The organism is Amycolatopsis sp. NPDC101161, from assembly GCF_044768185.1.
GTDB lineage: Bacteria > Actinomycetota > Actinomycetes > Mycobacteriales > Pseudonocardiaceae > Amycolatopsis.
The window spans coordinates 936,166-993,836 of record NZ_JBIWPI010000001.1 but is presented as its reverse complement, the minus strand read 5'-3'; the positions used below and the strand labels follow the sequence as shown (position 1 = coordinate 993,836).

26 protein-coding genes (2 of these 26 only partly in view) are annotated in these 57,671 nt (G+C 73.1%); 12 read left to right on the top strand and 14 right to left on the bottom strand.

From position 1 onward, the window contains the following. Positions 1 to 330, bottom strand: partial view of an MFS transporter gene (locus ACIRSS_RS04820; RefSeq protein WP_400890538.1) — the beginning only. Its footprint begins 1,053 nt before the window's first position; the window shows 330 of its 1,383 coding nt (coding positions 1–330); the start codon lies at positions 328 to 330; the stop codon falls past the left edge of the window. A 145-nt stretch (positions 331 to 475) separates the two neighbouring features. On the opposite strand from ACIRSS_RS04820, the gene ACIRSS_RS04815 reads away from it, so the two are divergent. Continuing rightward, positions 476 to 2,149 carry a helix-turn-helix domain-containing protein gene (locus tag ACIRSS_RS04815; protein ID WP_400890536.1) on the top strand — a complete coding sequence of 558 codons (1,674 nt, stop codon included), beginning with the start codon at positions 476 to 478 and terminating at the stop codon, positions 2,147 to 2,149. Here the strand turns inward: ACIRSS_RS04815 and ACIRSS_RS04810 are convergent. Next, entirely contained in the window at positions 2,146 to 3,756 is a 1,611-nt protein-coding gene (locus tag ACIRSS_RS04810; RefSeq protein WP_400890534.1) for a long-chain fatty acid--CoA ligase, read from the bottom strand. The genes ACIRSS_RS04815 and ACIRSS_RS04810 overlap by 4 nt on opposite strands. A 118-nt stretch (positions 3,757 to 3,874) precedes the next feature. Then, positions 3,875 to 6,751 (bottom strand): glycoside hydrolase family 9 protein, encoded by a 2,877-nt coding sequence (locus ACIRSS_RS04805; protein ID WP_400890532.1) that lies wholly within the window; start codon positions 6,749 to 6,751, stop codon positions 3,875 to 3,877. Between the two features lie 236 nt (positions 6,752 to 6,987). On the opposite strand from ACIRSS_RS04805, the gene ACIRSS_RS04800 reads away from it, so the two are divergent. Together ACIRSS_RS04800 and ACIRSS_RS04795 are read left to right on the top strand one after the other, a co-directional pair. Beyond that, on the top strand, positions 6,988 to 7,740 hold the full coding sequence (locus tag ACIRSS_RS04800) for a glycoside hydrolase (RefSeq protein WP_400890530.1): 753 nt from the start codon (positions 6,988 to 6,990) through the stop codon (positions 7,738 to 7,740). Positions 7,741 to 7,751: 11 nt separating this feature from the next. After that, positions 7,752 to 9,110, top strand: coding sequence for an endo-1,4-beta-xylanase (locus tag ACIRSS_RS04795; protein WP_400890528.1), 1,359 nt, complete (start codon positions 7,752 to 7,754; stop codon positions 9,108 to 9,110). A gap of 32 nt (positions 9,111 to 9,142) precedes the next feature. On the opposite strand, the gene ACIRSS_RS04790 is transcribed toward ACIRSS_RS04795, so the two are convergent. Then, a complete protein-coding gene (locus ACIRSS_RS04790) occupies positions 9,143 to 9,289 on the bottom strand; it encodes a hypothetical protein (protein WP_400890526.1) in 147 nt (48 codons plus the stop codon). Between the two features lie 59 nt (positions 9,290 to 9,348). On the opposite strand from ACIRSS_RS04790, the gene ACIRSS_RS04785 reads away from it, so the two are divergent. Next, complete coding sequence (locus tag ACIRSS_RS04785) at positions 9,349 to 9,999, top strand: DUF4230 domain-containing protein (protein WP_400890524.1); 651 nt, start codon at positions 9,349 to 9,351, stop codon at positions 9,997 to 9,999. A gap of 78 nt (positions 10,000 to 10,077) precedes the next feature. Here ACIRSS_RS04785 and ACIRSS_RS04780 read toward each other — a convergent pair whose 3' ends face one another. The 5 genes from ACIRSS_RS04780 to ACIRSS_RS04760 all read right to left on the bottom strand — a co-directional run bounded on the left by ACIRSS_RS04780 (position 10,078) and on the right by ACIRSS_RS04760 (position 45,233). Continuing rightward, entirely contained in the window at positions 10,078 to 10,275 is a 198-nt protein-coding gene (locus ACIRSS_RS04780) for an MbtH family protein (RefSeq protein ID WP_400881891.1), read from the bottom strand. Next, positions 10,275 to 11,534, bottom strand: a complete 1,260-nt coding sequence (locus ACIRSS_RS04775) for an MFS transporter (protein WP_400890522.1) — start codon at positions 11,532 to 11,534, stop codon at positions 10,275 to 10,277. Before ACIRSS_RS04775 ends, ACIRSS_RS04780 begins: the two co-directional genes overlap by 1 nt. Beyond that, entirely contained in the window at positions 11,531 to 26,287 is a 14,757-nt protein-coding gene (locus ACIRSS_RS04770) for a non-ribosomal peptide synthase/polyketide synthase (protein WP_400890521.1), read from the bottom strand. The genes ACIRSS_RS04775 and ACIRSS_RS04770 overlap by 4 nt, the downstream gene beginning before the upstream one ends. 10 nt (positions 26,288 to 26,297) lie before the next feature. Then, positions 26,298 to 43,883, bottom strand: a complete 17,586-nt coding sequence (locus tag ACIRSS_RS04765; protein WP_400893382.1) for a non-ribosomal peptide synthase/polyketide synthase — start codon at positions 43,881 to 43,883, stop codon at positions 26,298 to 26,300. Positions 43,884 to 43,958: 75 nt separating this feature from the next. Continuing rightward, positions 43,959 to 45,233, bottom strand: a complete 1,275-nt coding sequence (locus ACIRSS_RS04760; RefSeq protein WP_400890519.1) for a serine hydrolase domain-containing protein — start codon at positions 45,231 to 45,233, stop codon at positions 43,959 to 43,961. An 822-nt stretch (positions 45,234 to 46,055) separates the two neighbouring features. Here ACIRSS_RS04760 and ACIRSS_RS04755 point away from each other — a divergent pair. Both ACIRSS_RS04755 and ACIRSS_RS04750 read left to right on the top strand, forming a co-directional pair. Next, positions 46,056 to 47,015, top strand: coding sequence for an AraC family transcriptional regulator (locus tag ACIRSS_RS04755; RefSeq protein ID WP_400890517.1), 960 nt, complete (start codon positions 46,056 to 46,058; stop codon positions 47,013 to 47,015). 80 nt (positions 47,016 to 47,095) lie between these two features. After that, positions 47,096 to 48,088 carry a carbon-nitrogen hydrolase family protein gene (locus ACIRSS_RS04750; RefSeq protein ID WP_400890515.1) on the top strand — a complete coding sequence of 331 codons (993 nt, stop codon included), beginning with the start codon at positions 47,096 to 47,098 and terminating at the stop codon, positions 48,086 to 48,088. Between the two features lie 84 nt (positions 48,089 to 48,172). Here the strand turns inward: ACIRSS_RS04750 and ACIRSS_RS04745 are convergent, their stop codons facing one another. Further along, a complete protein-coding gene (locus tag ACIRSS_RS04745) occupies positions 48,173 to 48,739 on the bottom strand; it encodes a TetR/AcrR family transcriptional regulator (protein ID WP_400890513.1) in 567 nt (188 codons plus the stop codon). A gap of 110 nt (positions 48,740 to 48,849) precedes the next feature. Here ACIRSS_RS04745 and ACIRSS_RS04740 point away from each other — a divergent pair, with 110 nt between their 5' ends. From ACIRSS_RS04740 to ACIRSS_RS04730, 3 genes are all read left to right on the top strand, one after another. After that, on the top strand, positions 48,850 to 50,046 hold the full coding sequence (locus ACIRSS_RS04740) for a cytochrome P450 (protein WP_400890511.1): 1,197 nt from the start codon (positions 48,850 to 48,852) through the stop codon (positions 50,044 to 50,046). A 34-nt stretch (positions 50,047 to 50,080) separates the two neighbouring features. Beyond that, positions 50,081 to 50,638: a G/U mismatch-specific DNA glycosylase gene (gene mug / locus ACIRSS_RS04735; protein WP_400890509.1), complete on the top strand. Its 558-nt coding sequence runs from the start codon at positions 50,081 to 50,083 to the stop codon at positions 50,636 to 50,638. 109 nt (positions 50,639 to 50,747) lie between these two features. Further along, positions 50,748 to 52,316: a long-chain-fatty-acid--CoA ligase gene (locus ACIRSS_RS04730; protein WP_400890507.1), complete on the top strand. Its 1,569-nt coding sequence runs from the start codon at positions 50,748 to 50,750 to the stop codon at positions 52,314 to 52,316. Between the two features lie 4 nt (positions 52,317 to 52,320). On the opposite strand, the gene ACIRSS_RS04725 is transcribed toward ACIRSS_RS04730, so the two are convergent. The 3 genes from ACIRSS_RS04725 to ACIRSS_RS04715 all read right to left on the bottom strand — a co-directional run bounded on the left by ACIRSS_RS04725 (position 52,321) and on the right by ACIRSS_RS04715 (position 54,181). Continuing rightward, positions 52,321 to 53,043, bottom strand: a complete 723-nt coding sequence (locus ACIRSS_RS04725) for a haloacid dehalogenase type II (protein ID WP_400890505.1) — start codon at positions 53,041 to 53,043, stop codon at positions 52,321 to 52,323. Between the two features lie 25 nt (positions 53,044 to 53,068). Further along, positions 53,069 to 53,704 (bottom strand): GntR family transcriptional regulator, encoded by a 636-nt coding sequence (locus ACIRSS_RS04720; protein WP_400890503.1) that lies wholly within the window; start codon positions 53,702 to 53,704, stop codon positions 53,069 to 53,071. A 66-nt stretch (positions 53,705 to 53,770) separates the two neighbouring features. Continuing rightward, a complete protein-coding gene (locus ACIRSS_RS04715) occupies positions 53,771 to 54,181 on the bottom strand; it encodes a hypothetical protein (protein WP_400890502.1) in 411 nt (136 codons plus the stop codon). 130 nt (positions 54,182 to 54,311) lie between these two features. On the opposite strand from ACIRSS_RS04715, the gene ACIRSS_RS04710 reads away from it, so the two are divergent. Together ACIRSS_RS04710 and ACIRSS_RS04705 are read left to right on the top strand one after the other, a co-directional pair. Next, the gene (locus ACIRSS_RS04710) at positions 54,312 to 54,605 is read left to right on the top strand and encodes a hypothetical protein (protein WP_400890500.1); all 294 of its coding nucleotides are present in this window, start codon (positions 54,312 to 54,314) and stop codon (positions 54,603 to 54,605) included. 104 nt (positions 54,606 to 54,709) lie between these two features. Beyond that, on the top strand, positions 54,710 to 54,922 hold the full coding sequence (locus ACIRSS_RS04705; RefSeq protein ID WP_400890498.1) for a three-helix bundle dimerization domain-containing protein: 213 nt from the start codon (positions 54,710 to 54,712) through the stop codon (positions 54,920 to 54,922). Positions 54,923 to 55,717: 795 nt separating this feature from the next. On the opposite strand, the gene ACIRSS_RS04700 is transcribed toward ACIRSS_RS04705, so the two are convergent. Continuing rightward, entirely contained in the window at positions 55,718 to 55,897 is a 180-nt protein-coding gene (locus ACIRSS_RS04700) for a hypothetical protein (protein ID WP_400890497.1), read from the bottom strand. Positions 55,898 to 56,150: 253 nt separating this feature from the next. Here ACIRSS_RS04700 and ACIRSS_RS04695 point away from each other — a divergent pair, with 253 nt between their 5' ends. After that, positions 56,151 to 57,671, top strand: partial view of an AAA family ATPase gene (locus ACIRSS_RS04695; RefSeq protein ID WP_400890495.1) — the 5' portion only. 1,287 nt of this gene lie beyond the right edge of the window; only the first 1,521 of its 2,808 coding nucleotides appear in the window; it begins with the start codon at positions 56,151 to 56,153; its stop codon lies beyond the right edge, outside the window.

Below are 57,671 nucleotides of genomic sequence, written 5' to 3'. Positions count from 1 at the left end.
CGCGCCCATCACCGCCAGGCAGGCGACGACGACCGGCTTGCGCCCGTACTTGTCGCCGAGGTGCCCGGCGAGCACGCCGCCGATCGGCCGCGCCACGAACCCCGCCCAGAACGTGCTGAAGGCGAGGAGGGTGCCGGTCAGCGCCGAGGAATGCGGGAAGAAGACCTTGGGGAACACCAGCGCGGCCGCGGTGCCGTAGAGGAAGAAGTCGTACCACTCGATCGAGCTGCCGACGAGCCCGGCGGCCAGCAGCTTGCGGAAGGCCCGGCGGGGGGCCGGGGACACGGCGGAGCCGGAGTGCCCTTCGGGCTGGGTGAGCGGGATTGCCATGGATGCCGCCTTCGTCGTTGAGCGCAGCCTGGTGATGGCGGTGATGCTAGGACGCGGTTACGCTGCGGATGAGGTGTGGACCACCCACTCCTCACGGCGGGGTGGTGGGCCTTTCGTCCACCTGAATCGCGAGGAGGAGCGCGCGGTGACCGATACGGCGGAACCGGGTTCGCTCGCGCGGCGGCAGCGGGAGCTGGCGTCGTTGTACGCGACCGTCAAGTCCCTCACCGCGCTCGGCGGGCTGGACGAGGTCCTGCAGTCGATCGTCCACCACGCCCACGACCTGATCGGCACGGACTTCACCTACCTGTCGCTGGTCGGCCCGGACGGCCGGCTCTCGGCCCGCGCGTCGGACGGCACGATCTCGGCCGAGTTCCTCGCGGCGGCCATCCCGGCCACGGTGGGGCTCGGGGGCAAGGTGCTGGCTTCGCGGAGCCCGCACTGGGTGCGCGACTACGCGTCCTCGACGCTCATCCAGCACGATCCGGACTTCGACCGGCTGGTCGGGACCGAGGACCTGGTCGCGTTGCTCGGAGTGCCGCTGGTGATCCGGGGCGAAGCGGTGGGCGCGCTGTTCGCCGCGTACCGCTCGGAAAGGTCGTTCCAGGCCGACGAAATCGCGCTGCTCAACGCGTTCGCCGACCACGCCGCGGTCGCCCTCGACAACGCCCGGCTCTACGAAGCGAGCCGGACCGCGTTGCAGGAGCTGCAAAGCGCGTACCGCAAGATCGAGCGGGCGCAGGCGATCCACGAGGCGCTGACCGGGGTGGTGCTGGCCGGCGGGACGCCGGACGACGTCGCGCAGCTGCTCGCCGACCAGCTGGGCGGCAGCGTCGCGCTCCTCGACCGGGCCGGGGAGATCGAGCTGGCCGGCGCCGTCGAAGAAGCCCGGCGCTCGGGCCGCTGCACGGTGGCCGCCGGCCTGAGCGTGGCGGCGATCCAGGCGGGCGACAGCTACCTGGGCGCGCTGGTGTGGCGCCGGGACGGCGTCCCGGACGACACGGACCTGCGCACGCTGGAGCGGGCTACCCACATCCTCGGCCTGCTGATCCTCAAGGAGCGGGCCGTGGCGGAGGCCGGCGAACGGGTGAGCGGCGAGCTGCTGACCGAGCTGCTGGTCGGCAGCCCGGGGATCAGCCCGGCCCAGCGCACCCGCGCCCGCGCCCGCGGCATCGACGCCGACCGCCTGGAGCTGGTCGTCGTCGCGGACTCCCCCGCCGTGGCCCCGACCGACCTGGCCCGCCACCTGCACGACATCGCCCGCGACCACGCCGGGCTGGCCGGCGAGCACTTGGGCCGCGCGACGATGCTGCTGCCCGGCGCGGACGACGAGGAAACGGTGTCGGAAGTCCACAGTAGACTCCGGCGCACGCTGGGCGCCCCGGTCCTGGTCGTCGGCGAACGGGCGGCCGGCCACGACTGGTCCCGCGCGTTTTCGCTGGCGGGCCGCTGCGGCGCGGTGCTGCGGGCGCTCGGCCACACCGACACGGGCGCGACCACGCGCCGGTACGCGTTGTACGCGATGGTCTTCGACGCCGAGCGAGCCGGCGAGCTCGACCGCTTCCTGGCCGGCTCGCTCGGCGCGTTGCTGGAGTACGACGAGCAGCGCGGCACCGAACTCGTGGACACGCTGGGCGCCTACTACGACAACCGGGCGAACGTCGCGGCGACCGCGCGGGCGTTGCACGTGCACGTCAACACGCTGCTCAAGCGGCTGGACCGCGCGGGGAGCGTGCTCGGCTTCGACTGGCGCCAGGGCAACGATCTGGAGCTGCAGCTGGGTCTCCGCCTGCACGCCCTCCGCGCGACCGTCACCTAGGCGATCCGCTGCGCCTCCCGCAGGTCGAGCTTGGAGAGCTTGCCGGTGCCCGTCTTGGGCAGCGCGGGCAGGAAGATGAATTCGTCGGGCAGCCACCACTTCGCGACCAGCGGCGTGAGGTGCCGCAGGAGGTCGTCGGCCGTGGTGGCACTCCCCTCGCGCAAAGCCACGTAAGCGACGGGCCGTTCCATCCACCGCGGGTCCGGGCGACCGATCACGGCGACCTCGACGACGTCGGGGTGGGCGGCGATGGCGGCCTCCAGCTCGACCGAGGAGATCCACTCGCCGCCGGACTTGATCAGGTCCTTGATCCGGTCCACCAGCCGCAGGTAGCCCGCGCCGTCGATGGTGGCCAGGTCGCCGGTGCGCAGCCAGCCGTCGCCGGTGAAGCTGCCGGGGGTGTCCACCCGGAAGTAGCCGCCGGCCACCCACGGGCCCGCGACCTGCAGCTCGCCGACGGCGCGCCCGTCGCACGGCAGCTCGTCGCCGGTCTCGACGTCGACGATCCGCACGTTCACCAGCGGCAGCGGCTGACCTTGAGCGGCCCGGACAGCCACTTGCTCGGACTCGGCGAAAGCAGCGTGCTGGGACCGCGTGCCGCCGATGACCCCGACCGGGCTCACCTCCGTCATCCCCCAGGAATGGGTGATGGGGACCCCGATCGCGGCCCGGTAGGTCTCCGAAAGGGCCGGGGGAACGGCGGAGCCGCCGCCGAGCAGGAACCGCATCGCGCTCAAGTCGTACGCGCCGAGCTCGGGAGCGAGGCTGGTCCACACCGTGGGGACGGCGCCGGCGACCGTCACCCGCTCGGCCGCCATCAACCCCAGCAGGTGCGCCGGTTCCGCGGACGGGCCGGGCAGCACCAGCGAGGCGCCCGCCATCATCGCGCCGTAGGGCAGGCCCCAGGCGTTGGCGTGGAACATCGGGACGATCGGGAGCACGACGTCGCTTTCGCAGAGGCCGATCAGGCCGGCCGCGAGGGTGCCCAGGCAGTGCAGCACGGTGGACCGGTGGCTGTAGAGCACGCCTTTGGGCGGCCCGGTCGTGCCGGAGGTGTAGCAGAGGCCGGCGGCCAGGTTCTCCTCCTCGAGCGTGAAGCCGGCCTCGAACGGGCCCGTGACCGGCTCGGCCGCCGCGATCAGCTCGTCGTAGTCCGAGATCCGGGGGTCCGCCGGGATTTCGGTGTCGGTGCCGTCGGGCAGCACCACCCAGTGCCGCACCTTCGGCAGTTTCCCGGCACTCGGCCAGATCCGCGGGAGCAGCCCGCGGTCGACGAACACCACGTCGTCCTCGGCGTGGTCGACGATGTACTCGAGGTGCTCCGCCGAGAGCCGGATGTTGATCGAGTGCAGCACCCGCTTGGTGGCCGGCACGGCGAGGTAGAGCTCCAGGTGGCGGCGGGTGTTGCTCGCGAACGTCCCGACGCGCGCGTCCGCCGGGACCCCCAGGGCGTCCAACGCGGCGGCGAGGCGGCGGACGTCGCCCAGCACCTCGGCGTACGTGCGCCGTTCGCCCGGCGTCACGACTTCCTTGTGCGCGAAGAGCCGCTCGGCCCGGTCCAGGATGTGGGCGATGGTGAGCGGCCGCGGCTGCATCAGCCCGTCCATGATCGTCTCTTTCGGTCGTCGGGTTTCCCAGCAGGCACGACCTTAAGCGCGGTCACGGGAAGGCGAAGAGGGCGGAAGATCCCACTCATCCGCCCTCTTCGGTGTCAGCTACCTCCACTCAGCCGCACGCCCTCCCGTCGACGGTGAAAGCGGCCGGGTTCGCGTTGGTTCCGGTGTAGCTGCCGTTGAAGCCGATCGACGCCGACTGGCCCGGGGCCAGCGCACCGTTCCAGGACAGGGACGCCGCGGTCACGGTCGCGCCCGACTGCGTCCAGGTCGCCGACCAGCCCTGCGTCACCTTCTGGGTGCCCGGGAACGTGAAGCCCAGCTTCCAGGCCGTCCACGGCGTGGTACCTGTGTTCTTCACCGTGACCGCCGCCGTGAAGCCGCCGTTCCACGTGTTCGCCGCATACGTCACCGCGCAGCCGCCCGCCGGTGTGGCGGGCTGGGTCGTGAACTGCGCCGGGGGCGAGTCCTGGCTCGTCAGGCCCGCGCCGTTGCGGGCCACGACGACCACGGTGTACGCGGTCGACGGCGAAAGACCGGTGAGCGTCGCCGTCGTACCGGTGACGGTGGCGAGGACCGTGCGGGCCGAGCCGTTCACGCGGACGACGTCGTAGCTCTTGACGCCGCTTTCCGGGTCCGTGGCCGCCGGCCAGGTCACCGTGGCGCCGCCGCTCGTCACCGCGGACACGGCGGGGGTACCCGGCGCGGCCGGCGCCGTCGTGTCCACAGTGGACGACGTCTTCTCGGCGACCCAGCCGGAGAGCCAGGCCAGCGCCGAGTTCCAGTTGATCGCGACCTCGTTCACCGAGTACGCCTGGATGTCGTCGACGAAGCAGCGCTGGGGCGCGCACCCGGCGAGCAGCCGGGCCGCGGTCGGGTCCTGCAGGCCGCTGTTGGGCCCGCCGGACAACGCGCCGGGCGGGGCGATCGGCAGCGACGCGTCCAGCTCGTGCGCCCAGAACCGGTGGTGCACGTTGCGCACCGGCTGGTCGCCGTGGCCGGAGACGTACGAATAGTTCGCGGGGTTGCGGCCGAGCAGGTAGTCCATCGCCGCGAACGCGCCGTCGCGGTACTTGTCCTGCTTGGTGAAGTCGTACGCCAGCGCGAGCACGACACCGTTGTTGGCCACCAGGCCGTTGGATCCCCACTCGTACGATCCGTCGGCCGTCCGGTACGGCGCCGGGTAGCCCATGGTCGCCAGCTGCGCCAGGTGGCTGTCGGCGGTCGTGGTGATCGCCGTCTTGATCGCGGCGACGTCCGCCACGGGCAGGTCGGTGGGCACCAGGGCCAGGGTGATGTCGCCGAGCGCGCCCGTCGAGGCCCAGTCGAAGCCGTGGGTGGTGAAGCTCTTGCCGCGGTAGAGCGCCGACCCGGTGACGTCGGAGCGGTAGGTGCTCTTGCCGGTGGTGGCGAACAGTTCCGCGGCGGCCCAGTAGAACTCGTCGGTCACGGTGTTGTCGCTGTAGGTGCCGCCGCCGGTGCCGTCGTTGGGGTCGGCCAGGACGTTCGGGTTGGCTTTCGCCGCCGCGTAAGCCTTCTCGGCCGCGGCGAGCAGCTTCGCCGAGTACGCCGGGTCGATGGTCTGCCACAGCCGGGACGCCTGCGCGGCGACCGCCGCCATGTTCAGCGTCGCGGCCGTGCTCGGCGGGGACAACCGGCGCGGCTGGCTGTCCTGGTCCGGCCGGGTGGGCAGGGCCGTCCACTGCGCGTCGTGGATCTTGTGGTGCACCATGCCCGCGCTCGGCTTGCCGTCCGGCACCTGCATCGAGAGCAGGAAGTCGACCTCCCAGCGGGCTTCGTCCAGGATGTCGGGCACGCCGTTGGCGCGTTCCGGGATCGCCAGCTTGCCGTCGCCCAGCGCGCTCGCGTCGCCCAGGCGGACCGCGCGCTCGTACTCGTCGAGCAGCTCCCACGCGGCGATGCCGCCGTTGACCACGTACTTGCCGTGGTCGCCGGCGTCGTACCAGCCGCCGCGCACGTCGAGGGTGTAGCCGCAGTTCAGGTCCGACCGGCAGGGAACGTTGTTGTCACCCTGGTTCGGCGCCACGTTGACGTGCCCCGCCGGACGCGCGTAGTCCGCACCGACGTAGGCGGCGTCGATCGCGATCCCGCTGCGCTGGTGGTAGAAGAACGCCAGCGAGTCGTACCGGAGCTTCTGCGGCCCGGCGGTGGAGATGTCGAACGGGAAGCTCGTCTCGGAACCGACGCTGAGCGTGTACCCGGTCCCCACGGTGTCGTAGGCGGAGAAGTCGATCTCGTGGACGTTCTCGCCGGACGCCGCGTCCGCGCCGCGCGGGCGGGTCTGCCCGGTGGCCACAGCGGTGCCGGCGGAGTTCTTCAGCGTCCAGGTCTGCGCGGTCGCCGAGTCGCTGATCAGCGTGGCCCGCTTGGGCAGGCCGGGCGCGTAGCTTTCCTGGTTCACGCGGATGCCGCTGGTCGGCGGCAGGCCGCCGGGCGGCACGACGCCGCCGACGAGGGAGATGTTGTCCAGGCACACGGTGTTGGCGGCGGCCTGGCCGCCGAACCAGAACGCCAGCTGCCCGTTGCCCGCGGCCGGGAAGTCCAAAGTGGACGTGAAAGTTACACTGAAGTGCTGCGTCGACGGCGTGACCGTCAGGTCGGTTCGCGAGATCTGCCGGTACGGCGAAACGGCTTCGCCCGCGACGGCGGAGATCTGCTGGGCGGTCGTCGCGTGCGCGTCGAACGTCAGGGTGTACTGCTGCCCCGCCTCGAACGGCACGCCGTTCTGGCCGGCCAGCGCGTCGTACCCGTTGGCCGTGCCGCCGGGGACGTCGGTGCAGAACTCCCCGCCGGTGACGTGCCCGGTCGTGCCCGCCCCGGCCCACCACGGGTCGAGCGTGCCACTCGAGAACGTGCCGTTGAGCAGGCGTTCGTACTCCGCGGCGGCCGCGGGGGCGGTGCCACCCGTCAGCCCGAGCGCCACCGCGACCAGCAGGGCCGGACCGGCCCGCAGCTTTCTTGCCCGCATTCGCCATCTCCTCGTCTTCATTGGCGTTCCGATGGTGATCCCGGACTGAGAGCGCTCCCAGGTGACGGTAACCGCTCCCGGACGCCGTTGGCAATGACGGCGAAAGTTTCGAAGGGCGTCCGGAAAATTGATCACCGTTCAGGTCTTTGCTCGCCGGTTCCGGTGTGGTTTCATCGAGAACGGTCCGAGCTGAGAGCGCTCCCAGAAGCGTTCCCCACGACGAAGTGGAGCGGCACGTGAAACTCAAGCACGCCCTGTCCGCGGTAGCACTGTTCACGGCCGGCCTGCTGGCCCCGGTCGTCGGCGCGGCGCCGGCCGCCCACGCGGACACCCTGATCTGCGACCAGTACGGCTCGACCACGATCGGCGGCCGGTACGTGGTCATGAACAACCGCTGGGGCAGCAGCGCCCAGCAGTGCATCAACGTCACCGGCAGCGGGTTCCGCATCCAGACCCAGCAGGGCTCGACCAGCGGCGGCGCGCCGCTGTCCTACCCGGCGGTCTACCTCGGGTGCCACTACGGGAACTGCTCCCCCGGCTCGCCCCTGCCCCGGCAGCTGAGCCGGATCGGCAGCGCGCCGTCGTCGATCTCCTACACCTACGTCGGCGGCTCGACCTTCGACGCCTCCTACGACATCTGGATGGACCCGACCGCGAAGACGAACGGCGTCAACCAGATGGAGCTGATGATCTGGTTCAACCGCGTCGGCGGCGTGCAGCCGGTCGGCGGCCGGGTCGGCACCACGACGATCGGCGGCCGGAGCTGGGAAGTGTGGCAGGGCAACAACGGCGGCAACGACGTGGTGTCCTACGTGGCCCAGTCGGCGATCTCGGGCTGGTCGTTCAACGTCATGGACTTCGTCAACGACGTCGACAACCGCACCCGGGTGGACCGGTCCTGGTACCTGACCAGCATCCAGGCCGGGTTCGAGCCGTGGAGCGGCGGCGTCGGCCTCGCGGTCAACTCCTTCTCGACGAGCATCGGCTGAGGGGCGGAGCCATGAAACCGATTTCGCGCGCCGTACTCGCGTCGACGTTCTTGGCGACGTCGCTCGGGGTTTCGCTGGTGCTCGCCACGTCCGCCGGGGCGGCCTCGACGCTCGGCGCGTCGGCCGCCCAGACCGGCCGGTACTTCGGCACCGCCGTCTCGGCCGGGAAGCTCGGGGACTCGACGTACGTCGGCATCCTCGACCGCGAGTTCTCCATGGTCACGCCGGAGAACGAGATGAAGTGGGACGCGACCGAGCCCAGCCAGGGCCAGTTCTCCTTCTCGGGCGGCGACCGCATCCTCAACCAGGCCGTCAGCACCGGCAAACGCGTCCGCGGCCACGCCCTGCTGTGGCACCAGCAGCAACCGGGCTGGGCCCAGGGCCTCAGCGGTTCCGCCCTGCGCCAGGCCGCGATCAACCACGTCACGCAGGTCGCCACCCACTACAAGGGCAAGATCTACGCGTGGGACGTCGTGAACGAGGCGTTCGCCGACGGCGGCGGTGGCGGCCGCCGGGACTCGAACCTCCAGCGCACCGGCAACGACTGGATCGAAGCCGCGTTCCGCGCCGCGCGGGCCGCCGACCCGGGCGCGAAGCTCTGCTACAACGACTACAACACCGACGGCGTCAACGCCAAGAGCACCGGCGTCTACAACATGGTCCAGGACTTCAAGGCCCGCGGTGTGCCGATCGACTGCGTCGGCTTCCAGTCGCACCTCAGCAACTCCGCTCCGGGCGACTACCAGGCCAACCTGCAACGGTTCGCCGACCTCGGCGTCGAAGTCCAGATCACCGAGCTGGACATCTCCGGGTCGAACCAGGCCGCGGTGTACGGCACGGTCACGCGGGCCTGCATGGCCGTCGCCCGCTGCGCCGGCATCACCGTGTGGGGCATCCGCGACAGCGACTCCTGGCGCACCGGCGAGAACCCGCTCCTGTTCGACGCCAACGGGAACAAGAAGGCCGCGTACACCAGCGTCCTCGACGCGCTGAACGCCGGCGGCGCCACCACGACGCCGACGACGCCCACCACCCCGACGACACCCACGACACCGACCACCCCGACCACCTCGGGGCCGGGCGGCTGCACCAGCTCGGTGTCGCTCAACTCGTGGAACGGCGGTTTCGTGGCCACGGTGCGGGTCACGGCCGGGTCGAGCGCCCTCACCGGCTGGTCGGTGACGACGAACCTGCCGGCGGGCGCGGCGGTCACCAACGGCTGGAGCGCCGGCAACAGCGGCACCAGCGGGGCGGTGACCTGGACCAACGTGAGCTACAACGGCAGTGTGGCGGCCGGTCAGTCCACCGAGTTCGGCTTCCAGGGCACCGGCAGCGCCGACGGCGTCACGTCGACCTGCACGGCCCGCTGAGCATCCACTGTGGACAGAGCGTCGCCTGGGCGTCAAGCCGCCCGGGCGACGCTCCACGCCGCCACGGGCCCGGCGGGCTCGCCGAGCTTCTCGCCCTTGCGGTACCCGCCGAAGATCAGCCCGAGCACCACGATGACGACGACGATCACCAGGATCCACAGCCACACGGACTTGCGCACACCGGACACCGTACCGCCGGGCCCGCTTGACCGCGCGCCGGCCTGGGTAACCTTGCGGCATGGGAGCTTGGGGCAAGCGGCTGGTCGCGCTCGGGGTGGCAGTGGTGTTTTTGGCGGTGGCGGTGCTGGTCGCGTCGGCGGTGCACCTGTTACCCCAGTTGCGCAACCCCTTCGCCGAGAAGACCGAGGAGCGCTCGGGTCCGGTCCTGCTGCAGTCGATCGTCGAGCTGTCGCGCTACGAGGCGGCGAGCGGGTCGTTCCAGGTGATCGTCGACATCACGACGAGCTCGATCCTGCCGAGCTTCCTCGTGGGCAGCGACACGATGTTCGTCGGCGTGGGCACGGACAACTCGTACGTGGACTTCTCCCGGCTGAAGGGCGACGCGGTCAAGGTGTCCGACGACCGCCTGTCCGCCACGATCACCCTCCCCCACGCCCAGCTGGAGCCGGCGAACCTGGACGTCAAGGAGTCCTATGTGTACGCCCAGCAGCAGGGTCTGTTCACCCGGGTCAACGACTTCCTGAACGGCAACCCGAATTCGCAGCAGGCACTGTACGAGCTGGCCCAGAAGAAGATCGGCGAGGCGGCCGGGAAGAGCACGCTCGTGGCCGACGCGGAGCGGAACACGAAGACGATGCTCGTCGGCCTGCTGCAGTCCCTCGGGTTCAAGAACATCACCGTGACGTATGCGGACAACGCGGCCGGCTGATCGTCCGGCGATTCGTCCTGGCCTCGCTCGGGGTGAACCCGGGCGAGGGCCCGGGCCGGAGCCCGGGCCTCCCCGGCCTCAGCCCGCCGACATCCGTTCGCGCAGGCTGCGGGGGCGCATGTCGGTCCACACCTCGTCCACGTGGTCCATGCACTCCTGCCGGGTGCCGCGCGTGCCGTCGGGCTGCCAGCCGGCCGGGACCTCCTTGTCCGCGGGCCAGAGGGAGTACTGGCCCTCGTCGTTGACCAGGACCTGGTAGGTGGTGTTCTCGTCCATCAGGACTCCTTGGGGTTGAGGGTTTCTTCTTCGAGGTCCGCGACGGCCGGGAAGCCGCGCAGGGTCCGGCTGAACGTCGTCAGCACGGTGACCGCCGCGATCGCCCCCGCGCAGGTGAGCACGGCGGCCGAGTCGGGGAGGAGGTCGACGAGCCAGCCGCCGAGCGCCGGGCCGAGCGCCGCGGCCAGCCCGCCGGTCACGCCCATCACGCCACCGAGGCGGCCGCGCAGCTCGTCGGGCGTGTAGAGCAGCTGGTAGGTGTTGATGGTCGTGTTGGCCGCCGGGGCCAGGAACGCCATCGCCGCGAACAGCAGCCCCATCAGGTAGCCGCCGCGCACGAACACCGCCAGCGGCGTCAGCAGCGTCAGTCCCCAGAACACGCCGATGATCAGCGCGTACGGGGTGAACCGGCGGTGCAGGTACGGCGCGGCCAGCGCCCCGGCGATGCCGCCGGCGCCGAGCATCGCGGCCATCACGCCGATCTCGCCGGGCGGCACGCCGCGTTCGTTCGCCAGCACGATGATCACCAGGTAGTACGCCGCGAAGAACAGGTTCAGGACGATCGCGCACACCGCCGTGACGCGCACGCGCGGCTGGTGCCACACCCAGCGCAGCCCTTCGGCGATTTCGCGGCCCAGGTGCGCGGGCGGCCGTTCTTCCGCCGGTTCGGGCCGCGCGGGCAGGCGGACGAACACCAGCGAGACGAACGCGACCACGTGCGCGACGACGTCGAAGACGAACGGCACGAGCCGGCCCAGGGCGAACAGGAACCCGCCGAGCGCGGTGCCCGACAGCTGGCCGGCGCTGGTGCGCGCCGCGTTCAGCGCCACCGCCGAAGGCACCTGCTCGGTGCTGACCAGCCGCGGCAGGCTGGCTTCCTCGGCGGGCTCGAACAACGCCCGGCACAGCCCCATCAGGACGGCGACGACGACGAGCTGCGCCACCCCGGCCACGCCCCACCAGAGGGCGAGCACCAGGCTCGCCGCCCCGAGCGCCTGCACGGCCTCGCAGCCGAGCATGATCCGCTTGCGCGACCAGCGGTCCACCAGAGCGCCGGCCGGCAGCCCGGCGACCAGCTGCGCGATCGCGATCGCGCCGAGCACCAGCCCGGACTGCGCGGCCGAGCCCGTGATCGCCAGGACCAGCAACGGGAACGCGATCGTCGTGGTGCTGAACCCGGCCTCGGACACGACCTGGCCGCTCCACAGCAGGCGGTAGTCCCGGTTGCGGGACAGCTTGACCTCGCTCGGGGCGCTCACGCTTCCTCCCCCCGGCAGTCGGCGGCGATGCGCCGCAGGGCGTCGGCGAACCCGGCGGCGACGGCTTCGACCGTCGCGCGGTCGTGCCGGTCCGGCCGGAAGAACCAGGTGAACTCCAGCCGGCCCGCCCGCACGCCGCCGACCACCTCCAGGAGGTGCGCCGGCACGTTCGCCGGGTCCTGCTCGCGGCCGATCGGCGGGTGCGACGCGCGGAAGAGGCCGTCACCGCCGCCCGTGCCGTCGCCTTGTCCGAGGTAGTTGAACGCCAGCTGCGGGGTGTTCGCGCCCAGCTCGGGGAACCGGTAGGTGCGCAGGACGCCGTGGCCGAAGCCGTTGCCCGGCACCGCCCGCAGCTGCCGCCGCACGGACTTGACCAGCGCGCGCCAGTCCGCGTCCGGGTCGATCGTCAGCCCGACCGGGAACAGCGTGGTGAACCAGCCGACCGTCCGGGACAGGTCCACGCCGTCGATGACCTCCTCTCGGCCGTGGCCTTCCAGGTCGATGGCGACCGAGTCCTGTCCGGTCCACCGGCGGACCGCCCACGCGAGCGCGCTGAGCAGCACGTCGTTGATGCGCGTCCGGTACGCGCCGGGCGCCAGGTGCAGCAGGGCGTCGGTGTCGCGCTCGCCGACCTCGACCGGCACGGACTCGACCGCGGCCGGGCCGTCGCCGGTGTGGTCGAGCGGGAGCGCGCAGCCGGGCAGCTCCCGCGCCCAGAACTCGCGCTGGTCGTCCAGGCCGCCGCCTTCGGCGAACTCCCGCAGCCGTCGCGCCCAGTCGCGGAACGACGTCGTCTTCGGGCCGAGGTCCGGCTTCTCCCCCGCCAGGACCTGGCCGTAGGCCCGCTCGAGGTCCTCCACCAGGATGCTCCACGACACCGCGTCGACGACCAGGTGGTGCGCGGCGAGGAAGAGCCGGTCCGGCGCGAACAGCACCGCCCGCAGCTGCGGTGGCCGCGCGAGGTCGAAGCTCGCGTGCACCTCGTCGGCGACGGCTTCCGGGTCCGAAGTGGACAGTATCCGCAACGGCACCGGCGGTTCGGGGGCGTCGTTGTGCTGCCGCCACTGCCCGTCGTCCCGGGTGAACCGCAGGCGCAGGGCGTCGTGGTGGGCGACGACGGCGTCGAGCGCCTGCTGCAGCGCCTCCTCGTTCGGCGGCCCGGCCAGTTCGAGCAGCACGGACTGGTTGAAGTGGGCGGGGTTCGCGGGCTCCGCGTCGAGGAACCACCGCTGGATCGGCGTGAGCGGCACTTCGCCGACGACGGCCTCGTGGTGCGCCTGCACGTCGTCGGCCGCCGTGACGACGGTGGCCAGCGACGCGACGGTCTGGTGGGCGAACAGGTCCTTCGAGCGCATCCGCAGTCCCGCGAGGCGGGCGCGGTGCACGACCTGGATGCTGAGGATCGAATCCCCGCCCAGCTCGAAGAAGTTGTCCCGCGCGCCGACCCGCTCGCGGCCCAGCACCTCGGCCCAGATCGCGGCCAGCGCCGGCTCGACCGGTCCGGACGGCTCGACGTACCGGTGTTCTTCGGCGTCGGCGTCCGGCAGGGCGGCCCGGTCGAGCTTCCCGTTGCGGGTCACCGGCAACGCGTCGAGCGCGACGATCGCCGAGGGCAGCATGTAGTCCGGCAGCGACCGGCCGAGGAACTCGCGCAGGTCCGGTTCGGCGTCCGGCACGACGTAGGCGACCAGCCGCCCGTCCCGCGCGAGCACGGCCGCGTCGGTGACGGCCGGGTGCGCGCGCAGCGCGGCCTCGATCTCGCCGGGTTCGATCCGGTGGCCGCGGATCTTGACCTGCTCGTCGGCGCGGCCGTGGTAGACCAGCTCGCCGTCCGGCCGCCGCGTCACCCGGTCGCCCGAGCGGTACATCCGCTCCCCCGGCGGCCCGAACGGGCAGGCGACGAACCGCGACGCCGTCAGCCCGGGCCGGTCGAGGTAGCCGCGGGCGAGCCCGTCGCCGGCGATGTACAGCTCGCCGGGGATGCCCGGCGGGACCGGGTTCAACCCGGCGTCGAGCACGTAGAGCCGGGTGTTGCGGATCGGGTGGCCGATCGGGACCGGCCCGGCGGGGACCGCGTCCCCGGGCTCGACGCGGTACTCCATGCAGCCGACGGTCGTCTCGGTCGGCCCGTACTCGTTGATCACGGTCGCGTCCGGGTGCGCTCGCCGCCACCGGTCCAGCACGTCGCCGAGCAGCTGTTCGCCGCCGACGACGAGGTCCCGCGGGTCGCCCGCGAGGACGGGCAGGTGGCTGGGCGTCGCCTTGAGGAACGTGCACGGCACGGGCTCGGCCTCCAGGACGTCGGCGACCCGGATGCGGCCACCGGCGAGGAGCGGGCCGAACAGCGTGGTGACGGTGAGGTCGAACGACACCGAGGAGTGCAGCACGGCGGTGCCGCCCAGTCCCGGGTACGCGTCGACCGCCCAGCGCAGGTAGTTCGCCGCCGCGCGGTGGCTCACGACCACGCCCTTGGGCCGGCCGGTCGAGCCGGACGTGTAGATGACGTACGCCGGCTGCTCCGGGTCGAGCGCGACTTCCGGTGCGTGGTCCGGGAAACCGGTTGCGTCGACGTCTTCGAGCACGCAGACCGGACGCGCGTCTTCGAGCATGTAGGCGATCCGGTCGGCCGGGTAGCCCGGGTCGATCGGGACGTACGCCGCCCCGGTCTTGAGCACCGCCAGCAGCGCCACCAGCAGGTCCGCCGACCGCGGCAGCAGGACCGCGACCCGGGTCTCCGGCCCGGCCCCGGCGGCGAGCAGCCGGTGCGCCAGCCGGTTGGCGCGGACGTCCAGTTCGCGGTGGCTGAGCGAAACCCGGTCGTCGAACACGGCGACGTCGTCGGAGTCGTGACGCAGCAAGGCGGGCAGGGTGACGTCCGGGCGCGGGTCCCGCGGGGCCGTGGCCAGGACGTTCTCGCGTTCGCCGGGCAGGAACAGCGAAAGGTCGCCGACGGGCCGGTCCGGGTCCGCCGCGGCTTCGGTCAGCAGGACCCGCAGCCGCGCGGCCACCCGCTCGATCGTGGCCGCGTCGAACAGGCCGGTGCTGTAGTTGATCGCCCCGCGCAGGGCGCCGTCGTGCTCCTCGAACTGCACGAGCAGGTCGAAGGTCGCGGACGTCATCGGCAGCGCGACCTCCTCGGCCGCCAGGCGGCCGCCGCCCGGCTCGTCGCCGGTGTTCTGCAGCGCCACCATCACCTGGAACAGCGGGGTCCGGCTCGAGTCGCGGACCGGCTGCACCGCGTCCACCACGCGCTCGAACGGCACGTCCTGGTGGGCGAAGGCGTCGAGGACCGTGGTCCGCACGTCGGTGAGGAACTCGCGGAACGGCCGTCTTCTGTCCACAGTGGACCGCAGGACGAGGGTGTTGACGAAGAAGCCGATCAGCCGTTCCAGCTCGGGACGTTCCCGGCCGGCGGTGACCGTGCCGACCGCGACGTCCTCCTGCCCCGCCCACCGGGCGAGCAGCACCTGGCAAGCGGCGACCAGGGTCATGAACAGCGTGCCGTCGCCCTCGCCCGCCAGCTCCTTGAGCCGCGCGGTCACCTCGGCCGGCACGGTGAACTCGACCCAGTCGCCCTCGGTGGTGCGCACGGGCGGGCGCCGGCGGTCGGTCGGCAGTTCGAGCGGCGCCACGCCGTCGAGGCGCTCGCGCCAGTGGCCGAGCTGCTCGGCGAGCACCGGGCCGTCGAGGGATTCCCGCTGCCAGACGGCGAAATCGGCGTACTGCACGGGCAGTGCGGGCAGGTCCGGTTCCGCGTCCTGGGTGAACGCGGTGTAGCAGGCGTCGAGTTCCGACGTGAGCACGCCGGAGGACCAGCCGTCGGTGACGATGTGGTGCAGCACCAGCAGGAGCACGTGCTCGTCGGGCGCCCGCCGGAGCAGGCGCGCCCGCAGCAGCGGTCCGGTGCGCAGGTCGAACGGCTCCCGCAGCTCCCGCGTCAGCGCCTCTTCGGTGAAGTCCTCGACCGGCAGCTCGACCTCGTGGGGCTCGTGGACGAGCTGGACGCCCCGGCCGTCGACGGTGGCGAACGTCGTCCGCAGCGACTCGTGCCGGGCGACGACGGCGTTCAACGCCCGGCGCAAAGCGGGCACGTCGAGGTCGCCGCGCAGCCGCAGCGCCGTCGGCGAGAGGTACTCGACGCTGCCCGGTTCGAACTCGTCGAGGAACCACAACCGTTGCTGCGCGAAGGAAAGCGGCAGGGCGCCGTCGCGGGGCACGGCCGGGATCGGCCGCGCGGTGGCCCGCAGCCCGGGCAGCCCGGCGGCGAACCGGACGAGGGTGGGCGCGGTGAACAACGCGCGCGGCGAGACCTCGACGTCGAACTCCGCGCGGACGCGGGAGGTGATCCGCATGCTCGTGATCGAGTCGCCGCCGAGTTCGAAGAAGCTGTCGGTGAGCCCGACGCGCTCCACGCGCAGCACGTCGGCCCAGATTTCGGCGAGCCGGATCTCGGTCGTCGTTCTCGGAGCGACATATTCGGCTTCGGCGTCCCGCTCGGGCGCGGGCAGTGCGGCGCGGTCGATCTTCCCGTTGCGGTTCAACGGGATCGCGGTCAACGCGACGAACGCCGACGGGACGAGGTAGTCCGGCAGGCGGCCGCGCAGCCACGTCCGCAGCTCGCGCGTCTCGCCGACGACGTAGGCGACGAGCCGGCCGTCGCGGGCCACCACCGTCGTGTCGGTGACCGCCGGGTGCTGCCGGAGCACGGCCTCGATCTCGCCCGGTTCGACGCGGAAGCCGCGGATCTTGACCTGGTCGTCGACGCGGCCGAGGTAGTCCAGCCGGCCGTCGGCGGCCCGGCGCACGCGGTCGCCGGTCCGGTACATCCGGGACCCGGGCGGCCCGAAGGGGTCGGCGACGAACCGGTCGGCGGTCAGGCCCGGCCGGTTCAGGTAGCCGCGGGCCAGCTGGGGTCCGGCGAGGAACAGCTCCCCCGCGACGCCGTCGGGCACCGGGTGGCCCGCCGCGTCGAGCACGTAGGCCGCCAGGTTGGCCAGGGGCCGCCCGATCGAGGGCCGGTCGCCGGTGACGGGGGCGTGCGTGGCGTCGACGGTCACTTCGGTCGGGCCGTAGTAGTTGTGGGCGCTGACGCCGGACCCGACCAGCTCGCGCCAGAGCGCCTCACCGGTCGCTTCGCCGCCGACGAGCACGGTCGCGGGGCGATGTTCCCCGGTGAGGAGACCGGCGCCGAGGAGCTGCTGCAGGTAGGTCGGGGTGAGGTCGAGCAGGTCGATCCGGTGGTCACGGACGTACCGGACGGCGGCGTGCGGGTCGAGCCGGGTGTCGTCGTCCAGGACGTGCAGCTCGTGGCCGTCGACGAGGGCGAGCAGGGGCTCCCAGGAGGTGTCGAAGGAGAACGACGCGGTGAGCGCGGCCCGGGTCCGGGGGCCGCCGAGGAAAACGCCGCGATGGTTCGCGAGCATGTTCATCAGGCCGCGGTGCTCGACGAGCACGCCCTTCGGCCGGCCGGTGGACCCGGAGGTGTAGATGACGTACGCGGTGTGCGCGGGACTCGGGCGGGTTGCGACTGCCGCACCCGGCGCCGGGCCGGCGCCGTCGGCGACCGCAACCGATGCGGCCGGCGGTTCGGTGCCGTCCAGCACCACCACCGGGCTTGCGTCATCGACCAGCATCCGCACCCGATCTTCGGGCAGCCCGGGATCGATCGGCAAGTAAGCCGCCCCCGCCTTGAACGCGGCCAGGATCGCGATGACCGCCTCCGCCGAGCGCGGCAACCGGATCGCCACCACTCGCTCGGGCCCGGCCCCCACGGCAATCAACCGGCGGGACAGCTCGGTGGCGCGCGCGTCGAGTTCGGCGAAGGTCAGCCGCGTGTCGCGGAACACGATCGCCGTCTCGTGCGGGGTTCGCGCGACCGTCGCTTCGAACACGTCCAGGACCGTGCCCGCCGGGATGTCGAGCGCAGCCCCCATCCCGGCTTGCACCAGGGAAAGCCGTTCTTCCGGCCTCGAGAGGGACAGCTCGCCGAGGCGGCGGTCCGGGTCGGCGGCGATGGCGCGGACCAGCTGGGCGAGCTGCCCGGCCAGCCGCCGGACCGTCGGCTCGTCGAACAGCCGCGGGTCGTACGACAGCTCGAGGCCCAGCCGGTCGTGCAGGAACGCCGTCAGGTTCAGCGGGTAGCTCGTCGTGTCGAGCGAGCTGACGTCCAGCACGCGCACGCCGTCCTGCCCGCTGTCCTCGATCGGGTAGTTCTCGAAGACCACCACGCTGTCGAACAACGCGGTGCCGGCCGGGACCGCGGTGAACGCCTGCAGCCGCGACAGCGCGAGGAAGTCGTACCGCCGCGCTTCGGCTTGCGAGCCCTGGACTCCCCGCAGCCACTCGGCCACCGAGAGTCCATTGTGGACCTCGATCCGGGTCGGCACGGTGTTGATGAACATGCCGATCATCGCCTCGACGCCGGGCAGCTCGGCCGGACGCCCGGAGACCGTGGTGCCGAACAGGACGTCGGACTCGCCGCTGTGGCGGGCCAGCAGCAGCGCCCACGCGCCCTGCACCACCGAGTTCACCGTCAGCGCGGCCGCCTTCGCCACCTCGCGCAACCGGGCCGACTCCGAATCGGACAGCTCCACCCGCACTTCGGCGGCCGACTCGGCGCGGTGAGCCTCCTGGGGACGGCGGTCGTACGGCAACGGCGTCGGGGCCGCGAAGCCGCCGAGCACCGCGCGCCAATGACGTTCGGCTTCGGCGTGGTCCTGGGCCGCCAGCCAGGCGAGGTAGTCGCGGAACGGGCGGCGCGGGGCCAGCTCGGCGGTCCGGCCGCCGGCGATCGCCGCGTACTGCTCGGCCACCTCGCCGAAGACCTGGGCCGTGCTCCAGCCGTCGAGCAGGACGTGGTGCGACGTCCAGACCAGCTGGACCTCGTCGTCGGCGACGCGGGCGATTTCCAGGCGCATCAACGGCGGTGCCGCCAAGTCCATCCCGGCCGCTTGGTCGGCCTGGAGCAGCGACGCCAGGGCCGCCTGCTGCTCGGGCTCGGCCAGGTCGCGCCAGTCGTGCTGCCCGACCGGGACGCGGACGTGCCGGTGGACGCGCTGGAGCGGCTCGTCGACGCCGTCCCAGACCATGCTGCTGCGCAGGATCGGCGTCCGGTCCACCACGCGCTGCCACGCCTCGGCGAGCGCGCGCGGGTCGCGGACGCCGGCCAGCCGCAGGCGGAACTGGTCGAAGTACGCGCTGGAGTCGCGGTCGACCAGGCTGTGGAACACCATCCCGGCCTGCAGCGGGGTGAGCGGGTAGATGTCCTCGACGTCGCGGCCGTCGCCGGCGAGCCGGTCGACGGTGGCCTGGTCGAGCCGGGCCAGCGGGAAGTCGGACGGGGTGCGGCCACCGGCGCCGGCGCAGTGGTCCACCACCTCGGCCAAGGCGTCGACCAGCTCCGAAGCGAGCGCGCGGACGGTGGTCTCGTCGTGCACTTCTTCCGAGTACTCCCAGGTGAAGTGCAGTTCGCCGGCTTCGACGACGCCGACGACGTCGAGCAGGTACGGCCGGGTGCCGTCGGGGTCGCTGTCGTGCCCGAGCGCTTCGCCGCGGCCCTGGTACCAGCCGTCGCCTTCGACGTCCCAGCGGCCGTGGTAGTTGAACGAGATCCGCGGGGCCGGGTCGTCGCGCAGCGCGGCACCGGGCCCGTCCGGCGGGCTCAGGTAACGCAGAGCTTCGTACCCGGCTCCCTTGTCGGGCACCGCGCGCAGCTGTTCCTTGACGGCCTTGAGGACTTCGCCCCAATCACCGTCGGGCACCGTGAGAACCAAGGGGTACTGGGCGGTGAACCAGCCGATCGTCCGGGACAAGTCCAGCGGGGCCGCGATTTCCTCGCGCCCGTGGCCTTCCATCGCGACGACGACGCGCGGGCGACCCGTCCAGCGGGCGAGCACCCGGCCGAGGGCGCTGAGCAGGACGTCGTTGACCTCGGTGCGGTACGCCGCCGGCACGTCCTGCAGCAGCGCCGCGGTCTCGGCCCGGCCAAGTGACACCGAGACCGCGCGCGCCGACTTCGCGCGGTTGCGGCCGGAGTGGTCGACCGGGAGGTCCGTCCGCGCACCGCGGAGGGCAGTTTCCCAATACGCGGTGTGCTTGTCGAGGTGTCCCATTTTCACGTGCCCGGCCAGCGACCGAGCCCAGTGGGTGAACGAGCTGCCCACCGGTTCCAGCGCTTCGCCGTGGTAGGCGCGGTCGAGGTCGCCGAGCAGGATGCGCCAGGAGACGCCGTCCATGACGAGGTGGTGGGCGGTGAGGAACAGCTGGGGCGGGCGGTCGGCGAAGGTGAACAGCACCACCCGCCACACCGGGCCGTTCGCGATGTCCAGCGACGTCTGCGCGCGGACGGCTTCGGCGTGCATCGCGGCTCCGACGTCGTCCACTTCGGACAGATCGACGTGCCGGAGGACGTCGGCGGTCTCGGTGGCGGCGGGTTCCTGCCGCCAGGTGCCGTCGGCGTGGGAGAACCGCATGCGCAGGGCGTCGTGCCGGGCGGTCACAGCGGCGACCGCCCGGACGAGCCGAACTCTATCCACAGTGGACAGTACTACGTGGACGGACATGGTCAGCCGCCACGGGTCGTCGAGGTGCTCGACCAGCCACGACTGGATCGGGCCGAGCGGCGCCGGCCCGGTCTCTTCGACGACCGCGGGCGCCGCGCTCGGCGTGGCGACCCGGGCCAGCTCGGCGACGGTCTGGTGCTGGAACAGGTCCTTCGACGAAATCCCCAGCCCCGCCTGCCGGGCGCGGGCGACGACCTGGATGCTGAGGATCGAGTCGCCGCCGAGGCCGAAGAAGTTGTCCTCGACGCCGACGCGGTCGACACCGAGTACCGCCGACCAGACGTCGGCCAACACGGTCTCTTCGGGCGTACGCGGGGCCACATAACGGGTTTCGGTGCGCGCGCCGGGTTCCGGCAGGGCCTTGTGGTCGAGCTTGCCGTTGGCGTTGAGCGGGAGTTCGGCCAGGCCGACGAACACCGCGGGCACCATGTGCGCGGGCAGGGAGCGGCCGAGGAACTCGCGCAGCGCGGTGGTCCCGGGCACGGTCCCGGTCAGGTAGGCGACGAGCCGGCGCGTGTCGCCGGTGCCGTGCGCGACGACGGCGGCGCCGGTCACGTCCGGGTGCGCGGTCAGCGCCGCCTCGACCTCGCCCAGCTCGATGCGGAAGCCGCGGATCTTGACCTGGTGGTCGGCGCGGCCGCGGTAGGCCAGTTCGCCACCGGAAGTCCAGCACAGCAGGTCGCCGGTGCGGTACATCCGGGTGCCGGGCGCGCCGAAGGGGTCGGCTACGAAACGGGACGCCGTCAGGCCCGGCCGGTTCAGGTAGCCGCGGGCGAGTCCGGCGCCGGCGACGTACAGCTCGCCGGTGACGCCCGGCGGGACGGGGGCGAGCTCGGCGTCCAGGACGTAGGCGCGCAGGTCCGGGATCGGCACACCGACGGTGGCGCGGTCGTCGTCGAGGACGCGGTGGGTGACGTGCACGGTGGTCTCGGTGATGCCGTACATGTCGACCAGCCGCGGGCCGTCCGGGTGCCGGCGGCGCCAGTCCGCCAACCGCACCGGATCCAGGGCTTCCCCGCCGAAGACGACGTACCGCAGGCTGAGCGGCGGCGACGGCAGCGTGCCGAGCCGGTAGAACGCCGACGGCGTCTGGTTGAGCACGGTCACGCGCTGCTCGGCCAGCAGCGTCAGGAAGTCCTCAGGAGCGCGGACGACGTCGGCCGGGACGACGACGAGCCGGGCGCCGTGCAGCAGCGCGCCCCACAGTTCCCACACCGAGAAGTCGAAGGCGTAGGAGTGGAAGAGCGTCCACACGTCCCGGTCGTCGAAGCCGAACCAATGCGCGGTCGAGGAGAACAGCCGCGTGACGTTGGCGTGCGGGACCAGCACGCCCTTCGGCACGCCGGTGGAGCCGGAGGTGTAGATGACGTACGCGGTGTTCTCCGCGTCCACCCGCACCCCGGGGTCGGTGTCCGGCCGGTCCTCGGCACCGACGTCGTCGACGACGCAGACCGGGCGCGCGTCGGCGAGCGTCGCCTCGATGCGCGCGGGCGGGTAGTCCGGGTCGATCGGCAGGTACCCGGCGCCGGACTTGAGCACGCCGAGCACCCCGACGACGAGGTCGGCCGAGCGCGGCAGCCGAAGCGCCACCAGATGCTCGGGCCCGGCGCCCTCGGCGATCAGCCGGTGGGCCAGGCGGTTCGCTCGCCGGTCGAGTTCGCGGTAGGTCAGCTCAGTCCCGTCATGCGTCACGGCGACGGCGTCCGGCGTCCGTGCCACCTGCGCGGCGAACAGCTCGGGCAGGGTCGGCAGCGGCTCCGGCTCGCCGACCGGGTTCCATTGGCGCAGCACCAGATCACGCTCGACATCGGTCAGCCACGGCAGCCCGCCCAGGGAACGCGACGGCGTGGCCGCGATGCCGTCCAGGAGGGTGCGCAGCCAGCCGGTCAGCCGCTCGATCGTGGCCGCGTCGAAGAGATCGGTGTTGTAGTTGACGAGCGCGTCGAGCCGGCCGCCCGTCTCCTGGAAGTGCACCATCAGGTCGAACCCGGCGGTGACGATCGGCGGGGCCAGCTCTTCGACGTCGAGGCCGGGCAGCGCGGGCCGGGCGTCCGGGGTGTTGTGCAGCACCACCATCACCTGGCACAGCGGCGTGCGGCTGGTGTCGCGTTCGGGCTGCAGGTCGTCGACGACGCGGTCGAACGGGACGTCCTGGTGGGCGAAGGCGTCCAGCACGGTGTCGCGCACGTCGCCGAGGAAGGCGTCGAACCCGCGATGCATGTCCACAGTGGACCGCAGGACGAGGGTGTTGACGAAGAACCCGATGAGGCCTTCGAGTTCCGTGCGCTCGCGGCCGGTGACGACGGTCCCGACGGCGACGTCGTCCTGCCCCGACCAGCGGGCGAACAACAGCTGGCAGGCGGCGAGCAGCGTCATGAACAGCGTGCCGCCGTGCTGCCGGGACAGTTCCTTGAGCCGGGCGGTGGTGCCGGCCGGGACGCTGAACTCGTGCAGGGCGCCGTTCTTGGTGCGGACGGCCGGGCGCGGCCGGTCGGTGGGCAGGTCCAGCACCGGGACGCCGTCGAGGCGGTGCCGCCAGTAGCTGAGCTGCTCGTCGAACTCCGTGCGGTCTCGCTGCCAGACCGCGTAGTCGGCGTACTGCAGGGGCAACGGCGGCAGCGCCGGGTCCTCGCCGCGGCTGAACGCGGCGTAGAGCGTGGCCAGCTCGCCGAGGAGCACGCCCGAGGACCAGCCGTCGGTGACGATGTGGTGCAGCACCAAGGTGAGCACGTGGTCGCCGGGCGCGAGCCGGGTCAACGCCGTGCGCAGCAGGGGTCCGGTGCGCAGGTCGACCGGGCCGGTCGCGCTGTTCAGGGCGGTGGCCAGGTCGCCGTCCGCCACCGGGACCTCGACCGCGTACGGCGGGTGGATGACCTGGACGCCACGGCCGTCGACGGTCGCGAACGTCGTGCGCAGGGACTCATGCCGGGCGACCAGCGCGGTGAGCGCCTGGTTCAGCGCGGCGGTGTCCAGCTCGCCGCGCAGGCGCAGCACGGTCGGCGACACGTACTCGGTGCTGCCGGGCTCGAACTCGTCGAGGAACCACAGCCGCTGCTGGGCGAAGGACAGAGGCGCTTCGAGCACCCCGCCGGCACGCGGCAGGAGCGGGATCGCCGCCTGCGGCGCGGCCGCCTCGGGCAGTTGCGCGGCCAGCTGCGCCGGAGTCGGCGCGGTGAAGACGAGCCGGGCCGGGACGTCGGCGCCGAGCTCGTCGCGCAGCCGGGAGACGACTCGGATGCCGCGCAGCGAGTCGCCGCCGAGGTCGAAGAAGTCGTCGTCGACGCCGACGCGCTCGACGCCGAGCACCTCGGCCCAGACGCGGGTCACCAGCCGCTCGCGATCGTCTCGCGGGGCCACGTACTCGGTGGCCGCGGCCAGTTCCGGTTCCGGGAGGGCCCGGCGGTCCAGCTTGCCGTGCCGGGTCAGCGGCAGCCGGTCCAGGCGCACGAAGGCGGTCGGCACGAGGTGCGCGGGCAGGGTGCGGGACAGCTCGGCTTTCAAGTCGGCGGTGTCGCCGACGACGTAGGCGACGAGCCGGCCGCCGCGCACGTCGACGGCCGCGTCGGTCACGAACGGCCGCAGCGCCGCCTCGACCTCGCCCGGCTCGATCCGGAACCCGCGGACCTTGACCTGGTCGTCGATCCGGCCCAGGTGTTCGAGCTGCCCGTCCACCCAGCGGACGCGGTCGCCGGTGCGGTACAGCCGCGATCCCGGTTCGCCGAAGGGGTTCGCGACGAACCGGTCGGCGGTCAGGCCCGGGCGGCCGAGGTAGCCGCGGGCCAGCTGCGCCCCGGCGAGGCAGAGTTCGCCGGGCACGCCAGGCGGGACGAGCCGTAGGTGCTCGTCGAGGACGTACGCGCCGACATTGCCGAGCGGGCGGCCGATCAGCGGCCGGTCCCCGGTCACCGGGGCGCAGGTGGCGTCCACAGTGGACTCGGTGGGCCCGTAGTAGTTGTGCGCGGCCGTGTCGGCGGCAGCCAGTTCGCGCCACAGGTCGCGGTCCACGGCTTCGCCGCCGACCATCAGGAACCGCGGGCGGTGCTCGCCGGTCAGGAGCCCGGCGGGCAGGAGCTGCCGCAGGTAGGACGGCGTCACGTCGAGGAAGTCGACGCGCGAGTCGCGGACGTACCGGGTGAGCGCGGCCGGGTCGAGCCGGGTTTCGTCGGTGATCAGGTGCAGTTCGTGGCCGTCGGCCAGCAGCAGCGGGCCTTCCCACGAGGTGTCGAACGACAGCGTCGCGGTGAGCGCCACGCGCATCGGCTCGCGGCCGAACACGCGCCGGTGGTTGGCGAGGAGGTTGACCAGGGCCGCGTGCTCGACGACGACGCCCTTGGGTGTGCCGGTCGAGCCGGAGGTGTGGATGACGTAGGCGGCGTCGGACGGGCGGGGCCCGGCGGGTCTCGATCTCCCGGTGGGCACGACGGTCCCGTCCAGCACGACCACCGGCCGCGTGTCGGCCAGCAGGACGCGAATGCGTTCCTCCGGTAGCCCGGGATCGAGGGACAGGTGCACCGCACCCGCCTTGAGCACGGCGAACAGCGCGACGATCGCGTCGGCCGAGCGCGGCAGGAGCACGGCGACGACGCGGTCCGGCCCGGCGCCCCGCGCGGCGAGGTCGGCGGCGAGCGCGTCGGTGCGGGCGGCGAATTCGGCGAAGCTGAGCCGGACGTCGCCGCAGACCAGCGCGGTCGCGTCCGGCCGGGTCCGCGCCTGGTGGTCGAGGAGGTCGACGACGGTCGTGGCGGGGACGTCGAGCGGGCTGCTCCCCCACTCCAGCAGCGTGGCCTCTTCGGCCTCGGTTGTCAGGGGCAGGTCGGCGATCCGGCGGGCCGGGTCCGCGGCGATGCCGGCCAGGAGCCGCAGCAGGTGGGTGAGCAGCCGGTCGATGGTCGCGGCCTCGAACAGCTCGGTGCTGTACTCGACGAGGCCGGCCAGCCGGCCGCCGGACTCCTCGAACTCGAGGGACAGGTCGAAGTTCGAGGAGTCGCGCGCGACCTCGGCCGGTTCGGCGGTCAGGCCGGGGAACGCCGGCCCGCCGCCGGCGCTGTGCAGCAGCACCATGACGTCGAACAGCGGGTGCCGGCCGGGGTCGCGGCCGGCGTGCACGGCGTCGACGAGTTCCTCAAAGGGCACGTCGTCGTGCGCGAAGGCGTCCAGGACCGTCTGCCGCGCGGTGGCCAGGTGGTCGGCGAAGGGGACCGACACGTCCACTGTGGACCGCAGCACGACGGTGTTGACGAAGAACCCGACGACCCGCTCCAGCTCCGGCCGGTCGCGGCCCTGCACGACGGTGCCGAGCGCGACGTCGTCCTGCCCGGTGTAGCGCGCGAAGAGTACCTGGCAGGCGGCGACGAGCACGGTGAACAGCGTCGTCTCCGACGTGCGGGCCAGTTCGGCCAGCTTCCGGGCGACGTCGTCGGGAACGGTGAACTCGCGCACCGCGCCCGCGGTGCCGCGGGTGGCCGGACGCGGGTGGTCGGCCGGCAGGTCCAGCGGCGTGATCCCGGTGAGCTGGTCTTTCCAGTGCTCCAGCCCGGCGGCGCGGGTCGGCCGGTCGTGCTGCCACAACGCGAAGTCCGCGTACTGCAGGGGCTGCGGTGGCAGCTCGGCGTGCGAGCCGTCGCGGTAGAGCAGCCCGAGTTCTTCGGTGAGCACGCCCATCGAGGCGCCGTCGGTGGCGATGTGGTGCACGCACACGAGCAGCACGTGCTCGGCCGGGCCCAGCCGGGCCAGCAGGGCGCGCAGCAGCGGCCCGCGGCCGAGGTCGAACGGCCGCACGTACTCCTCGCGCAGCACGGCGTCGAGGTCGTCCGGGCCGACGTCGACGACGGGCAGCGGCACGTCGTACGGCGGCCGGACCACCTGCGCGCCTTCGCCGTCGACCTCGGTGAAGGTGGTGCGCAGCGGCTCGTGCCGGGCGACGAGCAGCCGCAGCGCGGTGCCCAGGGCGGCGACGTCGAGTTCGCCGGTGAGGCGCAGGGCGAACGCGCTGTTGTACTCGGGGTCGCCGGGGCGCAGCCGGCTGAGGAACCAGAGCCGGCGCTGAGCCGACGACAGCGGGATCGGGCGGGAGCGGTCGGCGGCGGCCGGGATCTCCGGCGTGCGCGCTCCCGCTCCCGCCATCCGCCGGCGCAGCGCTTCCTGCAGGTGGGCGGGCAGCGCCGCGATGCGGTCCTGTCGGGACGTGGTCATGGAGCAGTCCTCACGATTCCTGGTCGAAGGCGAGGCTTTCCAGCTCGCCCAGGATGAGTTCCTCGACGGTTCCGGCGAGCCCGGCGACCGTGCGCGCGGTCAGCACGTCGGCCGGGGTGAGCCGGACGTCGAACAGCGCGCTCGCTTGGGCGGCGATCTGCAGGCTCCGCAGGGAGTCGCCGCCGAGGGCGTAGAAGCTGTCTTCGGCGCCGACCCGGGCCACGCCGAGCACCTCGGCCCAGATCCCGGCGAGCGCGCGCTCGGTTTCGGTCTCCGGTTCGACGTGCCGGGTTTCCGGCGCGGCGGGGGCGGGCAGCGCGCGGCGGTCGACCTTGCCGTTGGCGCTGACCGGCAGCCGGTCGAGCGTGACGAACGCGGTCGGCACCAGGTAGTCCGGCAGCGTGCGGGCCAGGAACTCCCGCAGCGCGCCTTCGTCCACATCGGACACGACGTAGGCGACCAGCTGCTTGGCGCCCGGCTGGTCTTCCCGCACGATGACCGCGGCCTGCGCCACGTCCGGGTGCCGGGCCAGCACGGTCTCGACTTCGCCCGGTTCGACGCGGAACCCGCGCAGCTTCACCTGGTCGTCGCGGCGGCCGAGGAACTCGAGGGTGCCTTCGGCGGTCCAGCGGACGAGGTCGCCGGTGCGGTACATCCGCTCCCCCGGTGCGCCGAGGGGGTCGGCGACGAACCGGTCCGCGGTGAGCCCGGGCCGGTCCCGGTAGCCGCGGGCGAGTCCCGCGCCGGCCAGGCACAGTTCGCCGGGGACGCCCGGCGGCACCGGGTGCAGGTCGGTGTCCACGACCCGGGCGCGCACCCCGTCGAGCGGCCGGCCGATCGGGATCCGGTCCGGGACCACGTCGCCCATCGGGTGCGAAGTCGCGAACGTCGTGGTCTCGGTCGGGCCGTAGCCGTCGACGACCCGCAGCCCGGGGCACGCGGAGAGGACCCGCCGCACCGACGTGGCCGGGACGACGTCACCGCCGGTCCAGACTTCGTGCAGCCCGGTGAAGCAGTCCGGCGTCTCCTGCGCGAGGACGCGGAAGAGCCCGGCGGTGATCCACATCGCGGTCAGGCCGTGCTCGCGGATGAGCTCGCGCAACGCCGGGGCGTCGACGCCTTCGCCGGGGGCGACGACCACGCGGCCGCCGTTCAGCAGCGGCACCCACAGTTCGTACGTCGTGGCGTCGAAGGCCAGCGGCGAGTGCAGCAGGACGCGGTCGTGCGCGCCACCGCGGAACCGCTCGTCGGCGGCCAGCGCGGCCACGTCCCGGTGGCGCACCACGACACCCTTCGGCACCCCGGTGGAACCGGACGTGTACATCACGTACGCCGCCTGGTCCGGATCGACGGCCACCTCCGGGTCCGCGGCGGACTCATCGTCCACAGTGGACAGGAGCACGGTCCGCCCGAGCGGGTACTCGTCCGCCGAGACGACGAACCGGACACCGTCGAGCAGCAGCTTCTGCCGCTCGGCCGGGGCGCGGGTGTCGATCGGCAGGTAGGCGCCACCGGCCTTGACCACGGCCAGCTCGGCGACAACGGCGTCGGCGCGGCACACGGCGAGCCCGACCGGTTCCTCCGGCCGCAGTCCCAAGCCCACCAGGCGGTTCGCGAGCCGGTTGGCCCGCCGGTTCAGCTCGGCGTAGGTGACCGCCTCGCCATCAAGAATGGCCGCGACCGCGTCCGGCCGGGTGCGAACTTGCTCGGCGAACAGCTCCGGCAGCGACCGGGCCGGGGACTCGTCGCCGGTCGCCGCCCACTCCGCCAGCAGCCGGGTCTCGTCCGGCGTGGTCATCGTGACCGCGCCGAGAGCCCGGTCGCCGTCCGCGGCCAGCTCGCCGACGACGGTCAGCAGGTGCCCGGCCAGCCTCGACACCGTCGCGGCGTCGAACAGGCCCGGGTCGTACCCGACGTCGACCGACAGCTCGGCCCCCGGCGAGGCGACCACGGTGAGCGGGAAGTTGGTCGTCTCCCGCGCGGACAGGCCGCGCACGCTCAACCCGTGGCCGGCGGACGCGCCGGTGATCGGGTAGTTCTCGAACACCACCAGGCTGGCGCACAGGTCGACCCCGCCCGGCAGCCCCGCCCAGCCCTGCACCCGGGCGAGCGGCAGGTGGCCGTGCCCGCGGGCCTCCGCCTGCGCGGCCTGCAGCCCGGCGAGCCAGTCCGCCACGCGGGCGCGGCGGTCGACAGCCGCCCGGACCGGCAGGGTGTTGATGAAGATGCCGGTGATGTCGTCCACGCCGGGCACCTCGGCCGGGCGGCCGGAGGTGGTGGCGCCGAACACGACGTCGTCGCGTCCACTGTAGACCGACAGCAGCAGCGCCCAGGCGCCTTGCAGCACGACGTTGTGGGTGAGGCCGTGGCGCTTGACGAACGCGTCGAGCCGGGCCGTGGCGGTCTCGTCGAGCTTGACCGGCAGCCACTCGGCCGAGCAGGGCGCGTGGCCCGGGGCCGGCGTCCGGTCGGCGGGCACCGGCGTCGGGCCCTCGACGCCGTCGAGCGCGGCGCGCCAGAAGCGTTCGGCGTCCGCCTGGTCCTGGCGGCCCAGCCAGGCGAGGTACTCGCGGAACGGCGGCCGCGGGGGCAGCGGCTGCCCGGCGTAGGCCGTGCAGACGTCCGAGAGCACCTGGAAGACGCTCCAGCCGTCGAGCAGGACGTGGTGGAACGTCCACAGCACCTGGACTTCCGTGCCGGAGAGCCGGGCCAGCGCGACCCGGGCCAGTGGCGCCGTCCCGAGGTCGAGGCCTTCCGCGCGGTCCTCGGCCAAGAGCTTCCGCAGCTCCTCGTCGTGGTCCAGCCCGGTCCAGTCGAGGCGGCGGACCGGTAGGGTGACCCCGCGGTGCACGACCTGGACCGGCTCGGCGACCCCGGCCCAGACGAACGCCGTGCGCAGGATCGGCGTGCGGTCGACAACTCGCTGCCAGGCGTCGGCGAGCCGGTCGACGTCGGTGACGCCGTCCAGCACGAACGTCGCCTGCTCGAAGTACAAGCCCTGGGCGGCTTGGGAAAGCCCGTGGAACACCATGCCGCCCTGCATCGGCGTCACCGGGTAGACGTCCTCGGCGCCCCGGGTGACGAGGTCGTCCACTGTGGACTGGCTCAGGGACACCAGCGGGAAGTCCGACGGGGTCCGGCCTCCCGCGCCCGGTTCGGCGCAGTGCGCGACGATCTCCCGCAACGCCGTCAGCATCCGCTCGGCGAGGTTCTCGACGGTGCTCCGGTGGTGCACGCCGGCGATGTGCGACCAGGCCAGCTCCAGCTCGCCGCCCACGACCCGGCCGACGACGTCGAGGGCGTGGGTGCGGGGCGCGTCCGGGTCGACGTCGGCGTCGAGCCCGCCGGCGGCGTCGTCGAACCGGCCGAGGTAGTTGAAGCTGATCAGGGGGTCGATCGCGGGGGCCGTGCCGGTCAGGTACCGCAGGGCGCCGTAGCCGATGCCGCGCCGCGGCACCGCCCGCAGCTGCTCCTTGACCGACTTCAGCGCGGTGCCCCAGTCGTCCGGGACGTCCAGCGCGACCGGGAACATCGTGGTGAACCAGCCGACCGTCCGGGACAGATCGACGTCGTCGAACAGCTCCTCGCGGCCGTGGCCTTCGAGGTCGACGACGGGGGTGTGCCCGGTCCAGTCCCGCAGCACCCGGCCGAGCGCGGTCAGCAGCACGTCGTTGACCTGCGTCCGGTAGACCTCGGGGACGTCGTGCAGCAGCGCCCGCGTCTCGTCGGCGGTGAGCCGGACGGTGACTTCGCGGCTGTCGGCGACAGTGGCCGGGCCCTCGCCGTCGGCGGGCAGCGGCGGCACCGGCGGCAGGCTCCGCCAGTGGTCGAGTTCGTCGTCGAAACCGCCGGCTTCGGCGTGCTCGGCCAGTTTCCGCGCCCAGGCGAGGAACGACGTCGTCTTCGGCGCGAGAGCTTCACCGCGGTAGGCGGCGTGGAAGTCCTCCAGGAGGATCCGCCACGAGACGCCGTCGACGACGAGGTGGTGCGCGGCCAGCAGCAGCCGCCGCCCGTCGAGGACGGCGTTCAGCAGCGGCCCGCGACCGAGGTCGAACGAGACGTCGTCGGTGCACAGGTCGGCGGGCCACACCGGCTCGCCGTGCTGTGTGTCGTCCTCGAACCGCAGGCGAAGGGCGTCGTGGTGGGCCCACACCGTCTCCAGCGCCCGGCGCAGGGCCTGCTCGTCGACGTCCTCGGGGAACTCGAGGACCACGCGCTGGTCGAACCGCGCGGGCTGGGTCTCGAAGTACCACCGCTGGATCGGCGTGAGCGGTGCCTCGCCGGTGACCGGGCCCTGCTCGGCGCGCGGACCGTCGTCGACGCTCGCGTGCGCCGCGAGCGCGGCCAGGGTCGGGTGCCGGAAGACGTCGTGCGGCAGCAGCGTCAGCCCGGCGCGGCGGGCGCGGGAGACGACCTGGATGCTGAGGATCGAGTCGCCGCCCAGCTCGAAGAAGTTCGTCTCGGCGCCGACGTCCTCGACGCCGAGCACGTCCGTCCAGATCGCGGCCAGCGCCCGCTCGGCCTCGGTCGACGGCGCCCGGTGGGTGCCGGCCGCGGCGAAGTCCGGGGCAGGCAGGGCGTTCCGGTCGAGCTTCCCGTTGACGTTCAAGGGGAAGGTCTCGAGCCGGACGAACGCCGCCGGGACCATGTAGTCCGGCAGGGTCTGCCCGAGGAACTCGGCCAGGTCGCCCGCGTCACCGGTGAAGTAGGCGACCAGGCGCTTGACGCCGTGGTCTTCGCGCGCCACCACCGCGGCCTGGGCGATCCCGGGGTGCGCGGCCAGCGCGGCCTCGATCTCGCCGGGCTCGATCCGGAACCCGCGCACCTTGACCTGCTCGTCGGCGCGGCCGACGAACTCGAGCGCGCCCTCACCGCTCCAGCGCACGAGATCGCCGGTGCGGTACATCCGCTCCCCCGCCGGCCCGAACGGGTCGGCGACGAACCGCTCGGCCGTCAGGCCGGGCCGGCCGAGGTACCCGCGCGCCAGGCCTTCCCCGGCGAGGTACAGCTCGCCCGGGGCGCCGGGCGGCACCGGCCGCAGGTCCGGGCCGAGGACGTAGGCGCGCATGTTGTCCAGGGGCCGCCCGATCGGGACGACGTCCGGGACCGCCCCGGGCATCGGGTACACGGTCGCGAAGGTCGTGGTTTCGGTGGGGCCGTAGACGTCGGCGACCACGGTGTCCGGGCAGGCTTCCCGGACCCGGCGCAGGGCGGCGGCCGGCACGGCGTCGCCGCCGGTCCACACCTCCCGCATCCCCGCGAACACCTCCGGGGCCTCCTGGGCGACCAGCCGGAACAGCCCGGTCGTGAGGAACGCGCCGGTCACGCCGTGCGTGGTGAGCAGCCGGCCGAGGGTGTCGACGTCGAGGTCACCCGGCGGTGCCACGACGACCGTGCCGCCGCCGAGCAGCGGCACCCAGAGTTCGTACGTCGAGGCGTCGAACGAGTGCGGCGAGTGCAGCAGCACCCGGTCGTGCGGGCCGAACCGGTGGTCGGCGGCCAGCGCCACGACGTCCCGCCGGCGCACGGCCACGCCCTTCGGCGTGCCGGTCGAGCCGGACGTGTACATCACGTACGCGAGGTTGTCCGGGTCAGCGGCGGGCAGCGGCACGTCCGCCGTCCGGTCGTCCGGCCCGACGACGAGTCCATTGTGGATCGCCCGGGCGGTCCAGGCCCAGGTCTCGTCGGCGACGAGGATGGTGACGCCCGTGAGGAGGGTCTTGAGGCGCGCCGCCGGCGCGCGGGTGTCCAGTGGCAGGTAGGCCGCGCCCGCCTTGATGATCGCCAGCTCGGTGACGAGCAGCCGGGGCGAGCGCTCCATGAGCACCCCGACCAGGCGTTCGGGCCCGGCGCCGAGCGACACCAGGTACCGCGCGAGCCGGTCGGCGGCCCCGTCCAGTTCGGCGTAAGTCATTCGGAGGCCGTCGCCGGTCAACGCGACGGCGTCCGGCGTGCGCTCGACCTGCGCGGCGAACAACGCGGCCAGATCGCCCTCGGGCAGCGGATGTGCGGTGGCGTTCCACTCGACCAGCACCTGGTGGCGTTCGGTGTCGGTGAGCAGGTCGACCTCGGCCAGGGGCCGGTCCAGGTCCGCGGCGAAGGCGTCGAGGACGCCGGTGAGCTGCCGGGCGATCCGCTCGGCCGTCGCGGTGTCGAACAGGTCGGGGTCGTAGCCGACGTCGAAGGTGATCCGCTCCCCCGGCGAGGCGACGACGCTGAGCGGGTAGTTGGTCGTCTCGGCCGCGTCGACGTCCCGCAAGCTCAGGCCGTGCGCCGCCGCGGTGTCGGCCGGGTAGTTCTCGAACACGACGATGCTGTCGAACAGACTTCCCGAACTGCCGCTCCACGCCTGCAGCTTCGTCAGCGGCAGGTGCCCGTACCGGCGCGACTCGACCTGACGGCCCTGCAACGCGGTCAGCCACTCCGCCACCGACGACCCTGCCACGGTCACGCGCACGGGCAGGGTGTTGATGAAGATGCCGGTGACGTCGTCGGCGCCGGGCAGCTCGACCGGGCGGCCGGACACGGTCGTGCCGAAGCAGACGTCCGGCTCGCCGCAGAGGCGGGCCAGCAGCAGCGCCCACGCGCCCTGCAGCACTGTGTTCACCGTGAGCCCGGCGCGCCGGGCCGCGTCCCGCAACCGCTCGGAGTTTTCGAGCGGGATGCGCAGCCACCGCGAAGACCGGGTGGTGTGGGCCTGCGCGGGCACGCGGTCGAAGGGCAGCCGGGCCGGGGCGACGAGGTCGCCGAGTTCCGCTCGCCAGTGCCGTTCGGCCGCGGAGTCGTCCTGGCGGGCCAGCCAGGCCACGTAGTCGCGGAACGGCGGCCGCTCGGGCAGCTCAGCGCCGGCGTAGGCGGCGAAGACGTCGGACAGCACGCCGAAGACGCTCCAGCCGTCGAGCAGCACGTGGTGGAACGTCCACAGCACGCGGACTTCGGTGTCGGACAGCCGCGCGAGCACCAGCCGCAGCAGCGGCGTCTCGGTGAGGTCGAGACCGCGGGCGCGGTCGGCTTCGAGGAGGTCCTGCCAGGCCCGGTCCCGCTCATCGGCCGTGTGGCCGCGCCAGTCGTGGTGGGTGATCGGGACGTCGACGTGCCGCTGCACGACCTGGACGGGCTCGGGCACGTCCTCCCACACGATCCGCGTCCGCAGCACCGGCGTCCGGTCGACGACCCGCCGCCACGCGCGGTCGAGCGCGGCCGGGTCGCGAACGCCGTCGAGCACGAAGGAGACCTGCTGGAAGTAGACGCGTTCCTCGCGCTGGGAAAGCGCGTGGAAGACCATGCCGGACTGCATCGGCGTCAGCGGGTAGACGTCCTCGACCGCGCGCCCGTCGCCGACCAGTTCGTCCAGAGTGGACTGATCGAGCGCGGCGAGGGGGAAGTCGGCCGGCGTCCGGCCGCCCGCGCCGGGTTCCGCGCAGTGCCGGACGATCTCGCGCAGGGCGTCGAGCATCGCGGCGGCCAGCTTGTCCACTGTGGATTCCTTGTGGACACCGTCGGCGTAGTACCAGGTCAGCTCCAGTTCGCCGGCTTCGACGCGGCCGACGACGTCGAGCAAGTGCGCCCGCGCCGAACGCGGGCTCTCGTCGGATTCGAGGCGCCCGGAGCCGAACTGCCCGAGGTAGTTGAAGCTGACCTGCGGGTCGATCGCCGGGGCCGCATCGGCCAGGTACCGCAGGGCGCCGTAGCCGATGCCCCGCCGCGGAACCGCACGCAGCTGTTCCTTCACGGCCTTGAGTGCGGTACCCCAGTCGGCCGGGACGTCCAGGGCCACCGGGAACACGCTGGTGAACCAGCCGACCGTCCTCGACAAGTCGACATCGGCGAACAGGTCTTCGCGGCCGTGGCCTTCGAGGTCGACGACCGGCGTCGCCCCGGTCCAGTCCCGCAGCACCCGGCCGAGCGCGGTCAGCAGCACGTCGTTGACCTGCGTCCGGTAGACCGGCGGAACCTCGCGCAGCAGCGCGTTCGTCTGCGGTTCAGGCAACCGGACGGTCACCGACCGCATCCCCGCGACCGTCGTGTCCCCTTCGCCGTCGACCGGGATCGGCGTCACTTCGGGCAGGCCGCGCCAGTGGGCGAGCTCGTCGTCGAAGCCGCCAGACTCGGCGTGCTCGGTCAGGCGGGTGGCCCACTCGCGAAACGACGTCGTGCGCGGGCCGAGGTCGATCGGCTCGCCGCTCAGCGCCTGCTCGTAGGCGCGTTCGAAGTCCTCGATGAGCACGCGCCAGGACACGCCGTCGACGACGAGGTGGTGCACGGCGAGCTTGACGCCGTGTTCGGAGACGTCGAGGCGGACGAGCGGGGTCTCGGCGCCGACCGGGCCGTTCTCCTGGTGCCACCCGTTTTCGTCGTGGGTGAAACGCATCCGGAGGGCATCGTGGTGCGCCAGCAGGGCGTCGACGGCCTGGCGGGCCACGCCGGCGTCCACGGTGTCCGGTCCTAAGTGGACGAACTGGTGGAAGTGGTCCGGCGCGGCGGTCTGCGTCGCGAAGAACCAGCGCTGGATCGGCGTCAGCGGCACCGAACCGCTGACCGGACCGCGGTCGACGGTCTCGGTCGCGATGCGCGCGGCCGCGGCTAGCGCGGCCGGCGTGCGGTGGGCGAACAAGTCGCCGGGCAGCAGCTCCAGCCCGGCCCGGCGGGCACGGGACACGACCTGGATGCTGAGGATCGAATCGCCGCCGAGGGAGAAGAAGTCGTCGGTCGCGCCGACGCGCTCGACGCCCAGCACCTCCGCCCAGATTTCGGTGACCACGCGTTCGCGGTCGGTGCGCGGGGCCACGTGCTCCCGGCCGCCGAAGTCGGGCGCGGGCAACGCGGTCCGGTCGAGCTTGCCGTTGACGTTCACCGGGAACCGGTCCAGCCGGACGAACGCGGCGGGCACCATGTAGTCCGGCAGCGTCCGGCCGAGGAACTCCGCCAGCCCGGCGGTTTCGCCGACCACGTAGGCGACCAGCCGCTTCACGCCGCCGTCCGCGCGGGCCAGCACCGCCGCCTGCACGACGTCCGGGTGCTCGCCGAGCGCCGCCTCGATCTCGCTCGGCTCGACGCGGAACCCGCGGACCTTGACCTGCTCGTCGACGCGGCCGACGAACTCGAGCGCGCCGTCGTCGGTCCAGCGCACGAGGTCGCCGGTGCGGTACATCCGCTCCCCCGGCGGCCCGAACGGGTCCGCGACGAACCGGTCCGCGGTCAGGCCCGGCCGGCCGAGGTAGCCGCGCGCCAGCCCGGCGCCGGCGATGTGCAGCTCGCCGGGCGCCCCCGGCGGGGCCAGCCGCAGGTCGCCGTCCAGGACGTAGACGCGCGTGTTGTCCAGCGGCGCCCCGATCGGGACGACGTCGGGGATCTCGCCGGGCAGCGGGTGCACGGTCGCGAAGGTGGTGGTTTCGGTCGGGCCGTAGACGTCGGCGACGAGGAGACCGGGGCAGGCGGCCTGGACGCGGCGCAGGGCGGCCGCGGGCACGGCGTCGCCACCGGTCCAGACTTCGCGCAGCCCGGCGAAGACCTCGGGGGCTTCCTGGGCGACCAGCCGGAACAGCCCGGTGGTGAGGAACGCGCCGGTGACGCCGTGCGTCGTGAGCGCGCGGCCGAGCGTGTGGACGTCGAGGTCGCCGGGCGGGGCGAGCACGACCGTGCCGCCGTTCAGCAGCGGCACCCACAGCTCGTACGTCGAGGCGTCGAAGGCCTGCGGCGAGTGCAGCAGCACCCGGTCGTGCGGGGCGAACCGCCGGTCCGCGGCCAGCGTGACGACGTCGCGGTGCCGCGCGGCCACGCCCTTGGGCTTGCCCGTCGACCCGGACGTGTAGATGACGTAGGCGAGCTGGTCGGGCTCGAGGGCCACGTCCGGCGCGGTCTCCGGCTGGTCGTCCGCGCCGGTCACAATCGGTCCACTGTGGACTTCGCGAGCGGTCGCCAGCCAGGTCTCGTCGGCGACCAGGACGTCGGCCCCGGCTTCGGCGAGCAGCAACCGCAGCCGGTCGGCCGGGGCGCGCAGGTCCAGCGGCAGGTACGCGCCGCCGGCCTTGAGGATCGCCAGTTCGGCGACGACGAGCGCGGGCGAGCGGTCCATCAGGACGGCGACCCGGTCCTCGGGCCGGACGCCGAGGTCCAGCAGCCGGTGGGCCAGCCGGTTAGCGCGGACGTCGAGCTCGCCGTAGGTGACGCTCCGGTCGTCGGTCACCAGCGCGACCGCGCCCGGATGGCTGCGGACGCGGGCCGCGAACAGCTCGGGCACGGTCACCGCCGGCACCGGGACCGCGGTGTCGTTCCGGTCGGCGACCAGCTGCCGGACCTCGGCGGCGGACAGCATCGGCACCCGCGTCACCGGTTCGTCCGGCGCGGCGACCATGCCCCGCACCAGGGCTTCGAGGTGGGCGGCGAGCCGCGCGGCGACCGCCGGGGCGATGAGCGCCGGGTCGTGGGTCAGCACCAGCGACAGCCGGCGGCCCGGGTAGGCGACCAGCCCGAGCGGGTAGTTGGTGCGCTCGGCCGCCCGGACGTCCCGCAGCCCGGAGACTTCGTCGACCGGGTAGTTCTCGAACACGACGATGCTGTCGAACAGGCTGCCGCCGCTGCCGCTCCACGTCTGCAGCCGGGGCAGCCCGACGTGGCCGAACCGGCGGGCCTCCGCCTGCGCGGCCTGGAGTTCGCGCAGCCAGGCAGCGACGCCGTGGTCGCTGTCGAGCCGGACGCGCACCGGGAGCGTGTTGATGAACAGGCCGGGGATGTCGTCCGCGCCGGCCAGTTCGGCCGGGCGGCCGGACACCGTCGCGCCGAAGCAGACTTCGGATTCTCCGCTGTAGCGGGACAGCAAGGCCGCCCAGGCGCCCTGGACAAGGGTGTTCACCGTCAGCCGGTGGCGGCGGGCGAAGGCGTACACCGCCGCCGACCCGGCGTCGTCGAGTTCGAGAGGGACGCGGGCGCTGGAACTGGCCGAGTGGGCGCGACCCGAAGCTCGGTCGCCGGGTAACGGGGTGGGCGTCACGCCGGCGAGTTCGGCCCGCCAGTACGTCTCGGCGAGGGTCTCGTCCTGGTCGGCCAGCCAGGCCGCGTACTCGCGGAACGGCCGCCGCGAAGGCGGTTCTTTTTCGCGCAGCAGCGCGACGACGTCGTCGAGGATGCCGAAGACGCTCCAGCCGTCGAGCAGGACGTGGTGGAACGTCCAGATCACGCGCACGGTCGTCCCGGACACCTTCGCGACGGCCAGCCGGGCCAGCGGCGCTTTCGTCAGGTCCAGCCCTTCGGCCAGATCCGCGGCGAGGTACTCGGCTTCGTCGACGTCGTAGGTGACCGGGAGTTCGGCGGTGCGCTGGACGATCTGGAGCGGCTCGGGCACGCCGTCCCAGACGATCCGGGTGCGCAGCACCGGGGTCCGGTCGACGATCCGCTGGAACGCTTCCCCGAGCCGGCGCGGGTCGGGCACGTCGTCGAGGGTGAACGAGATCTGTTCGAAGTAGACGCGTTCGCCGGGCTGGGCCAGGTCGTGGAAGACCATCCCGGCCTGCATCGGCGTCAGCGGGTAGACGTCTTCGACTTCGCGGCCGTCGCCGACCAGTTCGTCCAGAGTGGACTGGTCGAGGTCCGCGAGCGGGAAGTCGGCTGGGGTCCGGCCGCCCGCGGCCGGGTCCGCGCAGTGCGCGGCGATCGCCCGCAGCGCGGCCAGCATCCCGTCGGCCAGCCGCTTGACGGTGGCTTCGTCGTGGACGCCTTCGGCGTAGTGCCAGCCGAATTCGAGCGTGTCGCCGTCGACCCGGCCGACGACCTCCAGGAGGTGGGGGCGGCTGTCGCTGGGGTCGGCGTCGAGGGTCAGCTCGCGGTGCAGGCCGGCGTAGAGGTCGCCGGGCAGGTCGAACTGGCCGAGGTAGTTGAAGCTGATGGGCGGCGTGATCACCGGCGCCGTCCCGGTCAGGTACCGCAGGGCGCCGTAGCCGATCCCTCGGCGCGGCACCGCCCGCAGCTGTTCCTTGACCGCCTTCAGCGCGGTGCCCCAGTCGTCCGGGACGTCGAGCGCGACCGGGAACATGCTGGTGAACCAGCCGACCGTCCGCGAGAGGTCGACGTCGTCGAACAGTTCTTCGCGGCCGTGGCCTTCGAGGTCGATCACCGGGACGTGCCCGGTCCACTCCCCCAGCACGCGGCCGAGCGCGGTCAGCAGCACGTCGTTGACCTGCGTCCGGTAGACCTCGGGCACTTGCCGCAGCAGGGCCCGCGTCTCCTCGGCGGTGAGCCGGACGGTGACCTCGCGGGCCCGGCCGACCGTGTTCGCGCCGTGGCCGTCGACCGGGATCGGGGCCGCCTCGGGCAGGCGCCGCCAGTGGTCGAGTTCGTCGTCGAAGCCCCCGGCTTCGGCGTGCTCGGCGAGCTTGGCGGCCCAGTCGCGGAACGACGTCGTCCGCGGGCCGAGGTCGACCGCTTCGCCGCGGGTGACCTGGTGGTAGGCGCGGTCGAGGTCTTCGAGCAGCAGCCGCCACGACACGCCGTCGACGACCAGGTGGTGCGCGGCCAGGTGCAGCACGCGCCGGCCGGGCTCGCCGGACAGCGCCCACCGCAGCATCGAGTGCCCCTCGCCGACGGGGGCGTTGTGCTGCCGCCAGCCGTCGCCGTCGGGCTCGAACCGCATCCGCAGGGCGTCGTGGTGCTCGGCCAGCGCGGCCAGCGCCGTGGCGAGGGCGACCTCGCCGACGTTGCCCGCGAGGTCGACCGCGATCGCCTGGTCGAACCGGTACGGCACGGTGACGGTCTCGAAGAACCAGCGCTGGATCGGCGTGAGCACGACGTCGCCGGTCACCGGCCCGCGGTCCGGGTTCGCGGCGGCGTCCCCGATCACCGGGGCGAGGGCCGCGATCGTCTGGTGCCGGAACAGGTCCGCCGTGGTCACGGCGAGGCCCGCGCGCCGGGCCCGGGCGCTGACCTGGATGCTGAGGATCGAATCGCCGCCGAGGGCGAAGAAGTTGTCCTCGACGCCGACGCGTTCGACGCCGAGCACGTCGGCCCAGATCCCGGCGAGGACGGCTTCCCGCTCGGTGCGCGGCGTCCGGTCCCCCGTGGACTCGAAGCGCGGCTCGGGCAGGGCGTGCCGGTCGACCTTGCCGTTGGCGTTGAGCGGCAAGGCGTCCAGGACGACGATCGCCGACGGCACCAGGTAGTCCGGCAGCGTGCGGCCCATCCCCCGACGAAGCGACTCGACGTCCACAGTGGACCCCTCGCCCGGGACGACGTACCCGGCGAGCTGCTTGCGCGCGCCGGTGACGCGGACGGCCACGACGGCCTGCGCGACGCCCGGCTGGGCGGCCAGCACGCGTTCGGCCTCGGCGGGTTCGACGCGGAAGCCGCGGATCTTGACCTGGTCGTCGGCCCGGCCGGCGAACTCCAGGGTGCCGTCGGTGCGCCAGCGGCCGCGGTCGCCGGTGCGGTACATCCGGTCACCCGGGGCCCCGAACGGGTCGGCGACGAACCGCTCGGCGGTCGCGCCGGGCCGGGCGAAGTACCCGCGGGCGAGGCCGGCGCCGGCGATGCAGACCTCGCCGAGCGCGCCGCGCGGCACCAGCCGGAGCCGGTCGTCGAGCAGGTAGATCCGCATGCCGGCCAGGGGCGTGCCGATCGGGACGGTCTCGGGGACCGCGTCCGCCGACGGCATCGGGAACGACGAGGCGAACGTGGTGGTCTCGGTCGGGCCGTAGCCGTCGACGACCGTGAGCCCCGGGCAGCTGTCGAGCACCCGGCGCGCGGCGGCCGGCGGGACGACGTCGCCGCCGGTCCAGACCTCGCGCAAGCCGGCGAAGCACTCCGGGTCGTCTTCGGCGAAGAGCCGGAAGAGCCCGGCGGTCAGCCACAGCGCCGTGATCTTGTAGTCGGCCGTGAGCTGGCGGAGGGCGTCGGCGTCCAGGTCGCCGGGCGGCGCGACCACGACGGTGCCGCCGGTGAGCAGCGGCACCCACAGCTCGTAGGTCGAGGCGTCGAACGCGAGCGGTGAGTGCAGCAGCACCCGCTCGTGGGCGCCGCCGGCGAACCGCGGGTCGGCGGCGAGCGCCACGACGTCCGCGTGCCGCACGGCCACGCCCTTCGGGACGCCGGTGGACCCGGAGGTGTACTCGACGTAGGCCAGGTGGTGCGGATCGAGCGCGAGGTCCGGCGCCGACGTGGGCTCGTCGACGTCCGCGACGACGAAGGGGGCCGGGTGGACGTCGGCCGCGGTGTCCTGCCAGTGCTCGTCGGTGAGCAGCAGCGGGGTGCCGTCGAGGACCAGCCGCATCCGGTCCGCCGGGGCCCGCAGGTCCAGCGGGAGGTAGGCGGCGCCGGCCTTGAGGATCGCGAACACGGCGACGACCTGGTCGGCCGAGCGGTCCATGAGCACGCCGACGCGGTCCTCCGGGCGGACGCCGAGCCGGACCAGCCGCCGCGCGAGCCGGTCGGCGCGGTTCTTCAGTTCGCGGTAGGTCAGCTCGTCGTCGCCGACCACGGCCGTCGCGTCCGGGTGGCGGTCGGCTCGGCGGTCGAAGAGGTCCGGGACGGTGCCGTCGGCGCTCTTGGTGTTCGCCGGGAGCAGGAAGCGGCGGTCTTCGTCGGTGAGCAGCGGGAGATCGCCCACCGGGCGCGCGGGGTCGGCCGCGATCCCGGTCAGCAGCGTCTCCAGGCTGCGCGTGAGGCGCTCGATCGTGGCCGCGTCGAAGAGCGCGGTGGCGTACTCGACGGTGACGCGCAAGCCGTCCCCATGCGGCCAGAACTCGACGACCAGGTCGAACCGGGCCGACGGGCGCGGCAGGTCGTACTCGCTCACCCGCAGGCCGGCGACCTCGCGGGGAGCCACCAGCGGGGTCTGCAGGACGACGACGGCCTGCACCAGCGGCGTCCGGGAGGGGTCGCGGTCCGGCTGCACCTCTTCGACGACGCGGTCGAAGGGGACGTCGCCGTGGGCGAACGCCGCCAGCACGGTCTCCCGGAACTCGCCGAGGAAGTCCTCGAACGACCGGTCACCATCCACAACGGACCGCAGGACGAGGGTGTTGACGAAGAACCCGGTCAGTGCCTCGAGTTCGGCCCGGTCGCGCCCGGCGACGGCGGTGCCGACGGCGACGTCGCGCTGCCCGCTGTAGGCCGCCAGGAGCACCTGCACCGCGGCGGTGAGCGTCATGAAGAGCGTGGCGCCGTGCGGACGGCCGGCGTCGGCGAGCCGGCGGACCAGATCGGCCGGGAGGTCGAGGCGGTGCACCGCGCCGTCGGTCGTGCGCTGCGGCGGGCGGGGCCGGTCCGCCGGGAGGGCGAGCGGTTCGATGCCGGCCAGGGTTTCGCGCCAGTAGCCGAGCTGGTCGTCCGAAGTGGACTGGAGCCTCCAGTGCGTGTAGTCGCGGTAGCCCAGGGGCAGCGGCGGCGGGGTCACGCCGCTGTAGAAGTCGAGGAGTTCTCCGGTGAGCACGCCGATCGAGCGGCCGTCGGTGACGATGTGGTGCTGGCACAGCAGGAGCAGGTGCTCGCCGGGGCCGAGCGGGAACAGCGTGGCGCGGGTCAGCGGGCCGGTCCGCAGGTCGAACGGCTCGCTCAGCTCGGCCTTCAGCACGTCGTCGTCCGGCCGTTCCTCGCTGATGCGCAACGGGATGTCGCCCGTGGGCGCGATCCGCTGGACGCCGTCCCCGAACGTCGTCCGCAGCGATTCGTGCCGAGCGCAGAGCGACGCCAGCGCCCCGCGCAGCGCGTCGACGTCGAGCGGGCCGGACAGCCGGAGCCCGACGCCGGTGTTGTACTCGGCGCTGCCGCCGGTCAGCTCGTCGAGGAACCACAACCGCCGCTGGGCCGGGGACAGCGGGAGCACGTCCGACGGTGGCGCGACCGGGATCGCGGCGTCATCTTGCGGTGCTTTCTCGAGGACGCTCGCCAAGGCGGCCACGGTGGGCGCGTCGAACAGCGTCCGCGCCGACAGTCCGGCGCCGAACTCCCGGCGCAGCCGCGAAAGCGCTTGGACCGCCAGGATCGAGTCGCCGCCGAGGGCGAAGAAGTCTTCGTCGACGCCGAGGCGCTCGACGCCCAGCACCTCCGCCAGGACCGCCGCCACGGCACGCTCGGTGTCCGTCCGCGGCTCGGCGCTTTCCGCGGCCTCGGCGGGCGGTGCAGGCAGGGCACGGCGGTCGATTTTTCCGTTGCTGCTCAACGGAAGCGCGTCGAGCACGACGAACGCCGACGGCACCATGTAGTCGGGCAGCGACGCGGCCGCCGCCGCTTCGAGGTCGCCCGGCTCCCCCACCACGTAGGCCACCAGGCGCTTGACGCCGGGCCGGTCCTCGCGGGCCACCACGACGACCTCGGCGACGCCGGGGGCCGCGGCGAGCACGGTCTCGATCTCGCCCAGCTCGACCCGGAAGCCGCGGACCTTGACCTGGTCGTCGACCCGGCCGAGGAACTCCAGCTCGCCGGTTCCGGTGCGGCGCACCAGATCTCCGGTGCGGTACATGCGCTCGCCGGGCTCGCCGGCCGGGTCGGCGACGAACTTCTCCGCCGTCGCGCCGGGCCTTGCCCAGTAGCCGCGGGCCAGCCCGGCGCCGGCCAGGTGGAGTTCGCCGGGTTCGCCGTCGGCGACCGGGGTGAGGTCGCCGTCCAGGACGTACGCGCGCACGTCGTCGAGCGGGCGGCCGATCGGCACGGCCGCCGGCACCCGGTCCGCCGACGGGAGCCGGTGGGAGGTGGCGAACGTGGTCGTCTCGGTCGGGCCGTAGCCGTCGACCACGGTCAGGCCCGGGCACGCCCGCAGCACGCGCCGGACGGACTCGGCCGGGACGACGTCGCCGCCGGTCCAGACCTCGCGTACGCCGCGGAAGCAGTCCGGCGCCTCCTGGGCGACGACGCGGAAGAGGCCCGCCGTCAGCCAGAGCGCCGTCACGCGGTGCCGCGCGAGCACGGTCCGCAGCGTCTCGACGTCGAGGTCGCCGGGCGGGGCGACCACCACGGTGCCGCCGCCCAGCAGCGGCACCCACAGTTCGTACGTCGAAGCGTCGAAGGCGACCGGCGAGTGCAGCAGCACCCGCTCGTGGGCGCCGCCGGCGAAGCGGCGGTCCGCGGCGAGCGCCACGACGTCGCGGTGCCGGACGGCCACCCCCTTGGGCGTCCCGGTCGAGCCCGACGTGTGCATCAGGTACGCCAGCCGGTCCGGGTCCGCCGGCGGCACGACGAACTCCGCGTCCGGCAACGGTTCCGCCGCGTGCACGGTGAGTCCACTGTGGATCGCGGCGGCCCGGCCGGGGTCGTCGGTCACCAGCACCGACACCCCCGCGTCGGCCAGGAGGGTGCGCAGCCGGCTGTCCGGCGCGCGGCGGTCGAGGGGCACGTACGCGCCCCCGGCCGTCACCACGGCCAGCTCGGCGACGACCAGCTCCGCCGACCGGTCGAGCAGCAGCCCGACGCGGTCCTCCGGCCGCACGCCGAGCCGCACGAGGTGGGCGGCGAGCCGATCGGCCCGTTCGTGCAGGTCACCGCAGGTCAGCCGGACGCCGGCGCCCTCCACGGCGACGGCGTCCGGCGCCGAGAGCGCCCGTGCGGCGAACAGTTCCGCGAGGCCGGCGGTTCTCGGCGCCGTACCGTCCGTTTCGGCCGGCGTGTCTTGCACGGTCATCGTCTTCGCTACCTTCCGGGCAGGACGGGGAACCCGCCGGTCCCGGCGGGGAGGGAGAGGGGGACTTGCTCAGCGGCGCCCGGCGAGGCGGCCGCCGATTTCGACCGCGGCGGACGCGCCGGGCTCGCCGCGGAACCGGCCGCAGGGGGTGACCCGGCCGGTCGCCGGGTCGCGGACGGTGAACGTCCGGTCGTCGTGGAGCACCAGCTCGGGGAACACCTCCCCGTCGACGACGAGGCGGTCGGCCGTGATCACGTAGTCGATGGCGCCGTTGCGGTACGTGCCGAAGTCGCCCGGCGGCACCGGGACCACGCGCGTCGCGTCGGCGGTCTGGGCCGCGCGGGACGGGACGTCGATGCCGAGGTCGGCGAGCTCGGCGGCCAGCGCGTGCCACAGGTCGGCGCCGGTGGTGCCGTTGGTGGTCAGGGCGACCACGCAGGCGCCGGCCTGGTCGATCCGCAGGTGGCAGGAGGTGCCGTCGGCGGTGCCGTCGTGCCCGAGCCAGCCGGTGTCGGCGTCGCCGAAGTGCGCGATGCCCAGCCCCCAGCCGTCGGCCAGGCCGAACGGCTCGGCGACCGGGACCCGCCGGTGCATGTCGGCCGCGGTGACGACGTCGAGCAGGCCCGGCTTGCCGAGGTGGACCCGGCCGAGGGCGACGAGGTCCGCGGCGCTCATCGCGAGCGCCCCGGCGGGGTCGAGCATCGGCGGCAGGATCTGCTCGACCGGGTGGTCGCCGGCGTGCCCGGACACGACACCCGGGTCGTCGACGAAGACCGGGTCGATCTTCAGCGGGCGCAGGACGATCGCCTCGGCCGCCTCGCGCCAGCCCATCCCGGTCACGGCTTCGATCACCGAGCCGACCAGCGCGTAGCCGAGGTTCGAGTACGAGAACGCCGTCCCGGGTGGACAGACGGGCGCGGCCGCGCGCACCTCTCTCAGCACCGAGCCGGCGCCGTCGGCCGGGTCGGACGGGAGACCGCCGGTGTGGCTGAGCAGCCGCCGGGTGGTCAGCTCGCCAGGCAGCCCGGAAACACCCAGGACGTCGCCCACGGGCTCGTCCAGGTCGAGGTCGTCGTCGGCGACGAGCACCATCGCGAGCGTCGCGGTGACCAGCTTGGTGATCGACCCCACCGGGACCGCGGACGCGGGCAGCATCGCCCCGCCCCGGCCGCGGTGGCGGACGCCGGCCTGCACCACGGCGGCCTCGTCACCCTGCCACACCGCGAGCTGCGCCCCGGGCACCCGGTAGCGGTGGGCGAGCCCCGTGAGGAGCGCGTCCAGCCGGGCCGCCGGCACCGGGCGCGAGCCCGTCCGCCGGTCGAGGACATCTCTTTCGGACTGCATCTGAGCGGACCCTTTCGAGCTTCGTGTGGCCGGTGCCGGGAATTGCGTTCACCCCCGCACCGAACCGTTCCATCCCCCGTCAGCCGGCGGCTTCAGCTCGGCTGGAACACATACGCTGCCGCGCGTACCGTGATCGTCAGTACCGCCAATAGTGGGATTCGATCGGCGGCCGATCCGCATTCACGACCACTCCCCGTCGCAACATTACCGGCACCATTCCGGAACGTGAACCACCGGCAACGAGACCGAATACCACAATCAGGCAGCACAAAACCACGCCCCGACAATCGACGCGCCGACCAGGCGGACTGCCCCTGCGCCCCTGCTCCCTTCGCCCACTCCAGCCGCGAGTTCCTTGCCACTCCACGCACCTGCGGCTTCGCTGCCGCCGATGCAGTCTTCCCACGGCCACCCGCTCTCAAACGCGGGGAGCACGGCCCCGGACCGGCCAACCGGAGCCCATTGCGAAAAGGATCATCACCACATCCGCCGATAGCGCCCAGAACTGCGGAAATGCGGCCGCCGCCTTCTTCCGAAAACCGGAACCGCTCACCGAACGCACGTGCATTCTCGTGTGCACTGAACACATCTCGCGATATGTGTCACAGCGTTCCAGAATGCGAGAAAGGACATTTTCACGATCACACGATTGACCTGTAACGAAACGAGAAGCCGCTTTTTCCCGACTTTCGGCCCTTACGACGCCGCTCCCGGCGGCCCGGTCGAGCCGTTTCACCGGCCGAGCGGAGAGCCCGTACGGCGAATACGGCGTCGCTATTCCGCCTGTTGCACAGCCCGCGCGCGGCGGCGCATCATGACGCGATGAACGGCGAGCCGCGCCCGGGCCCCGCCGACGTCCGGTCGACTTCGGCGGTCACTTCGGCACGCGCTTTCGAATACTGGCGGGACCTGATCTGCGACACCTTCGTCCAGCTCTCGGCGGCCCCCACCACGCCGGGCCCGTTCGACGGCCGGCTGGTGCACGCCGACCTCGGGTCGTTCGAAATGACGACCGTGCACGCGGGTGGACAGCGGGTGCGCCGGACCCCGCGGCTGATCGCGCGCGCCGGCGAGGAGTACCTGCTCGCCAGCATCCAGACGCGCGGCCGCGGCCGGATCGAGCAGGACGGCCGCGTCGCCGAGCTCGCTCCCGGCGAGATGGCCCTCTACGACAGCACCCGCCCCTACACCCTGCACTTCGACGCCGCCTTCGAGCAGGTCGTCGTGCAGGTGCCGCTGCGGGACATGCTCGCCGAGACCGGGCTGCGCGACGCGAGGGGCGTCACCGCGACGACGCTCGGCGCGCACAGCACCGCCGGCGTCGTCGCGCAGTTCTTCCACGGTCTCGCCCGCCTCCAGCAGGCCGACCCGCTCGGCGCGGCCGCCCTCGCGACGCAGGGCCGCGGGCTGATGGCGGCCGCGCTCACCCTTTCCGCCGGTCGGCCGCCGCACGGGGACGCCCTGACCCGCCGGCGCGTCCAGGCCTTCCTGCACGCCCGGCACGCCGACCCCGGCCTCACCGTCGACGATGTCGCCCACGCGTTCCTCGTCTCGAAGCGGACGCTCTACCGCTTGTTCGACGGCAGTCCCGACGGGGTGAGCACGGTGCTGCGGCGCATCCGGGTCGAGCACGCGAAGGCGTTGCTGCGCGCCGACGGCACCCGCCCGCTCGAGTCGATCGCGGCGGCGTGCGGGTTCGCCGGGGAGCGCCAGTTCTACCGGGTGTTCCGGGCCGAGACCGGCCGGACGCCCGGGCAGTTCCGCGGCACGTCCGGTCAGTGAGGCGGCACGGGCTGTCGGTCCGCGCCCCGCCGTGAGCGCCCGATAGTGGGGGCACCCACGACTCACCCAGGAGGCCGGCCATGACCGAGCAGGTGCGCGTCGCCGTTGTCCAAGCGGAACCGAAGTGGCTGGACCTGGCCGCCGGAGTCGATCAGGTCGTCGGCCTGATCGCCGAAGCCGCGGCCGGCGGGGCCCGGCTGATCGCGTTCCCCGAGACCTTCCTGCCCGGCTACCCGTGGTGGATCTGGCTCGACTCGCCCGCGTGGGGCATGCGGTTCGTGCCCGGCTACAGCGAAAACTCGATGACCCGCGACGGCGCCGGGATGACCCGGATCGCGGCCGCCGCGGCCGAGCACGGCGTGCACGTCGTCCTCGGCTTCAGCGAGAAAGCGGGCGGCAGCCTGTACATGGCGCAGGCCTTCATCGACGACGCCGGACGCGTCCTGTCGGTGCGCCGCAAGCTCAAGCCGACGCACGTCGAGCGCGCGGTGTTCGGCGAAGGCGACGGCAGCGACCTGCAGGTGCACGACACGAAGCTGGGCCGCCTCGGCGGGCTGAACTGCTGGGAGCACTTCCAGCCGCTGACCAAGTACACGATGTACAGCCTGGGCGAGCAGATCCACGTCGGTTCGTGGCCGAGCTTCTCGGTGTACCGCGGCGGCGCGCGGGCGCTGGGTCCCGAGGTCAACACCGCGGCGAGCCTCGTGTACGCCGTGGAAGGCCAGACCTTCGTCCTCGCCCCGTGCGGGGTGGTCGGCGACGCGGCGCAGGAGGTGTTCTGCGACGACGACACGAAGAAGCAGCTGCTGCTCAAGGGCGGCGGGTTCGCGCGGGTCTACGGTCCCGAAGGCAGCGAGCTGGCGGCCCCGCTGGCCGAGACCGACGAGGGACTGCTGTTCGCGGACCTGGACTTCTCGCTGATCGCGATCGCCAAGTCCGCCGCGGACCCGGTGGGCCACTACTCGCGCCCGGACGTGTTCCGCTTGCAGGTCAACCTCGCGCCCACGCCCCGGATCGTCCACAGTGGAGCGCCGGAGTTCGAGGACGTCGACCTCGTCCCCGAAGGGGCGTGACGGCGTGGAGTCCGCGATCCCGGCCCACCTGACGGTCGAGCGGAGCCCACCCGACCCACGTGGCGATCTTCCGGGCGGCGCGGCTCAGCCGCGCCAAGTCCCGATGCTGTCGAGCAACCGGTCGATCAGGCTGTCCGGGACCGCGTCGCGCTGCATCGCCGTGCGGTAGACGATCGGCCCGACCAGCAGCGACACCAGGTCCGCCGGGTCGGCGTCCGTTTCGAGCTCGTGCGCCGCGACGGCCATCCGGATCGCCTCGTGGATCCGCGTCCGGATCGTCGCGTTCGACTCGTCGCGGCGGCGGGCGAGCTCCGCGTCCCAGATCGCCGACTGCATCATGGCCAGCGACAGCGCGGCGACGGCCGGCGGCAGCACCTCGTCGGCCAGCTGCCGCAGCTGCCGCCGCAGCCAGGGCCGGACCGGCGACTCCGGGTCCTTGAACAGCGGGAGGTCCGCGCCCTCCATGACGTCGAGCAGCAGCTGCTCGGACCGCGGCCAGTGCCGGTAGACCGTGGCCCGCCCGACGCCGGCCTCCTGGGAAACGCGCTGGTGGGTGACCGCGCCGGGTCCCTCGCTCGCCAGCAAGCCCCGGGCGGCGACGAGGATCGCCTCCCGGGAACGCGCCGCGCGCGGGTCCGTCGAGTAACTCACCGTCACAGCATACGAGCGACCGCCACCTATGAGACAAGTTGACTCATAGATCACGCCGTGACAGAGTTCCCATCTGTGAGACACAGTGTCTCAGAGATGGGGAGCAGACCATGCCGGACACCCAGCACCACACCGTCCTGCCGACCGGCCGCCGGGCGGACCGCTGCCCGTTCGAGCCGGCCGCCGAGCTGACCGCGTTGCGCGAGCAGCCCGGGCTGCCCCGCATCCCGCGCTACCACCCGTTCTTCGGGGAAAGGGAGGCGCGCGCCGTCACGCGGTACGCCGACGTCCGCGCGGTGTTCTCGCACGAGGACATCGGCGCGGACCTGAACGCCGACCCGGACGCGCCGCGCACGTTGTTCAACCAGCCCGGCTTCCTGCTCGGCTACGACGGGCCCGAGCACCTGCGGCTGCGGCGGATGCTGGCAGGCGCATTCACCGTCCGCCGGCTGCGGGAACTGGGGCCGGCCATCGAGAAGATCGTCGACGAGCACCTGGACGCGATGGAGGCGTCGGGGCCGGGAGCGGACCTCGTGCCGGCGTACGCGCTGCCCATCCCCTCGCTGGTCATCTGCGACCTGCTCGGCGTCCCCTACGCCGACCGCGCCGACTTCCAGCACCGCAGCGCGGTCCTGCTCGACGCCACCCGTCCCGAGCAGGAGCAGTTCGCCAACTACGCCGCGATGCACGCGTACATGGCCGAGCTCGTCGCCCGGCTGCGCGCCGAGCCGGGCGACGGCTTGCTCGGCGAAGTGATCCTCGAGCACGGCGACGAAATCACCGACGACGAACTGGTCGGCTTCGGCAACCTGCTCCTGATCGCCGGCCACGAAACGACGTCGAACATGATCGCGCTCGGCACCCTGGCCCTGCTGAGCAGTCCGGACCAGCTCGCCGCCGTCCGCGACGACCCCGAAGTGGCGCCCCCGGCGATCGAAGAACTGCTGCGCTACCTGTCGATCGTCACCTACCTCGATCGCCGCGCGACGGCGGACGTGGACGTCGACGGCCACCGGATCGCCTCGGGCGAATGGCTGTCGCTGTCGGCGCTGGCGGCCAACCACGACCCCGCCCTCGTCGGTGATCCCGGTCTCGACGTCCACCGCAAACCGGTGGCGCACTTGGCGTTCGGCTTCGGCGCGCACCAGTGCCTCGGTCAGCAGCTGGCCCGGATCGAGCTGAAGGCGGCGCTGCCCGCCCTGCTGCGCCGGTTCCCGGAGCTGCGGTTGGCGGTTCCGTTCGAGCAGCTCCAGTTCCGGACCTTCTCCCCGATCCACGGCGTGACGTCGTTGCCGGTGACGTGGTGAACGCGTCCGCTGACCGGTGGTGTTCGATGGTGGGATGCGGGAACCAGAACCGGTCCAGGCCTTGCCGGACGTGCTCGCCGAGGGGCTGCGGGTGGTGTTCGTCGGCATCAACCCCGGCCTCTCTTCGGCGGCGGCCGGGCACAGCTTCCACACGCCGGGCAACCGGTTCTGGCCCGCGCTGCACCGTTCCGGGTTCACGCCCCGGCGGCTGCGCGCGGAGGAGGAACGGCTCCTATTGGATTGGGGGCTGGGCATCACCAGCATCGTGCGCCGCCCCACGGCCCGCGCGGCGCAGCTGTCGCGCGAGGAGCTCGTCGCGGGTGGCCGGGACCTGGCCGACCGGGTCCGGGCGATCCGGCCGGAGTGGCTGGCGATGCTGGGCGTGACCGGGTACCGGGCGGCGTTCGGGGCACCCCGCGCCCGGCTCGGTCCCCAGGACGAGCCGATCGGCGGGGCGCGGGTGTGGATCGTGCCCAACCCCAGCGGCCTCAACGCGCACTACCCACCCGAGGCCCTGGCGGCCGAGTTCGCCCGGCTGCGCACCGCCGCCGGCGTGCCCGACCGCTCCGGCCTCCTCGGCGAGCGTGCGTGAAGTTCCGGCTCACCCGACGGAGAGATCGCCCGGCCGCACGGTGGACCGCGCCGCCGGCACCGTGATAGAAGTAGAACGTGTTTCACTTCTGACCACCGGAGGTGCCCGGATGAGCGTCCCGACCGTGACCGAGCTCCTCCTGGCCCGCGCCGGCGACGAGCGTCCCGGCCTGCGGTTCGAGGACGAGACCCTGTCGTGGGCCGAGCACGTCCGGGCTTCGGCGCGCCGCGCGGCCGGCCTCCGGCAGGCGCTGGACTGGGACAAACCGCCCCACATCGGTGTCCTGGCCGACAACGTCCCGGCGTTCTCCGTCCTGCTCGGCGCCTGCGCGTTCGCCGGGGCCGTGCTGGTCGGGCTCAACCCGACCCGGCGCGGTGCCGCTCTCGCGCGGGACGTCCGGCTCGCCGACTGCCAGGTCGTGCTCACCGAGCCGAAGTACGGACCCCTGCTGGCGGGTCTGGACCTCGGCGGGGTCCCCGTGCGGGACCTGGGGTCGTGGCCGCCGGCCGGGGACCCGGTCGAGCCGGTCCCCGCGTCACCCGACGACCTGCTCATGCTGATCTTCACCTCCGGCACCAGCGGCGACCCGAAGGCTGTGCGCTGCACCCACGGCAAGATCGCCTTCCCCGGCGCGATGCTGGCCGAGCGCTTCCGGTTGTCCACATCGGACACCGTGTACGTCGCCATGCCGATGTTCCACTCCAACGCCGTCATGGCCGGCTGGGCGGTCGGGCTCGCGGCGGGGGCAACCATCGCCTTGCGGCGCCGGTTCTCCGCGTCCGGATTCCTGCCCGACGTGCGGAAGTTCGGCGTGACCTACGCCAACTACGTGGGCAAGCCGCTGTCCTATGTGGTCGCCACGCCCGAGCGGCCGGACGACGCGGACAACCCGCTGCGCCTCGTCTACGGGAACGAAGGGGCGAGCGCTGACCTGGCCGCGTTCGAGAAGCGCTTCGGCTGCAAGGTCGTCGACGCGTTCGGCTCCACCGAAGGCGGCGTGGGTTTCGCCCGCACCGACGACACGCCGCCCGGCTCACTCGGCCGGCCGACGTCCGACGTGGCCATCCTGCACCCGCACACCGGCCGCCCGTGCCCGCCGGCCGAGTTCGACGCCGACGGCCGGCTGGTCAACGCCGAGGAAGCCGTCGGCGAGCTGGTCAACACGGCGGGCGCCGGCTGGTTCGCGGGGTACTACCGAGACCCCTCGGCGGACGCGGAACGCCTGCGCGACGGCCGCTTCCACACCGGTGACCTCGCCTACGCGGACGCGGCCGGGTTCTGCTACTTCGCCGGCCGCCTGGGTGACTGGCTGCGCGTCGACGGCGAAAACCTCGGCACGGCCCCGATCGAGCGGATCCTGCTGCGGCATCCCGCGATCACCGACGCGGCGGTCTACGCGGTGCCGGACCCGGTGACCGGAGACCAGGTGATGGCCGCCGTCGTCACCGGCGGCACGCCCCTGGATCCCGCCGAGTTCGGCCGTTTTCTCGCCGGTCAGCCGGATCTCGGGCCCAAGCAGGTGCCGAAGTACGTGCGCACGGTCGGCGAGCTGCCGCGGACGTCGACGTTCAAGGTCGTCAAGCGGCAGCTTTCCGCGGAAGGCCTGAACTGCCCCGACGTGCTTTGGGAGCGCACGGGGCCGGACATCGCCTACACCGCTCTGTCCACTATGGTCTGAGCGATCAGGCGAAAGCCTTGTCGACGGCGTCCGCGAAGGCGCCCATCGACGGGAACTCCAGGTCGTACGACCAGTCGCCGCCCGGTTCGGGGGTGGCACCCCAGCCCGGCCGGTCGTGGCGGCGGTTGATCCACACCGACGGCAGGCCCTCGCGCTTGGCCGGCACGTGGTCGTGGAACAGGCTCTGCGCCACGTGCAGCAGTTCCGCGCGGGCCACCCCCAACGACGGCAACGTCTCGTCCAGCGCGCGGAAGTGGTTCCCGGCGGGCTTGTAGGCGCCGACGTCCTCGGCCGTGATGATCGCGGCGAACGTGCCGTTCAAGCGCTTGTTGCTGCCCGCGAAGCCGTCGCGGTGCACGTTCGACAGGATGATCAGCCGGTAGTGCCCGGCGAGCCGCGCCAGGGCGTCGGCCGAGTCGGGGAACGCGGGCCAGTCCGGCACGGACTCGGCCAGCTTGCCCGCCCAGTCGTCGCTCACGGCGGCCCCGAGGCCGGCGCCCGTGCGGCGGAACGCTTCCGCCAGGACCTCCGGGTACCGCGTGGCCGGCGCTTCCCGCTCGACGGCGGCCTCATGGTCGGCGTACGCGACCAGCAGCTCCTCGTCGGAGAGACCGAGGCCCCGCTCGGCGGCCCACGGCGAGAGAACGGCGGCGATGCCGGCCTCCCAGTCGATCAGGGTGCCGTAGCAGTCGAAGCTCAGCGCTTTGAAGCTCGTCAGGTCCGTCATGTGTATGACAGTATAACAATGGTGGTCAGCCGACCAGGCCGTCCAACGCGTGCTGCAGGTGGTCACGCATCGCCGTGACCGCGCGTTCTTCGTCGCCGGAGCGCACCGCGTCCAGCAGTGTGCGGTGCTCCGCGGCGAGGTCGCCGGCCCGCGGGTAGGAGTCGCTGAGCTGGGCCAGGCAGAGCTGCATCTCCTCCTGCATCGCCGGGTAGATCCGGTCGAGGCGCGGGCTGCCCGCGCAGCCGACGAGCGCGACGTGGAACGCCGTGTGCGCGTCGACCCGCTCGCCCCAGCTCGCACTCGGCGCGAGGGCTTCCATGGCGGCGAGCCCCGCCTCGGCGGCGGCGAGCGGCCGCCGCTCGGTGACGATCCGCCGGACCGCCTCGAGCTCGAGCGGGGTGCGGACGAAGAACAGGTCCCGCACGTCGTCCGCGGTGAACACCGGCACGCGCAGCGAGCGCCCGGTGGACCGTTCGGCGAGGTTGCGGGCGAGCAGCTCCTGCAGCGCCGAGCGCACGGTCGGGCGCGCGACGCCGAACATGCTCGCCAGCCCGACCTCGGTGAGCGGCTCCCCCGGCTTGAGCTCCCCGCCGAGGATGTGCCGCCGGATCTCCCCGACGAGGGCGTCGCGCGTGCTGATGCCACGCAGAGGCACGGTCACGCGGTCCCCTTTCCCACAGCCGGCCCCCAGTCTGGCACGTGCCCGAAGGCCCGGCGGGAACGTGGCTCAGCCCCGGCCGGAAGCCACCCGGTACGCGGCGATCCGGATCCGCAGCCCGCGCAGGTGGACCAGGTCGATGACGAACGTCGACGCCGGGCGGTACCCCGGTGCGTCCTCGGTGCGGCACGGGCCCGCCACGTACACGAACTCGTCGTCGCCGTCGTACCGCGGCTCCGACCACACCGCCGCTTCCCCGGCTCCGCTGTCCGCGCGCCGGGCTCGGGCCAGCCAGTAGACCGGGAGCTTCAGCACCTCGCCCAGCGCCTTGTCGAACGAAGGGAGGTCGGCCTCGGCGATCGCCAGCCCGCGGCCGCTCCACACCCGCGGGGCCCAGTAGCCGCCGGTGGCGTGCGTGAACGTCGCCGTGTCGCCGGACGCCGTGATCGTCCAGTCGGCCACCGTGGTGAGGGTCGGCATGCCTGCTCCCTGCGGTCGTGGCCCCCAGGTCCGGCCCAGCGTAGTGGATCATGCCCGCCGGACCGGGCGTTGTTAACCTGAGATTCATCTCCGGATCACCGGAGGGCGAAGCCGTACGAGGGTGGTGGGCGTGCACGACGAACAGCCGGTGGAGCTCGTTCCCCGGTCGGTGACCGAACTCGGCGCCGATCCCGCCTGGACGGTCACCCGCACCGGCACGACCGGGCAGTGGCTCACCGCCGAGCGCGCCCTCGAGCGCGACGGGCACCGCCGCCTCATCGGGCTGACCCCGATCCGGCCGGGCGCCGTCGCGCTCATGCTGTGGGCCGACGGCGAGGTCGTCGAGCACCTCAGGACCACCGAAGCGGACGCCTGCGCGACCGCCCACCGGTGGGCCGCGGAGTTCCTCGCCGGGAACCGGTGACGGAACCGACCCGCGGTCGGTGATTCTTTTCGTTCACCTCCAGTTCATGTCCCGGTCGTCTCATAAGGAGGTTCTCCGATCCCCGGCCGACCGGAAGGTGCGCGATGAGCACTTTGGACACCATGGCCTCCGAGCAGCTCGACACCCACTTCGCCCAGCTCGAAGACCGCTTGGGCCACGACTACGCGGACGTCGCCCGCACCCGGCTGCACGCGCTGGTCGACCACGAACGCGCGCGGTTCGCCGGCGCGCGCATCCACGCCTACGTGCCGATCCTGGTCGAGCGGGCGGTCCGGGCGGCGCTGGCGGCTACTTGACGATCGCGATGGGGTGCACGACCAGCTCCCCGCGGTGCGGGACCTCGTCGGCGTCGCGGAAGCCGCGGATGCCGCACCGGAAGCGCACCCGCGGCAGGGCCATGGGGTCGGCCGGGTCGCGATAGGCGGCGATGAACGTCGTGTAGCCGGTTCGTCGGAGCGGATCCTGCGGAACAGCCCGCGCATCGACACGAACGCGTCGATCCCGCGCAGCCGTGCCCTCCGCAGTCGTGTGCTGTCCGGCCCGTCGGCCCAGCCGAGCGCGGTGACCAGGGCCTTGTTCTGCACCAGCTCCCGCTGCTCCTCCGTGCCTTCGCCCGCCGGTCGAGGTCGTGGGGTGGGGACGTCCTGGGAGCTGATGCGGGTCACGTGCACGCGGATGTGGTGGCGCATCAGGAGTTCCCGGACCTGCGCGTCGGCGAAGAAGTCCGCCTTCGAGCCCATCTTGCCGGACAGGTCCAGGGTCCGCTCGAACGGACCGACGAGGGTGCCGGACACCAGCAAGGTCACCAGGCCGGCGACCGCCAGCGCCAGGACCGGACCGAACGAGCGCAGGAACCGGCGCCGCAGGAAGAAGGCCGACGGGCTGGGCCGCACCGTGAGGTGCGGCTCTTCCAGGGCGGGGCTCCCGGTCGTCACCGAATCAGACCTCCGGGCGGCAACGCCGCGGGAAGCGGACGTTTCTCCCGGGAAAGTCCGCCGCGCCCGTTCGTTCGTTGCCGGAATTCGCCGGAACAACCGGAACGGCCGCGCCCGGAATGGTGTCCGGTCGCGGCCGCAGGGTCGGCGTACCCCTTAGTTGTAGCCCATTTCGTCGGGTGACACGCCGTTGTACCCCATCTCGGCGGGGTGGTCGGCGAGAACCGCCGTCGAAGCCGCGCTCCCGGCGGCGACGGCGAAGGCGGCGGAAGTACCCAGGACACCAGCCGCGAAAAGGGTCAACGCGACCGTGGCGACCGCTCGGCGAACCCGCATCATTCCTCCGGTGGTCAATCGGGCGAAACTGGCTTTCGGGCGAGGCGGACGTTCCCAGAGCCGGCACAACCGGCGGACAACGGACGGTTAAGGACCCGCCAACGGCAGGCGGCTATATCACGCCTCGGCGGATTTCCGAACAATGGCCGAACCGGATGTTTCCGAAATGGGAATGACAGATGACCGACCAGCGGGACGGTTACGTCGCGTACACCTCTTGTTCAGCATCTGTTCGTCTTCTATTATCGACCGTGTGCAACCGCTCACGGACGGTGCTGACCTCCTGATCGGCCGGGACGGTGAGCTGTCCCGGCTGGCGGGCTGGGTGCACGACGTGGCGGCCGGCCGCGGGCGCGCCGTCCTGGTGGACGGGGAGCCGGGCATCGGCAAGTCCGCCCTCGTGCAAGCCGCCGCCGCGGTCGCCGCGCGGGCGGGGTGCCAGGTCTACCGGGGCGCCGGTGACGAACTGGGCCAGGCGCTGCCCCTGCTCCCCCTGCTGGACGCGTTGCGGATCACCGCCGCCGCACCGGATCCCCGCCGCGGCGCCATCGCCGGGCTCCTGCGCGGCGACACCGCGCCGGGCAAGGGCGCCGACCTCGCCGCCGCGGCCGCCGAGCAGCTGCTCACCCTGGTGGACGAGCTCTGCCACGCCGGTCCGGTGGTCCTGGTCGTCGACGAGCTGCAGTGGGCCGACCGCGCGACCGTGGCCGTCTGGGGCCGGCTCGCCCGCTCGGTCCGGCAGCTGCCGCTGCTCCTGATCGGCGTGCTGCGGCCGGTACCGCGCCGCGACGACCTGCGGGCGCTGCGGCGGATCGTCGGGCCCGCCGAACGGCTGCGCGTCGGCCGGCTCACCGAACCGGCGGCGCTGGAGCTGGTGGCGAAGCTCGCCGGCGGCAAGCCCGGCGACCGGCTGGAGCGGCTGGCCGACGGGGCCGCCGGAAATCCCTTGTACCTCACGGAACTGCTCGACGCGCTGACCCGGGGCACCTGCCTGGACGTCGACGAGGCGGGGATCGCCGAGCTGACCGGCGGGCCCATCCCCGACTCGCTGCCGGAGGCGATCGCCGACCGGCTCGGCTTCCTGTCGGAACCGACGCGGACCGTGCTGCGGACGGCCGCGCTGCTGGGCGTCGGCTTCTCGGTCGCGGACCTGACGGTCGTGGCGGACGCCGAACTGGCCGCGCTCCTGCCCGCGCTCGACGAAGCCCGGGCGGCCGGCGTCCTGATGACCGCCGGCGACGACCTCGCGTTCCGGCACCCCTTGATCCGCCAAGCCTTGTACGACGAGCTGCCGCCGGGCGTGCGGGTCGTCTGGCACCGGGCCGCCGCGCGGGCCCTGGCCGAGGCCGGCGCCCCGGTCGAGCGAGTCGCCCGGCAGCTGCTTCCGTCGGTGGCCGATCCGGCGCCCGGCGAACCGGTGCCCGGGTGGGTCGTCGGCTGGCTGCGCGAGGCGGCCACCCCGTTGATCGGCCAGGCGCCGGAGGTCGCGGTCGCGCTGCTGCGCCGCGCGGTGCGGGACGGCGACTCCGCGGCAGGCGTGCTGAGCTGCCGGCTCGCCGAAGCCCTTTACCGCGTGGGCGACTTCGCCGACGCCGAGCGCGTCGCCACCCGCGCCCTGCCCCGGACCGCCGACCCCGAGCTGCTCGTCGACCTGCACACCACGGTCACGCAGTGCCGGGCGATGACCGGCCGCTCCGCCGAATCCCTTGCGGCGCTGGGAGAAGCCGCGGGCACCCCGGGCCTGCCCGCGCGGCACCGGGCCCGGCTGCTGGTG

Bases quoted from the DNA above. Each gene is read 5' to 3' on its own strand.
- ACIRSS_RS04760 (WP_400890519.1), bottom strand. From the start codon at position 45,233: ATGCAGTCCGAAAGAGATGTCCTCGACCGGCGGACGGGCTCGCGCCCG.
- mug (WP_400890509.1), top strand. From the start codon at position 50,081: ATGCGGGAACCAGAACCGGTCCAGGCCTTGCCGGACGTGCTCGCCGAG.
- ACIRSS_RS04795 (WP_400890528.1), top strand. From the start codon at position 7,752: ATGAAACCGATTTCGCGCGCCGTACTCGCGTCGACGTTCTTGGCGACG.
- ACIRSS_RS04805 (WP_400890532.1), bottom strand. From the start codon at position 6,751: ATGCGGGCAAGAAAGCTGCGGGCCGGTCCGGCCCTGCTGGTCGCGGTG.
- ACIRSS_RS04730 (WP_400890507.1), top strand. From the start codon at position 50,748: ATGAGCGTCCCGACCGTGACCGAGCTCCTCCTGGCCCGCGCCGGCGAC.
- ACIRSS_RS04700 (WP_400890497.1), bottom strand. From the start codon at position 55,897: ATGCGGGTTCGCCGAGCGGTCGCCACGGTCGCGTTGACCCTTTTCGCG.
- ACIRSS_RS04810 (WP_400890534.1), bottom strand. From the start codon at position 3,756: ATGGACGGGCTGATGCAGCCGCGGCCGCTCACCATCGCCCACATCCTG.
- ACIRSS_RS04750 (WP_400890515.1), top strand. From the start codon at position 47,096: ATGACCGAGCAGGTGCGCGTCGCCGTTGTCCAAGCGGAACCGAAGTGG.
- ACIRSS_RS04725 (WP_400890505.1), bottom strand. From the start codon at position 53,043: ATGACGGACCTGACGAGCTTCAAAGCGCTGAGCTTCGACTGCTACGGC.
- ACIRSS_RS04780 (WP_400881891.1), bottom strand. From the start codon at position 10,275: ATGGACGAGAACACCACCTACCAGGTCCTGGTCAACGACGAGGGCCAG.
- ACIRSS_RS04755 (WP_400890517.1), top strand. From the start codon at position 46,056: ATGAACGGCGAGCCGCGCCCGGGCCCCGCCGACGTCCGGTCGACTTCG.
- ACIRSS_RS04705 (WP_400890498.1), top strand. From the start codon at position 54,710: ATGAGCACTTTGGACACCATGGCCTCCGAGCAGCTCGACACCCACTTC.
- ACIRSS_RS04785 (WP_400890524.1), top strand. From the start codon at position 9,349: ATGGGAGCTTGGGGCAAGCGGCTGGTCGCGCTCGGGGTGGCAGTGGTG.
- ACIRSS_RS04740 (WP_400890511.1), top strand. From the start codon at position 48,850: ATGCCGGACACCCAGCACCACACCGTCCTGCCGACCGGCCGCCGGGCG.
- ACIRSS_RS04715 (WP_400890502.1), bottom strand. From the start codon at position 54,181: ATGCCGACCCTCACCACGGTGGCCGACTGGACGATCACGGCGTCCGGC.
- ACIRSS_RS04770 (WP_400890521.1), bottom strand. From the start codon at position 26,287: ATGACCACGTCCCGACAGGACCGCATCGCGGCGCTGCCCGCCCACCTG.